The 55,837-nt window shown below is 63.6% G+C and carries 56 protein-coding genes and 3 pseudogenes (1 of these 59 cut by a window edge); 38 read left to right on the forward strand and 21 right to left on the reverse strand.

The genetic code is table 11. The annotated features are described in order from the left end of the window. A pseudogene (locus JNM03_RS10890) lies at positions 1-157 on the forward strand (integrase); the annotation flags it as partial. Between the two features lie 31 nt (positions 158-188). Here the strand turns inward: JNM03_RS10890 and JNM03_RS10895 are convergent. Then, a pseudogene (locus tag JNM03_RS10895) lies at positions 189-632 on the reverse strand (aquaporin family protein); the annotation flags it as partial. A gap of 666 nt (positions 633-1,298) precedes the next feature. On the opposite strand from JNM03_RS10895, the gene JNM03_RS10900 reads away from it, so the two are divergent. Then, a complete protein-coding gene (locus JNM03_RS10900) occupies positions 1,299-1,682 on the forward strand; it encodes a GreA/GreB family elongation factor (protein ID WP_294036546.1) in 384 nt (127 codons plus the stop codon). A gap of 179 nt (positions 1,683-1,861) precedes the next feature. Further along, the gene (locus tag JNM03_RS10905; RefSeq protein WP_294036547.1) at positions 1,862-2,098 is read left to right on the forward strand and encodes a hypothetical protein; all 237 of its coding nucleotides are present in this window, start codon (positions 1,862-1,864) and stop codon (positions 2,096-2,098) included. A 193-nt stretch (positions 2,099-2,291) separates the two neighbouring features. On the opposite strand, the gene JNM03_RS10910 is transcribed toward JNM03_RS10905, so the two are convergent. Next, entirely contained in the window at positions 2,292-3,017 is a 726-nt protein-coding gene (locus tag JNM03_RS10910) for an SDR family NAD(P)-dependent oxidoreductase (RefSeq protein WP_294036548.1), read from the reverse strand. A 99-nt stretch (positions 3,018-3,116) separates the two neighbouring features. Next, the gene (locus tag JNM03_RS10915; protein ID WP_067108114.1) at positions 3,117-3,704 is read right to left on the reverse strand and encodes a PAS domain-containing protein; all 588 of its coding nucleotides are present in this window, start codon (positions 3,702-3,704) and stop codon (positions 3,117-3,119) included. Positions 3,705-3,906: 202 nt separating this feature from the next. Between JNM03_RS10915 and JNM03_RS10920 the strand changes: the two genes are divergently transcribed. The 3 genes from JNM03_RS10920 to JNM03_RS10930 all read left to right on the forward strand — a co-directional run bounded on the left by JNM03_RS10920 (position 3,907) and on the right by JNM03_RS10930 (position 8,042). Then, positions 3,907-4,851: an NAD(P)/FAD-dependent oxidoreductase gene (locus JNM03_RS10920; RefSeq protein WP_294036549.1), complete on the forward strand. Its 945-nt coding sequence runs from the start codon at positions 3,907-3,909 to the stop codon at positions 4,849-4,851. Further along, entirely contained in the window at positions 4,848-6,410 is a 1,563-nt protein-coding gene (locus JNM03_RS10925; RefSeq protein WP_294036551.1) for a phytoene desaturase, read from the forward strand. The genes JNM03_RS10920 and JNM03_RS10925 overlap by 4 nt, the downstream gene beginning before the upstream one ends. Before the next feature lie 258 nt (positions 6,411-6,668). Beyond that, a complete protein-coding gene (locus tag JNM03_RS10930; protein ID WP_294036553.1) occupies positions 6,669-8,042 on the forward strand; it encodes a deoxyribodipyrimidine photo-lyase in 1,374 nt (457 codons plus the stop codon). A gap of 18 nt (positions 8,043-8,060) precedes the next feature. Here the strand turns inward: JNM03_RS10930 and JNM03_RS10935 are convergent, their stop codons facing one another. Then, positions 8,061-8,375: a putative quinol monooxygenase gene (locus tag JNM03_RS10935; RefSeq protein WP_367235797.1), complete on the reverse strand. Its 315-nt coding sequence runs from the start codon at positions 8,373-8,375 to the stop codon at positions 8,061-8,063. A 20-nt stretch (positions 8,376-8,395) separates the two neighbouring features. Next, the gene (locus tag JNM03_RS10940) at positions 8,396-8,818 is read right to left on the reverse strand and encodes a nuclear transport factor 2 family protein (RefSeq protein WP_294036555.1); all 423 of its coding nucleotides are present in this window, start codon (positions 8,816-8,818) and stop codon (positions 8,396-8,398) included. Between the two features lie 218 nt (positions 8,819-9,036). On the opposite strand from JNM03_RS10940, the gene JNM03_RS10945 reads away from it, so the two are divergent. Then, entirely contained in the window at positions 9,037-9,591 is a 555-nt protein-coding gene (locus tag JNM03_RS10945) for a fasciclin domain-containing protein (RefSeq protein ID WP_294036557.1), read from the forward strand. 60 nt (positions 9,592-9,651) lie between these two features. On the opposite strand, the gene hemH is transcribed toward JNM03_RS10945, so the two are convergent. Then, positions 9,652-10,710, reverse strand: coding sequence for a ferrochelatase (gene hemH, locus JNM03_RS10950; RefSeq protein ID WP_294036559.1), 1,059 nt, complete (start codon positions 10,708-10,710; stop codon positions 9,652-9,654). 334 nt (positions 10,711-11,044) lie between these two features. On the opposite strand from hemH, the gene JNM03_RS10955 reads away from it, so the two are divergent. After that, positions 11,045-11,524, forward strand: coding sequence for an Hsp20 family protein (locus JNM03_RS10955; RefSeq protein ID WP_294036560.1), 480 nt, complete (start codon positions 11,045-11,047; stop codon positions 11,522-11,524). 99 nt (positions 11,525-11,623) lie between these two features. On the opposite strand, the gene JNM03_RS10960 is transcribed toward JNM03_RS10955, so the two are convergent. Continuing rightward, positions 11,624-11,893, reverse strand: a complete 270-nt coding sequence (locus JNM03_RS10960; RefSeq protein WP_294036562.1) for an usg protein — start codon at positions 11,891-11,893, stop codon at positions 11,624-11,626. Next, entirely contained in the window at positions 11,890-12,117 is a 228-nt protein-coding gene (locus JNM03_RS10965) for a hypothetical protein (RefSeq protein ID WP_184101769.1), read from the reverse strand. Before JNM03_RS10965 ends, JNM03_RS10960 begins: the two co-directional genes overlap by 4 nt. Positions 12,118-12,378: 261 nt before the next feature. On the opposite strand from JNM03_RS10965, the gene groES reads away from it, so the two are divergent. The 5 genes from groES (at position 12,379) to JNM03_RS10990 (ending at position 17,019) form a co-directional block, all read left to right on the forward strand. Next, positions 12,379-12,693, forward strand: a complete 315-nt coding sequence (groES, locus tag JNM03_RS10970; RefSeq protein ID WP_056350212.1) for a co-chaperone GroES — start codon at positions 12,379-12,381, stop codon at positions 12,691-12,693. 45 nt (positions 12,694-12,738) lie between these two features. Then, positions 12,739-14,358, forward strand: a complete 1,620-nt coding sequence (gene groL, locus JNM03_RS10975; protein ID WP_294036566.1) for a chaperonin GroEL — start codon at positions 12,739-12,741, stop codon at positions 14,356-14,358. 279 nt (positions 14,359-14,637) lie between these two features. Next, positions 14,638-15,237, forward strand: a complete 600-nt coding sequence (gene folE, locus JNM03_RS10980; RefSeq protein WP_184101763.1) for a GTP cyclohydrolase I FolE — start codon at positions 14,638-14,640, stop codon at positions 15,235-15,237. Positions 15,238-15,352: 115 nt separating this feature from the next. Further along, positions 15,353-16,675 (forward strand): tryptophan synthase subunit beta, encoded by a 1,323-nt coding sequence (gene trpB / locus JNM03_RS10985; protein WP_294036568.1) that lies wholly within the window; start codon positions 15,353-15,355, stop codon positions 16,673-16,675. Between the two features lie 8 nt (positions 16,676-16,683). Next, positions 16,684-17,019, forward strand: coding sequence for a response regulator (locus JNM03_RS10990; protein ID WP_294036570.1), 336 nt, complete (start codon positions 16,684-16,686; stop codon positions 17,017-17,019). Between the two features lie 257 nt (positions 17,020-17,276). On the opposite strand, the pseudogene JNM03_RS10995 reads toward JNM03_RS10990, so the two are convergent. Beyond that, a pseudogene (locus JNM03_RS10995) lies at positions 17,277-17,594 on the reverse strand (ATP-binding protein); the annotation flags it as partial. A 174-nt stretch (positions 17,595-17,768) separates the two neighbouring features. On the opposite strand from JNM03_RS10995, the gene JNM03_RS11000 reads away from it, so the two are divergent. From JNM03_RS11000 to JNM03_RS11065, 14 genes are all read left to right on the forward strand, one after another. Beyond that, positions 17,769-19,796: a conjugal transfer protein TraG gene (locus tag JNM03_RS11000; protein WP_294036572.1), complete on the forward strand. Its 2,028-nt coding sequence runs from the start codon at positions 17,769-17,771 to the stop codon at positions 19,794-19,796. Positions 19,797-19,798: 2 nt separating this feature from the next. Next, positions 19,799-20,224 (forward strand): CopG family transcriptional regulator, encoded by a 426-nt coding sequence (locus JNM03_RS11005; RefSeq protein ID WP_294036574.1) that lies wholly within the window; start codon positions 19,799-19,801, stop codon positions 20,222-20,224. Next, on the forward strand, positions 20,221-21,222 hold the full coding sequence (gene trbB, locus JNM03_RS11010) for a P-type conjugative transfer ATPase TrbB (RefSeq protein ID WP_294036576.1): 1,002 nt from the start codon (positions 20,221-20,223) through the stop codon (positions 21,220-21,222). The genes JNM03_RS11005 and trbB overlap by 4 nt, the downstream gene beginning before the upstream one ends. 49 nt (positions 21,223-21,271) lie before the next feature. Beyond that, complete coding sequence (locus JNM03_RS11015; RefSeq protein ID WP_294036678.1) at positions 21,272-21,592, forward strand: TrbC/VirB2 family protein; 321 nt, start codon at positions 21,272-21,274, stop codon at positions 21,590-21,592. Beyond that, the gene (locus JNM03_RS11020; protein WP_294036578.1) at positions 21,589-21,873 is read left to right on the forward strand and encodes a VirB3 family type IV secretion system protein; all 285 of its coding nucleotides are present in this window, start codon (positions 21,589-21,591) and stop codon (positions 21,871-21,873) included. Before JNM03_RS11015 ends, JNM03_RS11020 begins: the two co-directional genes overlap by 4 nt. Next, the gene (gene trbE / locus JNM03_RS11025; RefSeq protein ID WP_294036579.1) at positions 21,867-24,347 is read left to right on the forward strand and encodes a conjugal transfer protein TrbE; all 2,481 of its coding nucleotides are present in this window, start codon (positions 21,867-21,869) and stop codon (positions 24,345-24,347) included. The genes JNM03_RS11020 and trbE overlap by 7 nt, the downstream gene beginning before the upstream one ends. Next, a complete protein-coding gene (gene trbJ, locus JNM03_RS11030; protein ID WP_294036581.1) occupies positions 24,344-25,063 on the forward strand; it encodes a P-type conjugative transfer protein TrbJ in 720 nt (239 codons plus the stop codon). Before trbE ends, trbJ begins: the two co-directional genes overlap by 4 nt. 130 nt (positions 25,064-25,193) lie before the next feature. Next, positions 25,194-26,498 carry a P-type conjugative transfer protein TrbL gene (gene trbL, locus JNM03_RS11035; protein ID WP_294036583.1) on the forward strand — a complete coding sequence of 435 codons (1,305 nt, stop codon included), beginning with the start codon at positions 25,194-25,196 and terminating at the stop codon, positions 26,496-26,498. A 3-nt stretch (positions 26,499-26,501) separates the two neighbouring features. Next, on the forward strand, positions 26,502-27,338 hold the full coding sequence (gene trbF / locus JNM03_RS11040; protein WP_294036585.1) for a conjugal transfer protein TrbF: 837 nt from the start codon (positions 26,502-26,504) through the stop codon (positions 27,336-27,338). Then, the gene (trbG, locus tag JNM03_RS11045; protein ID WP_294036586.1) at positions 27,335-28,141 is read left to right on the forward strand and encodes a P-type conjugative transfer protein TrbG; all 807 of its coding nucleotides are present in this window, start codon (positions 27,335-27,337) and stop codon (positions 28,139-28,141) included. Before trbF ends, trbG begins: the two co-directional genes overlap by 4 nt. Next, entirely contained in the window at positions 28,138-29,415 is a 1,278-nt protein-coding gene (locus JNM03_RS11050; protein WP_294036588.1) for a TrbI/VirB10 family protein, read from the forward strand. The genes trbG and JNM03_RS11050 overlap by 4 nt, the downstream gene beginning before the upstream one ends. Beyond that, positions 29,412-29,633: a DUF2274 domain-containing protein gene (locus tag JNM03_RS11055; RefSeq protein ID WP_294036590.1), complete on the forward strand. Its 222-nt coding sequence runs from the start codon at positions 29,412-29,414 to the stop codon at positions 29,631-29,633. Before JNM03_RS11050 ends, JNM03_RS11055 begins: the two co-directional genes overlap by 4 nt. Beyond that, positions 29,630-29,827 carry an AlpA family transcriptional regulator gene (locus JNM03_RS11060; protein WP_294036592.1) on the forward strand — a complete coding sequence of 66 codons (198 nt, stop codon included), beginning with the start codon at positions 29,630-29,632 and terminating at the stop codon, positions 29,825-29,827. Before JNM03_RS11055 ends, JNM03_RS11060 begins: the two co-directional genes overlap by 4 nt. Positions 29,828-29,884: 57 nt before the next feature. After that, a complete protein-coding gene (locus tag JNM03_RS11065; RefSeq protein WP_294036594.1) occupies positions 29,885-30,118 on the forward strand; it encodes a helix-turn-helix domain-containing protein in 234 nt (77 codons plus the stop codon). 472 nt (positions 30,119-30,590) lie between these two features. Here the strand turns inward: JNM03_RS11065 and JNM03_RS11070 are convergent, their stop codons facing one another. The 7 genes from JNM03_RS11070 to JNM03_RS11100 form a co-directional block, all read right to left on the reverse strand. After that, positions 30,591-30,986: a hypothetical protein gene (locus tag JNM03_RS11070; RefSeq protein WP_294036596.1), complete on the reverse strand. Its 396-nt coding sequence runs from the start codon at positions 30,984-30,986 to the stop codon at positions 30,591-30,593. Then, positions 30,983-31,687: a helix-turn-helix domain-containing protein gene (locus tag JNM03_RS11075; protein WP_294036598.1), complete on the reverse strand. Its 705-nt coding sequence runs from the start codon at positions 31,685-31,687 to the stop codon at positions 30,983-30,985. Before JNM03_RS11075 ends, JNM03_RS11070 begins: the two co-directional genes overlap by 4 nt. Before the next feature lie 228 nt (positions 31,688-31,915). Continuing rightward, positions 31,916-33,172, reverse strand: a complete 1,257-nt coding sequence (locus tag JNM03_RS11080) for a site-specific integrase (protein WP_294036600.1) — start codon at positions 33,170-33,172, stop codon at positions 31,916-31,918. 151 nt (positions 33,173-33,323) lie between these two features. Next, on the reverse strand, positions 33,324-34,967 hold the full coding sequence (locus JNM03_RS11085; protein ID WP_294036602.1) for a recombinase family protein: 1,644 nt from the start codon (positions 34,965-34,967) through the stop codon (positions 33,324-33,326). A 259-nt stretch (positions 34,968-35,226) separates the two neighbouring features. Continuing rightward, on the reverse strand, positions 35,227-36,960 hold the full coding sequence (locus JNM03_RS11090) for a hypothetical protein (RefSeq protein WP_294036604.1): 1,734 nt from the start codon (positions 36,958-36,960) through the stop codon (positions 35,227-35,229). Between the two features lie 46 nt (positions 36,961-37,006). After that, positions 37,007-37,291 (reverse strand): hypothetical protein, encoded by a 285-nt coding sequence (locus tag JNM03_RS11095; RefSeq protein WP_294036606.1) that lies wholly within the window; start codon positions 37,289-37,291, stop codon positions 37,007-37,009. Beyond that, a complete protein-coding gene (locus tag JNM03_RS11100) occupies positions 37,288-37,902 on the reverse strand; it encodes a hypothetical protein (protein ID WP_294036608.1) in 615 nt (204 codons plus the stop codon). Before JNM03_RS11100 ends, JNM03_RS11095 begins: the two co-directional genes overlap by 4 nt. 255 nt (positions 37,903-38,157) lie before the next feature. On the opposite strand from JNM03_RS11100, the gene JNM03_RS11105 reads away from it, so the two are divergent. Beyond that, positions 38,158-40,647 (forward strand): MobA/MobL family protein, encoded by a 2,490-nt coding sequence (locus JNM03_RS11105; RefSeq protein ID WP_294036680.1) that lies wholly within the window; start codon positions 38,158-38,160, stop codon positions 40,645-40,647. A 94-nt stretch (positions 40,648-40,741) separates the two neighbouring features. On the opposite strand, the gene JNM03_RS11110 is transcribed toward JNM03_RS11105, so the two are convergent. Further along, complete coding sequence (locus JNM03_RS11110; protein WP_294036610.1) at positions 40,742-41,026, reverse strand: hypothetical protein; 285 nt, start codon at positions 41,024-41,026, stop codon at positions 40,742-40,744. Positions 41,027-41,215: 189 nt separating this feature from the next. Between JNM03_RS11110 and JNM03_RS11115 the strand changes: the two genes are divergently transcribed. The 3 genes from JNM03_RS11115 (at position 41,216) to JNM03_RS11125 (ending at position 43,804) form a co-directional block, all read left to right on the forward strand. Continuing rightward, a complete protein-coding gene (locus tag JNM03_RS11115) occupies positions 41,216-42,097 on the forward strand; it encodes a 3'-5' exonuclease (protein ID WP_294036612.1) in 882 nt (293 codons plus the stop codon). Between the two features lie 272 nt (positions 42,098-42,369). Next, entirely contained in the window at positions 42,370-42,678 is a 309-nt protein-coding gene (locus tag JNM03_RS11120) for a hypothetical protein (protein WP_294036614.1), read from the forward strand. A 277-nt stretch (positions 42,679-42,955) separates the two neighbouring features. Beyond that, on the forward strand, positions 42,956-43,804 hold the full coding sequence (locus JNM03_RS11125) for a hypothetical protein (protein WP_062900804.1): 849 nt from the start codon (positions 42,956-42,958) through the stop codon (positions 43,802-43,804). 54 nt (positions 43,805-43,858) lie between these two features. Here the strand turns inward: JNM03_RS11125 and JNM03_RS11130 are convergent, their stop codons facing one another. The 4 genes from JNM03_RS11130 to JNM03_RS11145 are packed head-to-tail and all read right to left on the reverse strand — an operon-like array spanning position 43,859 to position 47,699. Then, positions 43,859-45,289 carry an aldehyde dehydrogenase family protein gene (locus tag JNM03_RS11130; RefSeq protein ID WP_062900803.1) on the reverse strand — a complete coding sequence of 477 codons (1,431 nt, stop codon included), beginning with the start codon at positions 45,287-45,289 and terminating at the stop codon, positions 43,859-43,861. A gap of 20 nt (positions 45,290-45,309) precedes the next feature. Continuing rightward, a complete protein-coding gene (locus JNM03_RS11135; protein ID WP_062900802.1) occupies positions 45,310-45,786 on the reverse strand; it encodes a hypothetical protein in 477 nt (158 codons plus the stop codon). Then, entirely contained in the window at positions 45,783-46,907 is a 1,125-nt protein-coding gene (locus tag JNM03_RS11140) for a phosphotransferase family protein (protein WP_294036619.1), read from the reverse strand. The genes JNM03_RS11135 and JNM03_RS11140 overlap by 4 nt, the downstream gene beginning before the upstream one ends. Before the next feature lie 21 nt (positions 46,908-46,928). Further along, positions 46,929-47,699 (reverse strand): SDR family NAD(P)-dependent oxidoreductase, encoded by a 771-nt coding sequence (locus tag JNM03_RS11145; protein WP_202988371.1) that lies wholly within the window; start codon positions 47,697-47,699, stop codon positions 46,929-46,931. A 151-nt stretch (positions 47,700-47,850) separates the two neighbouring features. Between JNM03_RS11145 and JNM03_RS11150 the strand changes: the two genes are divergently transcribed. The 7 genes from JNM03_RS11150 to JNM03_RS11180 form a co-directional block, all read left to right on the forward strand. Further along, positions 47,851-48,504 (forward strand): TetR/AcrR family transcriptional regulator, encoded by a 654-nt coding sequence (locus JNM03_RS11150; protein ID WP_294036624.1) that lies wholly within the window; start codon positions 47,851-47,853, stop codon positions 48,502-48,504. After that, positions 48,501-49,667 (forward strand): cytochrome P450, encoded by a 1,167-nt coding sequence (locus JNM03_RS11155; RefSeq protein ID WP_062900798.1) that lies wholly within the window; start codon positions 48,501-48,503, stop codon positions 49,665-49,667. Before JNM03_RS11150 ends, JNM03_RS11155 begins: the two co-directional genes overlap by 4 nt. After that, entirely contained in the window at positions 49,664-50,416 is a 753-nt protein-coding gene (locus tag JNM03_RS11160) for an SDR family oxidoreductase (RefSeq protein WP_062900797.1), read from the forward strand. Before JNM03_RS11155 ends, JNM03_RS11160 begins: the two co-directional genes overlap by 4 nt. Before the next feature lie 3 nt (positions 50,417-50,419). Beyond that, entirely contained in the window at positions 50,420-51,025 is a 606-nt protein-coding gene (locus JNM03_RS11165) for a histidine phosphatase family protein (RefSeq protein WP_294036628.1), read from the forward strand. After that, positions 51,022-52,578, forward strand: a complete 1,557-nt coding sequence (locus JNM03_RS11170; protein WP_082819806.1) for an AMP-binding protein — start codon at positions 51,022-51,024, stop codon at positions 52,576-52,578. Before JNM03_RS11165 ends, JNM03_RS11170 begins: the two co-directional genes overlap by 4 nt. Positions 52,579-52,613: 35 nt before the next feature. Further along, complete coding sequence (locus tag JNM03_RS11175) at positions 52,614-55,223, forward strand: TonB-dependent receptor (protein ID WP_294036630.1); 2,610 nt, start codon at positions 52,614-52,616, stop codon at positions 55,221-55,223. A 94-nt stretch (positions 55,224-55,317) separates the two neighbouring features. Then, positions 55,318-55,837 carry the 5' portion of a glucose 1-dehydrogenase gene (locus tag JNM03_RS11180; protein ID WP_294036631.1) on the forward strand. 242 nt of this gene lie beyond the right edge of the window, so 520 of the gene's 762 nt are visible here — the first part of the coding sequence; the start codon lies at positions 55,318-55,320; the stop codon falls past the right edge of the window.

Consider the following 55,837-nt stretch of genomic DNA (forward strand, 5'->3'; position numbering starts at 1 on the left):
GATCCGGGCAATGCTGGGTCATGCCTCGCAGAATGTAACCCAAGACTATGTCCACATCGACGAGGCGCTAAAGCTTGCCGTGCAGCGAACGTCCGACGAGATTGCGCGATTGCTTGCCCTCGGCACTGAAGCAAAAATGGAAATGGCGCGACAGTGAGTGCTCAAACGCGGCTGGCCGGCTGCGCCAGTCAGCTTTCGGGCGCGGATGGAGAAATAGCCGATGGCCCAAAAGGCTCGCCGAACAGGGTGCTTGCGATTGCGGTTGCCGCGATCGCCCCGGCGAATTGCGCAACAACAAACATTGGAACGTCATGCGGCGCGATACCCGCAAATGTGTTCGACAGGCCGCGCACCACGGTGATCGCCGGATTTGCAAAGCTCGTCAATGACGTGAACCAGTAAGCAGCGGTGATATAGAGCCCGACCGACGCCGCCACGGCCTGTGGCTTGTATCTCGCGGTACCGAGGATCGTCAGTACGAGGCCGAAGGTCGCAACGAACTCGGCGGTCCACTGCCCCAATCCGGTTCTCGCCTTTGTCGAAAACTGTAAGATCGGAAGGTCGAACATCAGATGCCCGGCCCACGCGCCGAAAATGCCGAAGGCAAGCTGAGCAACGACATATGCACCGGCGTCGAGCTAATGCGTGCAAGTCCTCACGGTCGGACGCAGCGACCTCATGAAGCTGTGGTGCGCCGGGGAGGAATGACGAGGACGCGAAATCCATATTGGATTCGATTGCTTGATTGAGCGTTTCCCGAAATGCGACACCGGTTGTGCGCTTCTGGAGCGAGATAAATGCGTTCACCTCGGCTTCGACTTTTTCAATCGACAGTTTCAGGCTTTGGAGATCGCGGAACAGGGTGGATGCAGGCGAAAGCGTGTCTGCACTCGGGGCGGGCGTTTCGGTTATTTTGGTCATGTCATCCAGTTGGCGGCGGGCCTGGACAATGACCAGAAGCTGAGATCGTCCGACATGGTCCGAGATTCTACTTTCTGTCGCGAAGCGTCTCAAAGGTGCTGGCCCGCGGTGCGCGCAGCTTCTCGCGCCGGAAGGGACGTATGCGGCCTATCTGTCTGTACGTGCGCACATCCGAGCGCATGCTGTGCGACTGCAGCGTGCAAGTCACAACAAATTGGCGCCCGCCCGGTCGATTCCGGACGGGCGCCAGTTTTTGAAGAATTCGCCCTCGGTCGAGGAGGAGCTCTTCTGGGTCGCACCGCGGAGATAGATGGTCGAAAGCGTCAGGGATTGTACAGAAACGCCAAAACATGTTCACGTCTCAGGTGCGTGCCAGCATGGCGCTGGTACCGATTTTCCAAAGACACGGAATTTTTCTCGGGACCCCGCTCGCATCGGGTTCGTCGAGGCCGCATTCATTCCCGGACAGCGCGACACGATCCCGCGCCGTTCTTCACAAGGCAGCGCGGAGGCCGCCGGGCACGGTAACGATGCATTCCCATGTCACCTTCACTGACGAGGCCAGCGACCGGGAGTATCGCTACCAGCTCGTGTTCCCGAAGGACGCGGATGTTGCAGAGAACAGGATTTCGGTCCTCACACTTGTCGGCGCCGGATTGATCGGGCTCAAGCCGGGCCAGACGATCCTGTGGCCAGACCGGGACGGGCGCGAGCGCCGGTTGAAGGTCATGTCGGTCGAGCGCGGAAGCCCGGTCACCTAGTCTGCGGGCCGGTACCGGCAAAGAGGGGTCACGCTCGCGTGTCCAGAAGTGGTCCGTCAGTTTCAGGGCAGAGGCGCCATCGGCGGACATTGGCTTTGGGCGCCTGCCTGCAGAATATTTCGGGAAGCGACCAGGTCTAAACCGGGAGTTTACGCCTCAAGGCCTATCGTCCGGGCACCATGATGCACGACCCATCGGATATGTGGAATAATGACAACGCCTTCTACGATGATGGCGAATGGATCACCTGGACCGAAATCAACTCGCACCTTGAGCGGCTCGATTTCGAAGCGCGCTTTCCGGACATCGAAGCCGACCTGGTCCCGATATTCCAGAACCTGCTTTCGACTGCCACGGAATATCACGGTCTGACCGGGCGTCACCTGCAGGTCTATGGCGACCTGGGCGAGCTATAAGGGCGCCAGTCGCATCTGCCGCACTTATTAGAAGACGCGCGGCAATAGCTATTGCTGCTCGGGGCTGGGAGCACGGCTTGGCGGCGCGCTCTGGCAGATTGATTGGCCGATTGCCGTCGGTCTGATTCTGGCACAGTGTTCGCTAAAACGGATAGGCAAAGAGGCGGAGACACTTGAAGCGGCTTCCTGCTCGTCAATACGGGATCGGCCTTCCATCCCAGCCGTAAAACCCGCCGCTATCCCTCGACGACAGCTGGTCAAATACGGCCATAATGTGCATCGCACTTTTGTCCGCACTAAAGAGCGATGATTCAGCTACTCGCGCCTGAAACGGCTCCGAAAGCGGCGTGTCGACTGTTCCGGGGTGCAGCGCCGCGACGATCGCTTCGGGATTGCTGCGGCCGAGCTCGATCGCGAAACAGCGCACCAAGGCATTGAGCGCCGCCTTGGAAGCGCGGTAGCTGTGCCATCCGCCAAGTCGGTTATCCGCGATCGAACCAACGCGAGCAGAAAGAAATATCGCGACCGCTCGTTGTCGCCGGGCAAGCAAGGGAAGAAAATGCTTTGCGACGAGCGCGGGCCCGACGCTGTTGATCGCGAACACCTCGGCCATAACTGAGGCGTCGAGCTGCCGAAGGCTCTTTTCGGGACGGATATCGGTCCCGCGATGCAGCAGCCCTGTCGCGACAATGAGCAGGTCGAGAGCACCCTCATTCGCGATTTGACGACCCGCTTCGGCCAGCGTGTTGTCATCCAGTATATCCGTCGTCAGCCGTTTCACACTGGGATCGTTCGACGCCTCGGGCCGCCTGCTTCCTGCATAGATGCGGTCAAATCGACCCGATACGACAAGTTGATCGACAAGCGCGGCGCCGATGCCGCCACCGCTTCCAATCACCAATGCGCGCTTACCGCTCAAATGCTGCCCTTCCCGGCTATGAAATTGCTTCGGCTATCGGATGCTTAATCGGCGGCGGCGCGATCTCCCATATGCCTCAAAGGGAAGGTAGATCGGTGCCTAGAAGCCGGCCTCGACCGCGAGCCGGATCGCATCGGCCGTCGTTTCGACGCCGAGCGCGCGCAGCAGCGCAGCGCGATGCATCTTGATCGTGCGCTCCGACAGCGACAGCGTGAACGCGATCTGCTTGTTGAGCTGGCCGCTCGCCATCAGCTTCAGCACCTCGCGCTGCCGCGGCGAGAGCGCCTCGATCTGCGCCCGCGCCCGCGCGCTCCGTCCTCCCACCGCCTCGCCCGCCTCGTCGATCTCGATTTGCGAGCCGAGAAAATACTCAAGAGTTCCGTCGGGGCCGAAAATCGGCGCTACCAGCACGGCATTGCGAAAGGGCGTTCCGTCTTTCCGGTAGTTGAGGATCTCCACGAGAGCCGGCCTCTGCTCCCGGATGGCGATCCTTAAAGTTTCGGTCAGTTCGGCTTCGGTAGCGGGGCCGGCGAGGAAGCGGCAATTGCGCCCGACGATTTCCTCCGGCCCATAGCCGGTGAGCGCCGAAAAAGCCGCATTGCACTCGACGATCGGGTTATCGGGCAGGCGCGGATCGCTGATCACCGCGGCGATCGGGCTAGCCGCGATCATTGTCTTCAATGACATAATATCCGCCCGCTCACCCCTGGATGCCCCAAGGGACATGTTGCGACACTTCCCCTGGCTCATGCAAGCCTGCGCCGATGACAAATGCGACGAACCGGAAAAAATTACGCATGACGCCCCGCATGTCGACGGCACGAACATGCTCACCGGCGGCGGCTGGCCATCGTGCGTGCCATCGCGGCGACCGCGAGGCCAAGGCCTGATGCGGGTCGCTATCATCGGAGCCGGTATTGCGGGGCTCGCCTGTGCGCGGCGGCTGCGCGATGCCGGGCTGGAGGCAACGCTTTTCGACAAATCCCGCGGCATCGGCGGCCGCCTCGCGACCCGCCGCGCGGAGCCGGGCGATCCCGGGGTCGCATTCGATCATGGCGCAACGCATTTCACGGCGCGCTCCGAAGGTTTTACGAGGCTGGTCGCCGCGTGGGAGAAAGCGGGTCTCGCGGCGCGCTGGCCGGTCGCGGGCGCGGACAGCTGGGTCGGCAGGCCGACCATGACCGCGCCGCTCAAAGCCCTCGCGGACGATCTCGATGTCCGCCTGTCACGACCGGTCACGGCCCTGACCAGATCCCGCGCCGGCTGGACGCTCCACAGCGAAGCCAGGCGGCTCGGCAAATTCGATACGGCGGTGATCGCCATTCCGGCCGAGCAGGCCGCCCCGCTTCTGTCGCTCCATGATTTCGAGATGGCGCGCGAGGCCATGGCGGTGCGCTATAATCCTTGCTGGACCGCGATGTTCGCCTTCGAGGAACGGATCGAGGAGCTCCCCGATTTCCTTCGCGGCGCGGGCTCACTCGTGACCGCGGCACGCGACAGCGCCAAGCCCGGACGCGCGCCGGGCGAACGGTGGGTGGTGCAAGCCGACTGGACCTGGTCGGAAGCGCACCTGACCAGCGAAAGCGCGAGCGTCGCACGTCTGCTGCTTGCCGAACTCGAAAAGGTCGCCGGCCGCAACTTGCCCGCCCCAAGCCATATCGCGGCCCATCGCTGGCTATTCTCTCAGCCATCGGGACAGGATCTGAAGCTGCTCTGGAACCCTGCCATCGGCCTCGGCGCCTGCGGCGACTGGCTCTACCATGGCTTTGCCGAATATGCCTGGCTGTCGGGCCATGTTCTCGGCGCCGCGATCGCAGCGGAGGCGCCGCGATGACGCGCGCAATCGTGATCGGAGCGGGCATCGGCGGCCTTGCGCTCGCCATCCGCCTCCAGTCGGCGGGCCTCGATACGCTGCTCGTCGAAGCGCGCGACCGACCGGGCGGCCGTGCCTATGTCTTCGAGAAGGATGGTTTCACCTTCGACGCCGGGCCGACGGTCATCACCGACCCGGCCTGTCTTGCCGAGCTCTGGGCGCTGAGCGGTCAGCGGCTCGAGCGCGATGTCGACCTCGTCCCGGTCTCGCCCTTTTACCGGCTGAGCTGGCCCGACGGATCGATCTTCGACTATGGCAATGACAAGGAGGCGCTCGCCCGCCAGATCGCCGCGCTCTATCCCGCCGATGTCGCGGGATATGAGCGGTTTCTCGGCTTTTCCGCGTCGGTTTACGAGGAAGGCTATGTGAAGCTCGGCGCGGTCCCCTTTCTCGACTTCCGCTCGATGCTGAAGGCGGCGCCGGCGCTTGTGCGGCACCGGGCCTGGCGCTCGGTCTATCAAACCGTCGCAGGCTATGTGCGGAGCGAAAAGCTGCGCGAGGCGCTGTCCTTTCACACCCTGCTCGTCGGCGGAAACCCGATGGCGACGAGCAGCATCTATGCGCTCATCCACAAGCTCGAGCAGGATGGCGGCGTCTGGTATGCGCGCGGCGGCACCAACCGGCTCGTCGCCGGCATGGCCACGCTGTTCGCGCGTCTCGGCGGTACGCTGAGGCTCGGCGATCCCGTTGCCCGCATCGAAACCGAAGGGGACCGGGTAACCGGCATCATGACGCGGAGCGGCTTCACAGCGCGCGCCGATCTCGTCGCCTCGAACGCCGACCTCATGCACAGCTACCGCGACCTGCTTGCGCATCCGCGAGGCAAGCGCGAGGCCGGACGCCTCGCGCGCAAGAACTGGTCGCCGAGCCTCTTCGTCCTCCATCTGGGTGTGCGCGGCACCTTCCCCGAGATCCCCCACCATATGATCCTCTTCGGTCCGCGCTATCGCGGGCTTCTCGACGATATCTACCGGAATGGCAGGCTCGCCGAAGATTTTTCGCTCTACCTTCATCATCCGAGCGCAAGCGATCCGGGCGTTGCGCCGGCGGGCCACAGCAGCTTCTATGCGCTTGCGCCGGTTCCCCATCGCGGCCACGCCCCGCTCGACTGGGAGGTCGAAGGGCCGAAATTGGCGAAGCGCATCATCGCCGAGATCGAACGGCGCTTGATTCCTGACCTTGGCGAGCGGATCGTCACGCAAATCCAATATGCGCCGCCGAACTTCGAGCGGGATCTCGCCGCGCATCTCGGGAGCGCCTTCAGCCTGACGCCAACACTGCTGCAGAGCGCCTATTTTCGTGGGCACAACCGCGACGCGCGCATCGAGAACCTCTATTTTACCGGCGCGGGCACGCATCCCGGCGCTGGTATTCCGGGGGTCGTCGCAAGCGCGAAGGCGACGACGAGCCTCATTCTCGGCGACTTCGGCATCAGAACTGCGGCAGCCCGCGATCCGTGCGCTCGCGACCGGATAGTCTCCGGGCCCAATGAAGCGGCAGGAGATGCCTCGTCCAGCTGATCGCACGGACGTTCCGATTCTGCCGGCGGCCAGCGCCTTGCGACCCACGCCTGGCCGCGGCGGGGGGCGGTGATTGCTCAACGCCGGGCGGTGCGACGCCACGTCGCACCGCCCAATCCCCGCATATACACGCCCGCCAATGCGGTTCTGCATGGCTTGAACTTCCCGAAAGGTCATCTTTTGCGGAGGTCGGAGCCTGCCAGATGAGGAACCCCGCGCTCGCCCGCACCATAGCCCACCAAAAAGGTAAACGCCGCCATGCCGCCCGCCATCTTGTGGCTCCGTCAGGACCTCCGCACCACCGACCATCCGGCGCTTCTCGCGGCGATCGCCGAAGGTCCGGTCATTCCGCTCTACATATTGGACGACGAGAGCCCCGAAACGCGCGCGATCGGCGGCGCGCAGCGCTGGTGGCTCCATCACAGCCTCGCCGCGCTCGATGCGAGCCTTCGCAAACGCGGCAGCCGGCTCGTCCTGCGCCGCGGCCCTGCCGCCGAAATAGTCGAACGCGTCGCGGCGGATGCCGGGAGCACAAGGGTTCACGCGACCCGGTGCTACGAGCCCTGGTGGCGGCGCTACGAAAACGCGCTGGACGCCAGGCTCGAACTGCGACTCCACGACGGCAATTATCTTGCGCCGCCCGAGAGCATCACCAATGCGCAAGGCGCGCGCTACCGCGTCTTCACGCCATGGTATCGCGCGCTGCTGGAGCGCATGCCGCCCGCCCTTCCCCATGCGGCGCCCGACCATATTCCGCCGCCTCGGGCCTGGCCGGCGTCGGACAATCTCGCCGATTGGGGCCTGACCCCGATAAGCCCCGACTGGGCCTCGGGATTTGGCGACTGGCGCCCGGGCGAGAAGGGCGCATGGCGGGCGCTGCGCGACTGGCTGCCGCTTGCCGGCGCCTATAAGGCCCGCCGCGACTATCCCTCGCTCCCCGCGACATCGCGGCTGTCGCCGCATCTTCATTTCGGCGAAATCAGCCCCCGGTCGATCTGGCATGCGCTCGGCGAGCGCGACGATGCTGGCGCCGAGACCTTTCGATCGGAGCTCGGCTGGCGCGAACATGGCATCAATCTCGTCGACCAGATGCCCGATTATGGCGATCGGAACGGGCGCCCCAGCTTCGATGATTTCGGCTGGCGGAGCGGCCCCGAAGCCGACCGGGACTTCACCGCCTGGACCCGGGGACGGACCGGCTACCCAATCGTCGACGCGGGTATGCGTCAGCTCTGGAATATGGGATGGATGCACAACCGGGTCCGGATGGTCACCGCCTCCTTCCTCGTCAAACATCTGCTGATCGACTGGCGCCGGGGAGAGCGCTGGTTCTGGGATACGCTGCTCGACGCCGATCTCGCCTCGAACGCGATGAACTGGCAATATGTCGCGGGCACCGGCGTCGACGCGCCAGTCTTCTCGCGCATCATGTCGCCGCTACTCCAGAGCGAACGGTTCGCGATGGGCGACTATGTCCGCGCTTATGTTCCCGAACTTGCGCATCTGTCGGACACCGAGATCGTCGCGGCCCATGGTCAGGATGCGCGGGTACCAAAGTATCCGCCACCGCTTGTCGGTCACGAGGCGGCGCGGGCGCGGGCGCTGGCTGCCTGGGAAGCACTGCGCGGCTAGCGAAGGAAGGTCATGCGGCTAGTCGAAGCCGGCGCTTGCCACGCCTTGGCTGTTGTAAACCGGGCCTTCGCACGACACCGCGAATTTGCGGCTCGACGACGCGCGCACGCCAAATGCGCCGATATGCCCCAGCATTCCCCTGTACTGCGGCCCGGCCAGATGCGCGGCGAGCGCAGCTTCGCCGTGCCATTCCTCGAACACGTGGATGCGCGTCGCCACATGCGGATCGGCGGTCCAGTCGTAAGCGAGACAGCCTGGCTGTACGAGCGCGCCTTCGATCCAGCCGCGTGCGCCCGCCAGCGCCTCTCCGCGCGCCTCGGGATCGATATCGATGACCGCCTAGATCAGGATCTTCATGCCTGCACCTCGCTTGCTGAAAGCTGCGGCAACGGCCGGAACCGCCGCTCTGCAAACAGCCACCTGCCATCGACCGGGCGGCAGACGTCGTCATAGATGCCGAGGGTCCGGTGAAGCGCGCCGTCTCGCAGGAAGATTTCCTCGGTGTAGGACCGCATGGCCGCCTTTTCTTCACGGACCTCGATCAAACCCGGCCAAGCGCGAAAGACGATGTCGGGAAAGGCGCGCATCGCCGCGCGCCAGGTGTCGACGATTGTCGCCTTGCCCTCGAAAATCCCGAAACCGGGAAGCGACCATAGGCTGCCTTCGTCCCAGGTCGCGGCCCAGGCTTCGCTGTCTGCCCGGTTGACCGCGTCGGCATAGGTGTCGAGCAGGTCGCGTAGCGCCAGCCGGTCTTCGAACGATCCCTCGAATGGCATGCAAGCCCCCTTCTCGCCCGGCTGCGTCGATGGTTCAGCCTGCCGCCGGTTTGCCTCCAGCGGTTCGGAAGGAAAACTGCCGATATCGCTAGCGGCGAAGGCCGCCTCTGCCGGACCGGAGAACCCGCCCCAAAGGACAGGTCGCCCCGGCAGGGCGGGGCGCCTAAATTCACGCCTGTCCTATCCCCCCGGGACGAACATTCGAAAAGGAATGACCAATGGCTATTTCCCGTATCTCGCTTTCGCTTGCTACAGCAGCGCTCGCGCTTGCCGGCGGCATCGCGGCCGCCAAGAACCCGATGGTCGGCGGCGCCGCGATGTATGAGACCAAGACCATCGTCGAAAATGCCGCCAATTCCAAAGATCACACGACACTGGTCGCGGCGGTCAAGGCCGCCGGCCTCGCCGAGACGCTCTCGGGCGCCGGCCCGTTCACGGTCTTTGCACCGACCAACGCCGCCTTCGCCAAGCTCCCCGCCGGCACCGTCGATACGCTGCTCAAGCCCGAGAACAAGGCGATGCTGACGGGCATATTGACCTACCATGTCGTGCCGGGCCGCCTGACCGCGACCGACATTGCGGCGCAGGCCAGGGCCAATGGCGGCAAGGCGTTGCTCACGACGGTGCAGGGCGCCAAGCTCACCGTCTGGGAGAAGGATGGCAGCTGGTATGTGAGCGACGCCAAGGGCGGCACGGCGAAGATTGGCCCCGCCGACGTTCTCCAGTCGAACGGCGTGATCCACGTCATCGACGGCGTGCTGCTTCCCGCCTGATACATCACCGGGGCCGCGCGACGTCTGTTGGCGCAGCGCGGCCCCGCTTATCGAAAGCCCTCAAAGCCAGCCCGAAAGCTCGCTCCTAACCAGGGCGGTGAGCATGTCCATCCCGACATCGCTGTCGTTGAGACAGGGTATATAAGCGAAGTGGCGGCCGCCGGCGGCAAGGAACTGCTCGCGGCCGCGGATAGCGATTTCCTCAAGGGTCTCGAGGCAATCGGCAGCGAACCCCGGCGCGATCACAGCCACCGACCGGCCTTCGCGGCCGAGCGCCTCGAGCATCATGTCGGTTGCCGGTGTCAGCCATTTGGCCTTGCCGAAGCGCGACTGAAAGCTCGGCACGACAGTCTTCCCCAGAACCTCGCCCAACCGGCGCGCGGTCTTGAGGCACATGCAATGATAGGGATCGCCGAGATGCAAGGTGCGCTCGGGCATGCCGTGGAAGCTTGCAACGATCGTGTCGGGCACGAAGTCGAGGCCACCGATCGCACGTCCGAGCGACGACGCCAGCGCCTCGAGATGGCGATCGTCATCATGATAGGGTGGAAGGATGCGCAGCGCCGGCTGCCAGCGCAGGCGCGCCATATGCGCCTGGACCGCATCGCTCACGCTCGCAGTCGTCGCGGCGCAATATTGCGGATATAAGGGTGCCACAAGAATGCGGCGGCATCCCGCCGCAAGAAGCGCGTCGATGCCGTCCGCGATCGGGCTGCTGCCATAGCGCATCGCATGCGCAACCACCGCATCACCTCCAAGCGATGCCTGAAGCGCTTTTGCCTGGCGGCGGGTGATCGCCGCGAGCGGCGAGCCCTCCGATGTCCAGATTTCGCGATAGGCCTTGGCGGACTTTCGCGGCCGAACCGCAAGAACGATCCCGCGCAGGATCGGCTGCCAGATCAGCGAGGGCAGTTCGACCACGCGCCGGTCGGAGAGAAATTCCGCGAGATAGCGCCGTACCGCGCGGCTCGTCGGCGCGTCGGGCGTACCAAGATTTACCAGAAGCACGCCGATCCGGTCGGCCGCAACGGCGGGGTGCGCCGCCGGAAGAGGGGCGAGCTCCGCCTCTCCGTAACGGTTCCCGATTTCAGGCGTTGCCAGAGGCCCTTCGACAGTCATTGCAATCTCCGCGGTCAGGATGCCTCGCGGCAACCATGCCGCGCGGCGTCGATCGCATGTCTTCGACTTGCCCTTCGCCGCCAAGCTGCACCAAGGGGCAGACTGGATACCGTTTCCCGCCTCCCGGCAGCCCCCCGGGGATGCGGAAACTTCGCTTGCTGCCGCGACCCATCGCCGACATTCCGAGCGGCGCCCACACTCTTGAAACGGTAAAACGGCTTTCCTAACTTTTCCCCGGACGCGGGATTTTCCGTGTCCTCAGGACATAGAGAGCGCCGGCTCTGAGTCCCGGCGCATCTCATGCCCGAATTGCTTCAATCAGGAGGATTTGGAAATGAGAACCGATTTTGACTTCACCCCCTACCGCCGCTCGACAGTGGGCTTCGATCATCTTTTCGACCTGCTCGAAAAAGGGCAGCGCGGCGATACGTCCGATGGCTTTCCCGCCTTCGACATCGTGCGCGACGCCGACGACCGCTTCCACGTTACCTTGGCCGTCCCCGGGTTCAAGGCCGACGAGATCGAGATCGTCGCGCAGCAGAACCAGCTTAGCGTCAGCGGCAAGCCCGCCGAGGAGGATGCGACACGCGCCTATCTCCACCGCGGCATTGCGCGCCGCGCGTTCGAGCGTCGCTTTCAGCTCGCCGACTATATCGAGGTCGGGCGCGCGAGCTTCGCCGACGGGCTGCTCACGATCGAACTGAGCCGCGTCGTGCCCGAGGCAATGAAGCCGCGCAAGATCGAGATCGGCAGCAGCGTCGGCAGGCCGCAGCGGATCGCAGCGCCGAAGGATAAGGCGCTCGAGAGCGCCTGAATGCGACAAGGGAGGCACGCCAACGGCGTGTCTCCCTCTTTTACCGAAGCGTGATCGCGGTAGACCTGCTCTGGCGCCCGAGCCCCCGGACCTGCTAGGCTAATCGAGCGAGCGAATGATATCCACCGCGCGCCACTCGGCGGGCCCGATCAGCTGATCATGCGCGATGCGCACCGAATGGAGCGCGGCTTCGATCTGGCGCCGCCACATGGCCAGAAAATCGAACAGCACCGGGAAGTCCGGCGGCAGATCATAGTCCTGCCAGACGTAGAGCTGGAGGAGCGAGGGATGATCGGGCCTGTAATAATGGATCTCGGCGGTTGTCAGCCCATAGCCGTCCAGCTGCGCGAGCAGCGCGCGATCGGTCATGGCGCGCGCGCCGCGCCGCCATCGAGCGAGCGGAGCGCGGCGAGCACATCGTCGACCGGCACGGCGCGCTTCGCCCCCGGGGGTTTGCGAAGCGCCGGCTTGTTGCGGACCGCCGAACGATCCGATGCCCAGGATGCGAGGAGGGCGCGCTTGACCTCGGGCTCGAGGCTCGGGTGGCGCGCCACGTCGAAGGGGTGAAGAAAACGGGAAAATGGCTCGGACATGATCGTGCCTCCTTCCTTGTCGCCAATCCTTTCTCGTCGTGCGGCAGGCTGCCGCAGCCACAGATTTTGGAAAGGAAGCGAGTCGAGTCAAGAGGTGTCAGGCCCTTGATAAGGGGCATTTGTTTCTCGGCCGATCAAGCGCCGAAAAAATTTTCGCCGGACCTCTTGAAGCGAAAAAAATCGCTTCCTAGCTCATCGGCGCCGCGCGTCCCGGACAGGCGCGCCGGCTTATCATATCGTTATGCAACATGGAGGTTATGCATGCATTTCCGTCCCTTGCACGACCGTGTGGTCGTCCGCCGCATCGAAGCCGAGGAGAAGACCTCGGGCGGCATCATCATCCCCGACACCGCCAAGGAAAAGCCGCAGGAAGGCGAAGTCGTCGCCGTCGGTCCGGGCGCCCGCGCCGAGGACGGCACGGTCACCGCGCTCGACGTCAAGGCCGGCGACCGGATCCTGTTCGGCAAATGGTCGGGCACCGAGGTGCGCATCGACGGCGAGGAACTGCTCATCATGAAGGAGAGCGACATCCTCGGCGTCATCGAGCAGGCCGAGGCGCTCAAGCAGGCGGCGTAACGCCCATTCATCACCCACTGAAAGGACAGCAAGAAGGAGGTAAAAATGGCTGCCAAGGAAGTGAAATTTGCGTCGGACGCGCGTGATCGCATGCTGCGCGGCGTGGATACGCTTGCGAATGCAGTGAAGGTCACGCTGGGCCCGAAGGGCCGCAACGTCGTGATCGACAAAAGCTTTGGCGCACCGCGCATCACCAAGGACGGCGTCACCGTCGCCAAGGAAATCGAGCTTGCCGACAAGTTCGAGAATATGGGCGCACAGATGTTGCGCGAGGTCGCCTCGAAGCAGAACGACAAGGCCGGCGACGGCACGACGACCGCGACCGTGCTCGCGCAGGCAATCGTCCGTGAGGGCTCGAAGGCGGTCGCCGCGGGCATGAACCCGATGGACGTGAAGCGCGGCATCGATCTCGCGGTCACCACCGTCGTCGAGGATCTCAAGGCGCACGCCAAGTCGGTCGAGGCGAACAGCGAGATCGCACAGGTCGCAACCATCTCGGCGAACGGCGACGAAGAGGTCGGCAAGATCCTTGCGGAAGCCATGGAGAAGGTCGGCAACGAGGGCGTTATCACCGTCGAGGAAGCCAAGAGCCTTGCGACCGAGCTCGAGACGGTCGAGGGCATGCAGTTCGACCGCGGCTATCTCAGCCCCTATTTCATCACCAACGCCGAGAAGCTGAAGGTCGAACTCGACGATCCCTATATCCTCATCCACGAGAAGAAGCTCTCGAACCTGCAGGCGATGCTGCCGCTGCTCGAAAGCGTCGTCCAGTCGGGCCGGCCGCTGCTCATCATTGCCGAGGATGTCGAGGGCGACGCGCTCGCGACGCTGGTCGTCAATCGCCTGCGCGGCGGGCTCAAGGTCGCGGCGGTCAAGGCACCGGGCTTCGGCGACCGCCGCAAGGCGATGCTCGAGGATATCGCGGTGCTCACCGGCGGCAATGTCGTCAGCGAGGAGCTTGGCATCAAGCTCGAGAGCGTCACGATCAACATGCTCGGGAGCGCGAAGAAGGTCGTCATCGACAAGGATAATACGACGATCGTCGACGGGGTCGGCTCGAAGTCTGATATCGATAGCCGGGTCGCGCAGATCCGCCAGCAGATCGAAACGACCACAAGCGATTACGACCGCGAGAAGCTGCAGGAGCGGCTTGCCAAGCTCGCGGGGGGCGTCGCGGTGATCCGCGTCGGCGGCGCGACCGAGGTCGAGGTCAAGGAGAAAAAGGACCGCGTCGACGACGCGCTGCACGCGACGCGCGCGGCCGTGGAAGAAGGTATCCTTCCCGGCGGCGGCATTGCGCTGCTCCGCTCGCTGAAGGCGCTCGAGGGCCTGAAGGCCGCGAACGACGACCAGCAGTCGGGCATCGACATCGTCCGCCGCGCGCTCCGCGCTCCGGCGCGCCAGATCGCCGACAATGCCGGCGAAGACGGCGCGTGGATCGTCGGCAAGCTGCTCGAGAGCGAGGAGTATAGCTGGGGCTTCAACGCAGCCACCGGCGAATATCAGGACCTCGTCAAGGCCGGCGTGATCGACCCCGCAAAGGTCGTGCGCACCGCGCTGCAGGACGCGGCCTCGGTCGCCTCGCTGCTGATCACCACCGAGGCGCTCGTCGCCGAGCTGCCAAAGGACGAGAAGGCCGCGCCGATACCGGCGATGGACTTCTGACAGGCCGGGGGCGGCGGGCAACCGCCGCCCCCGCATTTCGATACCCCTTTTCACCCAACCACCGCGCATTTCACCACGCCTCGTCAAGGGGACGAAGGGCATTTCCGCGTTCCGGGGCTCACCCCAGGTCCGTGCACGAAACGCGCTTCCAACCGCCGATCTGCCCCAAGGGACATGTTGCGACGCCATGCTGCGCTCGGGCATGCGCCGATCCGGCGGTCCACCTCCCTCTCCTCCCCTCCCGGACCGCCAACCCTTCGCCGTCAGGAGGCCAGGACCATGCTTCACGTGCCCCCTTCCAGTCCCACAGTTGACGGCGCGATACCCCCCGAGGTTCTCGCGTCGGTGGAGACGCTGCTGCGCTGGGTCGGCGAGGACCCTCGGCGCGAAGGCCTGCTCGACACACCGAAGCGCGTCGCGCGGGCCTGGAAGGATAATTGTCAGGGTTATTCTGAGGATCCGGCGGTGCATCTCTCGCGCACCTTCGAAGAGGTAGGCGGCTATGACGAGATCGTCTTGCTGCGCGACATCCCGTTCCAGTCGCATTGCGAGCATCATATGGCGCCGATCACCGGAATGGCGTCGATCGCCTACCTCCCCCGCGACCGCGTCGTCGGCATCTCCAAGCTCGCGCGCGTGCTGAGCGGCTATGCACGCCGGCTGCAGGTTCAGGAGCGCCTGACCGCCGAGGTCGCGCGCTGCATCTGGGACAATCTCCGCCCGCACGGCGTCGCCGTGGTGATCGACGCCCAGCATGGCTGCATGACCGGGCGCGGCGTGCGCACGCCCGGCGTCGGCATGGTTACGAGCCGGCTCCTCGGCTGCTTCCTCGAAGACCAGCGGAGCCGCAAGGAAGTGCTCGCACTGATGGGCTATTAATGGGCCGGTCGAGGATCCGGAACGGTCTTGCGGGCTTTACCTGCCCGTGTGAGGCGCGCGCCGGAATCCTGTGCGCCGCCGTGTTGCGCCGGACGCCTGTCGGGATTGCAGCGACATGACGCGGGCTCCGCAACCATTCGAAGATCCTGGTCATCTTCCGAACAGCTTGCGCAGGCAGCCGGACGACGGGGGCCATTTCGGGAAATTTGGTGGCCGGTTCGTCCCCGAAACGCTCATGCCGCTCATCCTGGATCTGGAGCGCGAATATCGAGCCGCAAAACGCGACCCAGCCTTTCAGGCCGAGTTCGACGACCTGCTTGAACATTATGTCGGCCGCCCCAGCCCGCTCTATTTCGCGCCGCGCCTGACGTCTGCGCTCGGCGGCGCGCAGATCTGGTTCAAGCGCGACGAACTCAATCACACCGGCGCCCACAAGATCAACAATTGCGTCGGCCAGATCCTGCTGGCGATCCGGATGGGCAAGACCCGCATTATCGCGGAAACGGGCGCCGGCCAGCACGGCGTGGCGACTGCAACCGTCTGCGCGCGCTTTGGCCTTACCTGCGTCGTCTATATGGGCGCCGCGGACATCGCGCGCCAGGCGCCCAATGTCTTCCGCATGAAGCTGCTGGGCGCGGAGGTCGTGCCCGTCACGGCCGGCGCCGCGACCCTCAAGGACGCGATGAACGAGGCGCTGCGCGACTGGGTAGCGCATGTCGAGGACACCTTCTACATCATCGGCACCGCGGCCGGCCCTCATCCCTACCCGGAACTTGTGCGTGATTTTCAGAGCGTAATCGGCAGGGAAGCGCGGGCGCAGATGCTGGCCCGTACCGGCCGCCTGCCCGATCTCCTGGTCGCCGCGATCGGCGGGGGATCGAACGCGATCGGTCTCTTCCACCCGTTCCTCGACGACCCGATGGTAAAGATGCTCGGCGTTGAGGCGGCCGGGCATGGCCTCGACGAGGCGCACGCCGCGTCACTGGCCGGCGGGCGTCCCGGCATTCTTCACGGCAACAAGACCTATCTGCTACAGGATGACGACGGGCAGATCGTCGAAGGCCATTCGATCAGCGCAGGTCTTGATTATCCCGGCATCGGCCCCGAGCACGCATGGCTCAAGGACATCGGGCGGGTTGACTATACCTCCGCGACCGACGCCGAAGCGCTCGAGGCATTTCAGCTTCTTTGCAGAACAGAGGGTATCATCCCGGCGCTTGAGCCCAGTCACGCTATCGCCGCCGTTGCCAGAATCGCGCCCACGATACCGAAAGACAGCATCATCATCGTCAATATGTGCGGACGCGGGGACAAGGACATATTCTCCGTGGCCGAACATCTCGGCGTGGAACTTTTGAGCGCTACGAAAGGTAGGGGCACGGGACGTGTGATCGAAGACACTGGCGCTGCAGATTTCGGATCTATGAGGGACGGATGACGGTAAGGGTGTTTCTTGTAGAAGACGATCCGCTGGTGGCGATGATGCTCGAGGGGTATCTCGACGTCCTTGGAAACGAGATCGTGGCAACCGCAGCGACCGTTGCGGAGGCGCTGGATCTCGTCGCAAAGCGAGATTTCGACCTCGCCATATTGGATGTTCACCTTGCCGATGGCAAAACGAGCGAGGCGGTCGCTGCCGCGTTGAGCGATGCCGGGAAGGCTTTCATAGCGACGAGCGGAGATGCGACGATCATGGCGGCCGAGTTTGATGGCCGGCCAGTTCTTCGCAAACCTTTCAGAATTGCCGAGCTCGAACGGGCAATCGACGCAATAATAGTATAACCCCCCGCGCGCCTTATTCGGCCGCAACCTTGTGCCGGGCCATGTGCGGCATGAAATCCATCTTGCCGATGGCGAGCCCAGCTGTCAAACGGCGTTCAAAAGGGACCCCCGATCGGCGTCGAAGATGGACCCCCTTTTTGGATATGATGTTGGTTTGTTGAAGATGGCCTTGCGCTGCGCGCGGCGGAGGGCGGGCGTAGCCCGCCCGGAGGCGCGCGCAGCGCAAGATAGATTTTTGAAGGCGCCGAAGGTGGCGGTCAGCTGCGGTTTTTGAAGCGCCAGCTGTCGTTGCCCGTCTCGATGATATCGCAGTGGTGGGTGACGCGGTCGAGCAGCGCCGTGGTCATCTTGGGATCACCGAAGACGGTAGGCCACTCGCCGAAGGCGAGGTTGGTGGTGATGATGACGCTGGTGCGCTCATAAAGCTTGCTGATGAGGTGGAACAGCAACTGCCCTCCGGAGCGGGCGAACGGCAGATAACCGAGCTCGTCGAGCACGATCAGGTCGAGCCGCGACAGCTGCGCCGCCAGGGTCCCGCCCTTGCCGATCCGGGTCTCCTCTTCGAGGCGTGTCACCACCGTCGGCCACGCTCGAGCATCGCTACATCGGCGCAGGGCGGCGACGGCACCTGACGAGGAGCGGCTGGTCACGAAGAGACAGTCGGGGAGCAGCTGCGCGACAATGTCGGGCTGGCATCTCGGCTGCCATCTTTCCGGATCTGGACATTCCCTGTCCACCGGAGCCTACTCATGTCGCCCACCCGCCTGTTGCTCGGCCAGATATTCATCGTCTTTGCGATCGTCATCCTGGGCGTCTGGCTGGCAACACAGTGGTGCGCGTCGGCGCTCGGATACCAGCCGCAGCTCGGGCCGGCGTGGCTCATTCTGTTCGATACACCGATCTATGAGCCGTGGGCACTGTTCGGCTGGTGGTATCATTTCGAAGCCTATGCGCCCGAAATTTTCGACACGGCGGGCACGATTGCGGCCGCAAGCGGTTTTCTCGGCTGCGCATCCGCGATCGCGGGTTCGCTGTGGCGAGCACGCCAGTCGAGCCAGGTCACAACCTACGGTTCGGCGCGTTGGGCTACGGCCAAGGAAATCTCGCGTGCGGGTCTGCGCCGTGACGCAGGTGTCTTTCTCGGTCGCTATGGCTGCAGATACCTCCGGCATGAAGGCCCGGAGCATATCATGGCGTTCGCGCCGACCCGTTCGGGGAAGGGCGTGGGGCTCGTCGTCCCGACCCTGCTGAGCTGGACCGGCAGCACCGTCGTACACGACATCAAGGGCGAAAACTGGCAGCTGACCGCCGGCTGGCGCGGACGGTTCAGCCATGCGCTTCTCTTCAATCCGACCGACGCTGGATCGGCCAAATACAACCCTCTCCTGGAAGTGCGGCGCGGCGAGCATGAAGTGCGCGATGCGCAAAATATCGCCGATATCCTGGTCGATCCAGAAGGGGCGCTCGAGCGGCGAAACCACTGGGAGAAAACCAGCCACAGCCTGCTCGTCGGTGCCATTCTTCACATTCTCTACGCGGAGGAAGAGAAGACGTTGGCGCGCGTCGCCAGCTTCCTTTCCGATCCGCAGCGGCCGTTCGCCGCCACGCTCCGGCGGATGATGGCAACAAATCATCTGGGGACCACGGACGAACCCAAAGTGCATCCCGTTGTCGCTTCGGCCGCGCGCGAGGTGCTCAACAAGAGCGAGAATGAACGCTCCGGCGTCCTCTCGACGGCGATGTCGTTCCTCGGCCTTTACCGCGATCCGACGGTCGCGGCGGTGACCTCGCGCTGCGACTGGCGCATCGCCGATCTCGTCGAGGCCGAGCACCCGATATCGCTCTATCTGGTTGTGCCGCCATCGGACATCAGCCGGACCAAACCGCTCATCCGGCTGATCCTCAACCAGATCGGGCGCAGGCTTACCGAGAAGCTCGACGATCATCGCTCGTCGGTTCGCCGCCATCAGCTCCTGATGATGCTCGACGAGTTTCCCGCGCTCGGCCGGCTCGACTTTTTCGAGACGAGTCTGGCTTTCATGGCGGGCTATGGCGTGCGCGCCTTCCTGATCGCGCAGAGCCTCAATCAGATCGAAAAAGCTTATGGCGAGCATAATTCGATCCTCGACAACTGCCATGTCCGTGTCGCATTCGCGACCAACGACGAGCGCACGGCGCGCCGTATCTCCGACGCGCTCGGTGTTGCGACCGAGCAGAGGGCGATGCGCAACTATGCCGGCCACCGGCTCGCACCCTGGCTCGCACATGTCATGGTCAGCCGCCAGGAGACCGCGCGCCCGCTGCTGACACAGGGCGAGGTCATGCAACTCGACCCGAAAGACGAGCTTGTCCTCATCTCGGGCATGGCGCCGATCCGCGCGCAGAAGCTGCGCCACTATGAAGATCCCGCGTTCAAGGGACGTGTGTTGCCGCCCCCGGCGACAGGCGGCGTATATCCCGACCGGCCGAAAGCTCGGCCCAATGACTGGGGAAGCTTGGCGCGCCGGCCCGATACGCGCCTTGAGGCGGAAGCGGAAACCCTGGTCGACGGAGACGAGGGTGGCCTCCAGCAACAACGCGCGCCCGATATAGCCGACGAGCCGCCCGCGCCCGTTCTGCCACCGAAGCAGCTCGACCTGCTCGGTCTCGAGCTCGATGACGCCGATCCGGCCTCCGACAAGCGCGCGCTCGACCAGTCACGCGGTTCGCAGGCGGCGCTGCAGCGCGCGCATGCGCTCAATCAGGGGCAGGGTGACGACACTCTGCCGAGCTTCTGACCATGAGCCGGCGCAAGGAAAACAAGGTGCGCTACCAGCTCTTCCTTCCCGAGGAGCTCAGTCGCCGCTTCGAGGCGCTCGCGGCCGAGCCGGGCGCCGCGAAATCGACGATTCTCGTCGATGCGCTCACCGCATGGCTGAACCGGCAGGCCGCCTCCGAGCTCGAGGCGAAGTTCAGCGCGCGGCTCGACCGCCTGTCGTTGGCGCTCGGGCGCGTGGAGCGCGATGGACATATCCAGCTCGAGAGCCTCGGCCTGTTCATCCGGTACCAGCTCACAGTGCAGGCGCCGCTCGCCGAGGGCGACGATGCGGCGCGCGCCATAGGGCGCGACCGGTTCAATGCCTTCGTGGCCCGCGTCGGCGAGGCGATGGCCAGCGGCAAGCGAAGCCTGGCCGCCCCGCCCCCGTCTGCGGGAGGCGATCGATGAGCGAGAGCATATCTGCTGCCCGCAGCCGCGCCATGCTTCGCACCGCTATGGGCCCGACGATCGCGGAGGCCTTGGCCGATCCCGAAGTCATAGAGATCATGGTCAATCCCGATGGCAGGCTGTGGCTCGACCGGCTGGGGCGCGGCCGCCTCGACAGCGGCATCTGCTTCGAGGCCGACAAGATCGAGCGCATCATCCGGCTTGTCGCGAGCCACGCCAGGACTGAGGCGCATGCCGCCGCGCCGATCGTATCGTCGGAACTGCCGCCGCACGGGCAAAGCGCAGGCGAGCGCTTCGAAGGCGTGCTGCCGCCCGTCTCGATGGGCCCGTGCTTCTCGATCCGCAAACCCGCTGCGAAAATCCACCATCTCCTCGATTATGTGCGGGACGGGATCATGACGGCCGAGATGGCGCGGCTGCTCGCGATGGCGGTCCACGACCGGCTCAACATCCTGGTTGTGGGCGGCACCTCATCGGGGAAAACCACGCTCGCCAACGCGCTTCTCGCCGAAATGGGCGGGCTCGATGAGCGGGTTATCCTGATCGAGGACACGCGCGAGCTGCAGTGCGCTGCGCGTGACACGGTGGCGCTACGCACGCGCATGGTCGGCGGCAGTGCGGTCGGCGCCGTCACCATGGCGGACCTCGTCCGCTCGACGCTGCGCCTTCGTCCCGACCGCATCATCGTCGGCGAAGTCCGCGGCCGCGAGGCGCTCGACATGCTGAAGGCATGGAACACCGGCCACCCGGGCGGCATCGCGACCATCCACGCGAACAGCGCGCTCGCGGCGCTCTACCGGGTCGAACAGCTCATCCAGGAGGCTGTCGTAACGGTCCCGCGGCGTCTGATCGCCGAGGCGATCGATCTCATCGTCTTCATCTCGGGCCGCGGGCTCGCGCGGCGGGTCGACACCGTCGCGCGCGTGGCCGGTCTCGATCCCGACGGCGGTTACGGCCTCATCGATCTCGCTCCCCCATTTCAAGCAGAAGGAGAATGACATGCGTGCACTGACTGTCGCAACGCCGATCGACCGCGCACGCGCGCGGATGCCGAAGCTGCTGAAGCTCGCCGCGATCGGGGCGGGGCTCGGACTGGTTCTCGGTATCAGCGCGGTCGCCCATGCGGCGGGGTCGGGCATGCCCTGGGAGGAGCCGCTCCAGCAGGTGCTGGAATCGGTGCAGGGACCCGTCGCCAAGATCATTGCCGTGATCATCATCATCACGACTGGGCTGACGCTTGCCTTCGGCGAGACCGCGGGCGGCTTTCGCCGGCTTATCCAGATCGTCTTCGGTCTGTCGATCGCCTTTGCGGCGTCGAGCTTCTTCCTTTCCTTCTTCAGCTTCGGCGGCGGAGCGCTGATCGCATGAACGGCGGACCTCGATATAGCGCGCCCGCGATCGAAGGGTTCGAGGCACCAGTGCATCGTTCGCTAGCTGAACCAATCCTGCTTGGGGGCGCGCCCCGCGCGATCGCAATCCTCAACGGCACGCTCGCCGCCGCGCTCGGTCTCGGTCTCCAACAATGGCTCGCGGGGCTGGCGATCTGGGCGATCGGCCACACCGCCGCCGTCATGGCGGCCAAGCGCGACCCCGATTTTGCGCCGGTGCTGATGCGGCACTTGCGCCAGCGTGGGCATCTATCATGCTGATGCTTCACGAATATCGCCGCCGTGCAGACCGGCTCGCGGACCATCTGCCCTGGGCTGCGCTTGTGGGTCCCGGCCTCGTGCTTAACAAGGATGGCAGTTTCAGCCGCGTGCTGGCCTTCCGCGGCCCCGATCTTGAGTCCGCCACCGAGGCTGAACTCCTGTCGGTCTGCGCGCGGGCGAATAATGTGCTGAAACGCCTGGGCTCGGGCTGGGCGCTCCACATCGAGGCCGAGCGGCGCGAAGCGCCCGGCTACCCTGCGAGCGCATTTCCGGATGCCGCCTCCTGGCTCGTCGATGCGGAGCGCCGCGCCGCATTCGAGCGCGCGGAAGCGCATTTCGAGAGCCGCTATTATCTGACGCTCACCTTTCTCGCCGAGGCCGACCAGACGGACAGGGCAGGACGCGCGCTCGTCGAGCGCGGCGAGCGCACCGAGGGACGCGACTGGCGTCAGGCGCTTGCCGCCTTCGCTGCAGAAACCGACCGGGTGCTCGACCTGTTCGCCGGCTTCATGCCCGAGGTGCGGGCGCTGGACGATGCCGCGACGCTCGCCTATCTCCACGGCACGATCTCGTCGCGCCTCCACCCCGTCGCCGTCCCCGAAACGCCAATGTATCTGGACGGCCTTCTCGCCGACACCCAGCTCGTCGGCGGGCTCGAGCCGATGCTCGGCGACCGGCATTTGCGCACGCTCACCATACTCGGATTTCCGAACCTCAGCCGGCCCGCCATTCTCGACGCGCTCAATCACGAGGGCTTTTCCTATCGCTGGGTTACAAGGTTCATCTCGCTCGACAAGACCGAGGCGACGAAAGCGCTGACGCGGCTGCGCCGCCAATGGTTCAACAAGCGCAAGTCGATCAGCGCGCTGCTGCGCGAGGTCATGTACAATCAGCCGGCGCAACTGCTCGACAGCGACGCCGACAACAAGATGCTCGACGCCGACCTCGCGCTTCAGGCGCTCGGCGGCGATCACGTCGCCTTCGGGCATTTGACAGCGACGATCACGGTCTGGGACGAGGATTACGCCCGCGTCGAGGAAAAGGTCCGTAGCGTCGAGCGGATCGTGAACGGTCTCGGCTTCACCGCGATCCGCGAAAGCGTGAATGCGGTGGAGGCCTGGCTCGGCTCGCTTCCGGCACATGTCTACGCCAATGTGCGCCAGCCGCTCGTTCACACTCTCAACCTCGCGCATCTCATGCCGCTTTCTTGCGTGTGGGCTGGTCCCGCCCGGAACGCGCATCTTGGCGGGCCGCCCTTGCTCTACGCAGAGACCAGCGGTGCGACGCCATTTCGGCTTTCGACGCACGTCGGGGACGTCGGTCACATGATGATTGTCGGACCAACCGGCGCGGGCAAGTCGGTGCTGCTCGGTCTCATTGCCATGCAGTTTCGTCGGTATCCGGAAGCGCAAATCTATATCTTCGACAAGGGCTTTTCGGCGCGGGCCGCGGTACTCGCCATGGGCGGCGCGCACCATTCGCTCGGACTGGGCGGAGCGGCGGATGCCGAAATCGACGGCGGCGAGGAGGGCAGGGCGATCGCGTTCCAGCCGCTGCGCGCGATCGACCGGGCCGACGAACGCGCATGGGCGAGCGAATGGGTCGCCTCGCTCCTCGCGCACGAGAAGGTTGCGATCACGCCCGAGGTCAAGGATTCCCTCTGGTCGGCGCTGACCAACCTCGCAACCGTGCCGGTCGAAGAGCGGACGCTCACCGGCCTCGCGCTGCTGCTCCAGTCCGCGCCGCTTCGTATGGCGCTCGCGCCCTATACGATCGAGGGACCGTTCGGGCGGCTGCTCGATGCCGCCGCCGACGATCTCGCCCTGGCCGATGTTCAATGCTTCGAGACGGAGGCGCTCATGGGGCAGGCCGGCGTTGTCGCTCCCGTGCTGAGCTATTTGTTTCACCGGCTCGAGGAACGGTTCACCGGCCGTCCGACGATCCTCGTCCTCGATGAGGCCTGGGTCTTTCTGGACAATGGGATGTTCGCGGCGCGGATCCGCGAATGGTTGAAAGTTCTGCGGAAGAAGAATGTCGCGGTTGTCTTCGCCACCCAGAGTCTCGAGGACATTGCCGGAAGCGCGATAGCGCCTGCGATCATCGAAAGCTGTCCGCAGCGCATATTGCTTCCGAACGATCGCGCCGCCGAGCCGCAGTCCGAGGCTGCCTATGCAAAGTTCGGGCTGAATGCCCGGCAGATCGAACTCATCGCGCGGGCAACCCCGAAGCGCCAATATTATCTGCAGTCGGCGCGCGGGAACCGGCTCTTCGAGCTCGGCCTCGGCCCGATCGCGCTCGCACTTGCCGGCTCTTCCGATCCCGCCACGCAGCAACGGATCGGCCGTATCCTCGCACAGCATGGCAGCGCCGATTTCGCCGCGCATTTCCTGCACGCGAAGGATCTCGGCTGGGGTGCCGACCTGCTCGCCAGCTTTCCCGGATTCCCGTTCCCCCCAGAAGGAGAAGTCGAATGAAGAAGCTTGCCCTTGCCCTGCTCGCCGCCGCGGCCCCGCCGGCGACGATGCTCGTCGCCCCCGCCGCGCTCGCCATCCCGGTCTTCGACAGCGCCAACTATTCGCAGAACCTGCTCACCGCCGCGCGGACACTTCAACAGATCAACCAGCAGATCCAGTCGCTCCAGAACGAAGCGCAGTCGCTTGCCAATCAGGACAGGCATCTCAAGAAAATCGACTTCCCGCAGATGTCGGCGATCGAGCGGCGCCTGCAGGAAATCGACAGGCTGATGGGGCAGGCGCAAGGCATCGACTTCCGTGTCGATCGTCTCGACGAACAGTTCCGCCAGGCCTTTCCAACCAGTTTCGAACATCTCGCCCGGCGGGACACACGGATCGCGGCGGCGAAACAGAAACTGGATAACGAGATGGCGGCCTTCCGGCAGGCGATGAGCGTCCAGAGCGGTATCGTCGAAAATGTGCGGGCAGACGCCGAAGCATTGAAGGCGATCGTGGATCGCAGCCAAGGCGCCGACGGCGGGCTTCAGGCCGCGCAGGCGACGAACCAGCTGCTCGCGCTCGCCGCAAAGCAGCAGTTCCAGATCCAGCAGCTAATGGCGGCCGAGTTCCGCAACGGCGCCTTGGAACGTGCACGCCGCGCCCAAAGCGAGCGCGACGCGCGCGAGTCTACGCGCCGCTTCCTTGGCGACGGCAAGGCCTGGACCCCGCCGCGATAAGCCGAACTCATCCGCTTGGGGCAGGATGGGCCGCACCGCTCCCCCGCCTGCACCTGCCCCGTCGCAGGGGCCGCCGCCGCCCCTCTCCTGGCCGCGGTCCCTGCGACAAAATTATGAAGGAAGCCAAGACGTGGACGATCTCAATGTCATCGACCAGTTCATGGCGACGTTCGTCGCCTATATCGATAGCGGGTTCGGGCTTCTCGGTCCCGATGTTGGCTTCCTCACCACCATTCTGATCGGCATCGATATCACGCTGGCGGGTCTCTTCTGGGCGCTTGGCGGCGAAGACGATGTGATCGCCAAATTCCTGAAGAAGATCCTCTACGTGGGCGTCTTCGCCCTCATCCTGAACAGCTTCCCGACGCTGTCCGAAATCATCTTCCGCTCGTTCGCCGGTCTCGGGCTGACCGCCGGCGGAAGCCGTATATCGGCGGACGAGCTTCTCATGCCGGGCCGCCTCGCCGGCACCGGCTTCGAGGCGGCCTGGCCGCTGCTCGAGCAGGCGAAGGAACTTGTCGGGCCGATCGGCTTCTTCGACAATTTCGTCGAGATCGTCGTGCTCGTCATCGCGTGGATCGTCGTGATCGCCGCGCTTTTCATTCTCGCCATCCAGGTCTTCGTGACCATCATCGAGTTCAAGCTGACCAGTCTCGCCGGTTTTGTCCTCGTGCCTTTCGCGCTCTGGAACCGAACGAGCTTTCTCGCCGAGCGGGTGCTCGGCAACGTGATCAGCTCAGGCATCAAAGTCATGGTGCTCGCCGTCATCGTCGGGATCGGTTCGAACTATTTCGCCGACTTTACCACTGCGCTTGGCGGCGAGGAAATCACCATCGAGCAGGCGGTCTCGCTGATGCTGGCCGCACTCGCGCTTTTCGGGCTTTCGATATTCGGGCCCGGGATCGCCGCCGGCCTCGTCTCCGGTGCGCCGCAGCTGGGCGCGGGCTCCGCCGTCGCGACGACCGCGTTGGCGGCGGGCGGGCTTGCGATGGGGAGCGCCGGCGCCGTCGCGGCAGCGCGGGGCGTCGGCAGCGCCGGTCTCGGCGCGATCAGGGCCGGCACGTCAATGGGCAGCGCCGGAGCCGCCGCCTATAAACTCGGTCAGGAAACGTCGGGCTCTGCGACCATCGGTGCCGGACTGGGGGGAATGGCCACCGCCGCGGGCGGTGCGCTTCGCAACCGGCTTCATGGATCGGTGGGAATTGGCGCGGCAGCGGAGCGCGGGCGAAAAGCCGCTTGGGATGCCGGAACGACTACATCCGCGGGCAGCGCCGCAGCCGCTCCTGCCCCAGCCGGCGGTACGGCGCCAGCGTGGGCCGACCGTCTTCAGAGCCAGCAAAATGCCCGGCACCGCCGCCAGATGGCTCTGCACACCATCAAGGAGGGTGATCGGGGCGGATCGGGCATCACCCCCGACATCAACGAAAGGGATTGAGACATGCGGTTCAAACGCGCGTTGCAGCGCTACGGATATACGCCGGAGCCGGATACCCCCTATTCCCGGGCCGGACAGCTTTGGGACGACCGGATTGGGGCAGCGCGTGTACAGGCGCGGAACTGGCGTCTCATGGCGCTGGGGGGACTGCTGCTGTCGAGCGGTTTGTCGGCCGCGCTCGTCTGGCAGTCGATGCAGAGCCGCGTCATTCCGTACGTCGTCGAGGTAGATACGCTCGGCCGCGCTCAAGCGGTTGCCCCGGCAAGCGACACCTACAAGCCGACCGATCCGCAGATTGCGTGGCACCTCGCCCGCTTTGTCGGCGCGATCCGATCGCGCTCGCTCGATCCGGTGCTGATGCGCGACAACTGGCTTTCGGCTTATGATTTCGCGAGCGCGCGGGGCGCGCTGTTCCTCGGCGAATATGCGCGGGCTTCGGATCCCTTTGCCGAGGTCGGGCAGCGGACCGTGTCGGTCCAGATTACCAGCGTGGTTCGTGCGTCCGACAACTCCTTCAGGGTGAACTGGACCGAGGAGGCTTTCGAGCGTGGAAGTCTCGAGGGAACCTCACGATGGACCGCGGTCTTGACGATCAAGGTCAAGCCGCCGCGTTCGGCCGACGTGCTCCGGAAGAACCCGCTCGGGCTGTACGTCGATGCAATCGACTGGAGCCGCGAGCTCGAAACGCTGGCCCCGCAGACCGGACCAACGCTGCCGTCCGAACCGGCTCCGAGTGCACCGGACGGTGAGAGCAAGGCGGAGGGCGTCCCGCTCGAATCGTCGCTCGCCCCTGGCTTCGCTCGTTCGGCGAGCGCCGACATTGAAGGACAAATCCAATGATCCGAACTCTGATCTTCAGCGCCAGCATGATTTTGATTTCGACATCCGCGTCGGCGCAGTCCGCAGCAAACGTTGCCGCCGCCAACAAGGCAGCGGTCCGCGAACCGGCGGCGAGCGGTTTTGTGCATGCGGTACAAGTATATCCATTCTCGGATGGCGTCCTCTACCGTCTCTACACGGCGCCGGGGCGGATTAGCGACATCGCACTGCAGCCCGGCGAGACGCTGACCTCGGTCGCCGCGGGCGACACAGTTCGCTGGACCGTCGGCGACACGACGAGTGGCAGCGGCGAGAACAAGCGCACGCATATACTGGTGAAGCCGTTCAGCGCCGGGCTGTCGACGAACCTGATCATCTCGACCGACAGGCGCGTCTACCGGATCCAGCTGACGAGCCGTGCTTCCTCGGCAATGCCGGCGATCAGCTGGACCTATCCAGCTGACGAATTGCTTGCCTGGCAGCGCCAACGCGACGCGGCGGAAGCAGCGAAGCCTTTCTCGTCTGGTATCGAGATCGAGAAGCTGAACTTCGGCTACCGGATCAGCGGAGACCGGCCGCCCTGGCTGCCAGTCCGGGCGTTCGATGACGGACGCCAGACCTGGATCGAGTTTCCTCCGTCGATCGCCGTCGGCGAAGCACCGCCGCTCTTCGTTCTGGGCGAGAAGGACGAGGCGCAGCTCGTGAACTATCGTGTGTCGGGGCGCTATTATATCGTCGACCGTCTGTTCGGTGCGGCCGAGCTGCGGCTGGGCGCCAAGAAGCAGAAGGTCGTCCTGATCACCCGGCAGGGGCAGGGCAAATGACCGAGGTCGCGGCCCCTCCCGAAGCTGCCGGGCAGGTTGCTCCCCTGCTGGCGAACTCCGCACCGGCACCGCAGCCGAAGATGGATCCCGAATCCCTCGTCCTCAGAGGGCGACCGGCGCGCGTGACGCGCTTCCGCAGGGGCGTGATCATATCGATCAGTGCGGCGGGCGCTGCGGTCATCGCCGGTGTGTCCTGGCTGGCGTTGGGCTCGTCCACCTCCAGGCCGGATGTCGACCGGGAAGATCGGACATCGGCGGGCGTGCCGATACTGCCTGAAGCCCTCGCCGGCGCGCCGACAGGCTATGGCGATGCTCCGAAGCTCGGGCCGAAATTGCCTGGTGACCTTGGCCGGCCGATCCTGCGGCATCAGCGCGAAACCGACATGGCTTTGTCGGCGGGAGCGGGTGATGATGCCGCGGCAAGCGCGGCGGCAGCGGCGGAGGCCGAACGGCAGCGACTCGCGGCGGAGGAGCGCGCGGCGCGCGAATCCGAAATCATGCTTCGAAGCGGGCGCTCCGCCGCGGCGCCGCCACCGGCTATGGAAGCGTCCTTGAGCGAACCGGCGAGGCAAGGCGCGCCGGAGGATGGCCGCGGAGCCGATCCGAACGGCCAGCTCCGGAAGAATCATCTCGTCGGGCGCCCGAACGAAGCCGACGATGCAAGCCCGCATCGCCTGCGGGACGCTGTTTCGCCTTACGCGCTTCAGGCGGGGAGCATCATTGCCGCGAGCCTGATCACGGGACTGAATTCGGACTTGCCCGGGCTCGTCACGGCGCAGGTAACCGAGAATGTTTACGACAGTGTATCCGGGCGCACGCTTTTGCTGCCGCAGGGCTCGCGTCTCGTGGGCAGCTACGACAGCGTCGTCGCCTATGGCCAGAACCGCGCGCTCGTCGTCTGGCAGCGCATCATCCTGCCCGACGGCTCCTCGATCCGGATCGACAATGTCCCCGCCAGCGATACCCAAGGCTATGCCGGACTTTCCGACCGCATCGACCGCCATACATGGCAGCTTCTGAAGGGTGTCGCGCTGTCAACGCTCCTTGGCGTCGGCACCGAGCTTGGCTCGGGCAGCAGCGAGAGCGATCTTGTCCGCGCCGTACGGGAGTCGGCGCAGCAGAGCGGCGCTCGCGCCGGGGACCAGCTCGTCTCGCGGAGTCTCGACATTCAGCCGACGCTCAAGGTCCGCCCCGGTTGGCCGCTGCGGATCGTCGTTCACAAGGATGTTATTCTCCGGCCTTGGACCGGCGGTTCTTTGGCGACAGCGAAATGACGCAGCTCAAGCTCGGCCCGATCGGGGATGACAAGCCGGTCAAGCTCACCCTCGAGCTGTCCCCCGCGCTCCTTGAGGAAATCGTTCGCTATTCCGAGGCGCACGCGCGCGCGACCGGACGATCGAAGTCGCTCTCGCCCGAGCGGCTGATACCGCCGATCGTCGAGCTATTCATCGCGGGCGACCGGGAATTCATTCGACAGAGGAGAAACTCATGAAGAGCATTTCGATCGGCTCGATCCTGAACCTGCACGACGTCGTGTACCTCAGCAGCCTCTCACGCTCGACGATTTACCGGCAAATAGCTTTGGGAAAATTTCCGAAGCCGGTTCGTTTCGGTCAACGCCGCAAAGGGTGGCGCCGCTTGGAGGTCGAAAAATGGCTCCGTGATCCTGAGCAATTTCAAGCCTGAACCGCGCGGGGCATTGGCTGGCTCCGATTTTGAAGTTGCTCAATCCGGGAGGCGCACATGTCCGGCAACGATCCAATCGTCCAATATTTCGACACTGACGAGGCGGCTCGATATCTGTCGCTCGGAAAAAGCACCCTGGCGAAGCACCGCTGTTACGGCACCGGCCCAACTTATCAGAAAATCGGCAGGCGTGTGCTTTATCGAGCCGCCGATCTCGATGCCTGGGCAGCGACCAAGCGGCGAACGTCGACGTCGCAGATTACCGGACGCGCAGATGCGGCGGTCCTATGAAAGCTCGATGCCTCAGCTACAGTTGCCGCGGATTGCTGATTTCTGGAAAGAGGCCCGCCCGGTATCGAGGGGGGATGATGTTCCGGGCGAGCCTACAGTCAGTCAGCGCGCGGGCACGGCAAAAGATCCCCTCGTTCCGAAATTTTTTCGATCATGCTGATTTCAGCTGCGCCGGGCGAACAGCGGCCAGCGAAAGGAACTGCGTGAACGCCAATGCGTTTCTGAGACGCACGGGATCCGTGGAGGTCGAACCGGTTTGCCGCGTCCATGTGCCACGAAAGGGGAGCCTCGCTGCTCCCCTTTTTCGTACCGCTGCCCCACACGCGGGTAATGGCCTAACCGTGATGAACCAAGCTACTTGATAGAGAGATGCCGCAACCCGGTCAGTCGCCGGTCCTACGATGTTGCGTCGTCAACGGCGACAGCGAGCTTCGCGTCCGCGCGCGTGCTACTGTTGAAAACCTACCTGGATTCAGCTCATTTGCCGAAGTTTGCTTCCAGAGATGCCCAACTCGAAGCAGCCACGTTCGATGACTAATGCGGTGGCCTCGATCGTCGGCCAAAGAGTAAGGATACGCGCGGCCTGTCGGTGAAGGGGGAGCGACATAACGGCGGGTAGGGGAAAGAAACCAATAAGCCCTGCTCCGAGAAATGCCTCACGGGACGGTCGTTTCTTTGCAATGTTGCGATCTCCGGAAAGTACGCACCATCCGCCCTCTGCGCCAAGTGCTTCAATCCAATCGACATCGGGCAGATTGCCGCGGCCGAACTTGTCCTTGATATGCGCGACTTCGTGTCGTCCCGCGAACAATGCGCCAAGACCTCGTCCAAGGACGGGTGGCAGGTTGTTGTCTACGAGGAGCTTCACGCGGCCTTGGGTAGAGCGAGCTGGCTTTCATACGCCAGAGCGTCCCGGACGAGGCGCGGGTTGATCTCGAATATCTCCGCTACCGTGTCGATCGAACCCTCGGCCACGACGGCCTGGGCAAGCCGTGCTGTCGTGATCCCATGCTCGGCGACTATCGGTTGACCGAACGACCGGTCGGGGTCCGCCACAATTGTTTTCTTCCCAGGAAGAAGCCACCAGCGCTCCGCGCCCTCGGGACCGAAATCCAAGTCGGCGAGACTTGGCGCCACGACGCGGCGGAAGACACCTTGCTGATGCTTGAGGTCAATCAGTTCTGGTTCATCAAGATCGCGGGTGATCTCCAAAAAGATCGATTTTCCGTCGGTCTTGAACTGCGAGGTCGAAAACGGATGATCCTGCCCGATGATCCGGCGTGCACGATCAATACAAATGCGAATCGTGGGCAAGCCGATCCGTTTGCCTCGCAACGCATGAACTATCCGAGCTTCAATCAGGTCTCGAAAGCCGAGCAACACGGCTTCATTGACGTGAGGATCATACTGCGGCGTCCACAGGGGCGGCTCATGCTTTGACGCGCCCTCGGCGCCGCCGTGTTCATATCCCAAGAGCCATCGGCGCAGCGTTTTCGGTCCCATGCCGACCATTCTGGCCGCCTCGGGCGCAGTATAGACGCCGATGCCATATGCTGATCGATCCATCATTGCTCTATATGCTTAGGAATTGTGATGCCGCTACGAAAATCGTAAACCCCTGAGATCGCGAGCGGCCACATAGCCTTAACGGCTACCGCGCAATCCTCTTAGACGCCGAGCGCTTGCCCATATCCTCTTCAGCACAAGCGTCGCCCACACACGACCAAACTCGTTTCCGGGCGTCGGGGCGGGCGGATCTGACGAACGCATCGATTCAAGCCGGGGCTTCGGAAGACCCTACTGGCCTGAAGGCGCTGCCTTGCCGGCCGTAGCTCTCTTTGCAGGCTTGAGAACAGAAGATACGTGCGCTCCCCAAGCTGTGAGCGCCTCACGCTTTTCGTCCAGATATGTGTAGCGCTGGTAGGTGCCGGCAACGCCCGGCTTGCGTCGGTTTTGTACAGCCTCGATCCATTCGCCCGGTATCCGCAATTTCTGCATCCCCGTCGCGGCAGACCTGCGCAGGTCGTGAAATCGCCACGGGATGAATGGAGGCGCCTCCTCCTGCGTGACGAGGTTCGCAATCTGCATGTCTAGTTTGCCCTTCCGCCCCGAGAAGCCTTTGACGCGGGTCTTTCCGCCGTCGGTCGTCAGCACAAATCCGGAGCGAGGCCATTTCTTGCCACCCGCGAGTGCGTCGAGCAGTGCGACTGCTTCTTTTGATAGCGGGACGAGATGTTCTCGAGCGTTTTTCGCGCGTGCTGCTGGCAAGATCCATTCTGCCCGCGCCCGGTCCAGCTCCTGCCACTCGAGCGCGCCGACCTCGTCGCGACGCTGGCCTGTCAAAAGAAGCAGGCGCACGAACGCCGAAAAAATCGGCCCGAGATCACCGCTGGCGACCCACACGATCCGAAGCTCGTCATCGCTCAGCACCCGATCCCGACTCGCGGCCGCCGGCGGGGGCTCGAATCCATCTAGTGGGTTGCGATCAATAATACCCCGGCCTTTGGCCCAAGTGATCAAGCGCCTGACGACAGCATAGACATTTCGGCGCAAAGCTGCGCTTTCGCCCGGGAGATCATCGAGAAGGGCGATAATGTCGCTCCCGGTGATCGAGGGGAGGGAGCGCTTTCCAAGCTTCGGCCGAAGATGCACGCGTAAAATTGTTTTGACGAAGCCTTTGGACCTGTCGCGCAAGCCGAGAAGGCCTTTCAACTCGTAGCGATCGGCGATCGCGTCGAAGGTAAGTCCGGACGAAGCGTACTGCTTGCGGCGCTTCTCTTCGGCGGGGTCGGTCCCGAGGCCTATCAGGTGCAGCAGTCGATCCGCTTCCCGACCCGCAAGTTCCGGCGTCCAGCCGGCGCCGTGGACGCCGATCTTATATCGCTTGGTCGGGGATAAGCGGCCTCCCATCCTGTACTGCAGGATATAGATGCGCCGACCAGCCGGTGTAATCTTCACGCCGAAGCCCTTGCGCGCGACGTCCCAGAGGAACGCGTCACGTGGCCCCGGTGCGAGACCCTCTACAGATTTAATCGTGATCTTCCCCGTGGCCATCGACAGTGCATAGCAATCACATAGCAATCACGCGAATGGAAAATCTGGAAACGCCCAGAAATCGTTGGCAAAATTAAATCTAAACTTTACAGTGCTATAGGAACAAAGCGAGCTCTCCGGAAATCACAGGAAATCGCCGTTTGGCAAATTCCTAATCTGGGGGCCACAGGTTCGAATCCTGTCGGGTGCACCATTTCCGTTCAGCTTTGGGCACCAAGTGCGGCGGAGTGCCGATTGCAGCTCGCGACAGAGCGGCTTTCGATCCGGAGATACGGATTTCCCCATGTCCGACTTCGACACGATCAACGAGCAGACGGATATAATCCCTTCGCACTGCCGAGGCCTGGCCGCGCAGCTTATTCCGCATCAATGAGCCGAATTTCACCACAATCTCGGGCGTGATGCGACGCTCGCCATCATCAATCTGCCGTTCCAGAGCATTAATATCGACTGCAATCGCGCGCTTCTGTGCCGCGATGTTGGCAATTTCAGCAGCAACCTGTGGATCGTCAGGGGCGTAAAGGCCGGAGCGAACCAGCTTGATCACGTTGGCGCTTTCGCCATCGAGCAGTGTCAGGCGAGCACGAAGCTGCTTCAGGCCTTCGCGGCGACCGACCTGAACTTCTTCGCTGCGATCGATCCAAGCGGATAACAGCGCTTTGAGCCGGTCGGGGCCGAGAACATGTTCAGCAACAGCGTCCACGACCAGATCGTCGAGCGTATCCATTCGAATGCGCCGACCGGGACATTGAGATACACCGCTCGCGGCGCGTCGATGACAAGCATAGTAGCGGTATCGTCCACCCTTGCCAGTCGACGTCGTCATGCCGCCCCCGCAGCCGTCGCCCCCGCAGCCGCAGATGACGGAGCCTGTCAGAAGATTGCCGTTGGTCTTAACCGCAGCAACTCCCATCTTTGGATCGCGCGCAGTCATCTGCGCCTTGGCGGCATAGAACAGCTCTTCGCTGATCAGCGGAGGAACGGGGATTGGCACCCATTCGTTCTCGGGGCGCGCTTCTCCCGTGCGGGAGTCGCGCTGATTATAGAATGCGACGCCGATGTAAGCGGTGTTGGTCAGAATGGCGTGGACGTTGGACACGCTAAACGGCTTGCCCCGCAGACGTTCACCCCGTTCATTCAAGAGCCGGGCGAGATTCGTGATACCAATTGGTCGGCCCCTGTATCCATGCACGTAGGTTTCAAAGGCAAGGGGAGGGATATGTTGGGTCTCGGGATCAATCACAAGCTTTCTACGGTCTTTGCCCTTGGCTTGAGGGACAGCGACAGTTTTGTAGCCGATTGGCGGTGTCTGACCGTTCCAAAAGCCGTTCGTGGCATTAGCCATCATCGTGCGCTTCACGTGCTTAGAATTTTCTGCGCTATGATATTCATCGAACAGCGCCAGCATGCCGACGGACAAATCCGCAGCGGGGTCATCGCCGAAGGCCTGGGTGATGGAAATGATCCGCACTTTGTGTCGCCGAAGCTTCTCTTTGTATTGCATGAAGTGAAGCGCGTTACGGAACAGCCGCGATAAGGAATGAACGAGGATGATATCGACGGGTCTGTCGTCGCCCATCGCGAGGGCTATCATCGCCTGAAACTCGGTTCGCCCATCCTTGGTGGCGCTTGCGCCCGCGTCGATGAAGGTTGCGGCTTTGCAGGCATCATGTTCGGCGATCCAGCGTTCGGCCCAATCGATCTGATCTGAGATCGACAGCTCATTGTCCGCCTGCTTGCGCGTGGAAACACGGGCATAGATGGCCACCCGCTTTCCTTGATGATCTTTACTCATGCGGGCTTACTCCAAACAGCTCTGCGATCGCGATGCCGAACCATCGATCAATGAGTTCGGCCTCGGCCGGAATCGACGACCATGAATCATCGAAGTGGTAACTGACAAGAGGAATGACCGCGTCGTTCGTCTTGATGTGCTGTCGCGTTCTGGGACGCGCTCGGGATGGCTTTGTCTGCATCCCCAGTTTTTGGCCCGGCCCGAAATGAGGACGGCGGAGGGTCACTCGCGCAAGCTGCGCGGCATTAATTGTGTGGGATCAGCGACGCATTTCGTGGTCGATGAAAGACAGGGGCCGTGCCAGGAATTCATGCATGGGATCGGTAGGATGAGCCGTGACCATCATGGCGTGATCGCGGCTGCAATAGGCAGCCTCAACGTCCAGTGTCATCGAACAGCTTTTTTGCTTACTGCCGGGGCTGCGATTCGGGTGCCGCGAGAAATGCGACGGCCATGCACTGCGCTCGCTTCCGAGCCCCAGATGCTCCACAACCGCCTGCAACTGAAGTTGCCGGTATTCACCGACGTCATCACCGTCGTCGCCATACCAAAGATGCGGATTCCCTTGGGCCGAGAACCCGCGCTGTCCGGGGTTTCGGCGCTTGTCGGCCTTTTCCTGTCCAGTTTTGCAAGCGCGCCGCCCGAAGTCCTTGCGCCTCCAAATATCGTCCAACATGTCGTCGTCGAAGACCGTCTTGAGGCCATTTCGATCCTTAAGCCCCGTCAGAAGTTCCTCGGTGATCGGGACCGCTGCTGCAGGTCTGGCGTCAATCAGCCACACCAGGGCCAAAGCTTTGATAAGGTTTGCGAGATCTTTTTTCGACGTTCTGTAGCTAAAGGACGTATTTCGTGCGCCGGAGAGCGGAAGCGACGCAGCTTCGCAGAAGCGGCTTATTTCGATGAGACTGACGGCGACATTCTGTTGCCGGTCGAGCGACCAGAGCGTCACGGCAGGTCGTTTTTGGGCCCATGCCGCCTCGCTACCATGCTTCTCGATCCATGCCGCTGGATGGGCTCGCAGATTATCTTGTGTCAGTCGGGTCTCGAATTCACTCGTCCCCCGAAATATATCTGGCAGCTCATTTCCACATTCGAGGAGGATTTGAGGCAGGTGCGACGCCGCGGCGAGCGACCAGGCCCCGCCCATGAGGGAATCTCGCTCTGCGAAGACGCAAGTCGGCGGAAGCAGGACCGTTGTCTGTAGAGGCATCATTTCGAGCAAACGGTCGGTCTGAACCTGGTTTGCCGTGAAAGCCTCGGAATTTGGTCCAACCGTGATGCTGTCGATGCCCTGATGCATGGTCATAAAAGTGCCGTCGTCGCGATAGGACATCGCACACATCGCTCTGTCGTTCATCGACAGTCGGGCGAGTTCGGCATGAGCCGAGAGTGCGTTGGCTGGCGCCAGAACACGACGCATGTCGCGCTTCCGCCAGAAGCGGGTGACTTCGTCGGGCCACCCTGCTCGGGTGCGCAATTCTGGCGCTAATGCGAGGGCGGCGCGGAAATCCTTGGCGAGCAGAAGTTTGCCGACAAGTGGCTGCTCGCCATTATAAAAGTGGAGGAGCCTCGCCAGATCTCGCGGCGTGTGACCGATGAGAACCTCAAAGATCCATTCCCTGTCAGGCTCATTATCAGGATCGTCCTTGATGGCATAGTCAGCCGATGACGGAATTGATTCCGCCTCAGGCTCGTCCGGCATGATCCTGCATTGGCGATAAAGACCGGACTCGATTTCCGAAATGCTCATGTCCGGGTGGAGCAGCGGCGATCCGGGATACGCTTCGCGAGACAGTCCGGCGAGGATGCCGAGATGCGGGGCGCGAAACATCCCCCACTCGTCGCCCAGTGAGCCGCCTGCTTCGGACAAATAATCCCATCCCTCGCGAAGCAGAGCAACTATGCGTCGCTCGCTCACGGACTCACCGGCACAGATAGTCTTGTAAATTTTGCGGTGGCGGGCTACCCAATCAATAGACGATAACATTGGCATTCTAAAAGACTCCTTTGACAAAAGTCTCCTATTCTAGGATTTGCACCTATAGGTCGGCAAGCAATCGGGATATTTTTTCGAAATCTTCCGTTAGTCTGTGATCGTCGGCATCGAGCCATAACTGCATTCCCTCAATGACGCGGCCGAGATATTCGGCCGCCTCTTCGAGTTGGTGCCATAAAGTTACGTTGCGTGGATCGTGCTTTAACTGGTCCTCGCACGTCCGCATTTCGCCAGTCAGCTGCGCCGCATAATCCTCAAGTTCGCGATAAGAGCCAAACACGCGCTCGTCCGAGCCGAGCGTCAGCTTGACACTGCGTTGACCGCTCATGATCCTTCGAGCCCGTCCGGCCGAAGCCGAAGATTGGCATCGTGCGTCTTCAGCCAATCATGCGCTGCGCCGCGCGTAATCTTTCCGGTCGGTTCCGCGACATTGAGAAATTCGGCAGTGCGCGCAATCAGGAAATACTGTCCGCGGGTCATCGGTTTGGCGCGCCAGCTTTGCGTCGGTTGTGACGCCTCGCGATCGGCCCATCGTGCACATTCCTCGGCATAGGCACGGCGTTCGCGATCAAGAATGATCGCTTCGCCTTTGCGGTGCCATTGATCGAAGTTCGCGCGAACCGCGGCGACCTCTACAGAGAGATTGTCGGCGTCACTTGATCCCATCGCATATTGCGCGAGAATTGCGGAGTATTTGTCCACGGGAAGACTGCGAAGATATAGGCGCGCCGACGCCATCTCGCCTGTATAACCAGCGCGGCGGTCAGCCGCGGCGAGCGTTCTGGCGTGCCAGTTTTCGTGGCGCGTTATTTGGTCAATGCCGCTTCGGGCGGAACGCTTGGCTTTTTGAATGGCCGCGAGTTCCTCGCGGAGTTTCGCTTCCCTGGCTTTGGCGTCCGCGAGTTTGCGGCGCCGGCTCACTTCGTCTTTGTCGAACATTGTCTGCCTCCTTCAGCGGAGCAGCCCAATTAGCGTGGCAGCGCGCGTACCGTGCGGAGGGTCACTTCGACAGGCGAGTGGCAGATCGGTGACCCTCCGCATTTGAGGGTGAGCGAAGTTGTAAGCTTCGATCCAAAGCAAAATTCCAAACTGATAGGCAGAAGGGGAAGAGGGGGGTGGGAGTGCGAAAGAAACGTTGACCGGGGTCAACAGGCCCATGGCTTTCGTCCCACCCCCTTCTTTCAAGTGAGCAAAATGGCGCAAAGCATGCAGTTGATCGGCGAAGATGGCGTAATGGCCCAAGCCGATGCGCGGGCCTTCGCCATGCTCATGGCGCCGAACCGCACCGCGCGCCGATTGATGGCAGCGGACCGCACGATCGCAGGCGCGATCAATCGCGTTGCCACGATGCGGCGCAGGCGCGAGGCCGGGGCCGAAAGAGCTTACGCCATCGCTGACCGAGCGTTGCAGCGCGAGCTTGCCGAAAGCATTGCACCGGGTTGGGGGCGCACGTTTCGGGTAAAGATGCAAAGCCCGCCATTCAGATCGGCATCCGACCGTAAAATCAGCAGATCGAAAATGGCGCCTTCCGCTGCTCGCCCGCTACGTCGATATCAAACCCCGCTGATCGATGCTCGCGGCCGTGTCGCGCTTTATATGAACGTCACCTACAAGGGCTTCAACTCGAAGGGTTGGCGTTCCGGCCTTGCCGCAGCCCACGTTGAGTATATTTTTCGCGATGGGTCGCTCGAAGAGGGCGATGTTCAGTTGGCCCATCCGATCAGCAACATGGGTGAGAGCGTCGAAGAAATCGAAGCGGCCTGGCGCATGCTGGAGGCCGTCGAGGAAGGCTATCGGGCCAACGCCAAGGTCCAGTATCGTGTGGTGCTGAACTTGCCGCATGAACTGAGTGCCGGGCAGCGCCGTTCGTTCGTATACGAGTTCTGCGAACGAACTTTTGGTCGGCTCGGTTTGGCCTACGCTGCCGCTCTCCATGTGCCGGACGAATTGAGCGATCAGCGCAATGTTCACGCCCATATCGTGTTTTCGACCCGGCCCTGCGAACGCACCGAATCCTATCAGTGGGACGTCGCGGAGGAGAAGGTCAACGGTCTTACCGACAAGGCGGGCCTGTTCCGGCTGCGCGCACTCTGCGCGGCGCATATGAATCAAGCCTGTCGCCACGCGGGCCTAGCAACACGCTTCACGCATCTCAGCTATCAGGCGCGCGGTTTGAATGCCCAGCGCCAGGAGCGGGTGGGGCCGCAACGCATGGCGGCATTTGACCGCGGCGAAACAGTCGCGGTGATCGAAAGCAACGCTCGCATTGTGACGCTCAATGAGTTGGGCGTCGCGACCGACAGCACCGCCAAAAAACTTGTCCTAGCCGAGCGTGAAACCGCGCTGCTGGCGCGTAGCGTCGAGATCGCGGCGAGACGGCGCAATCTTGCCGCGCAGCGCGATACGCTCGCCGAACTTACGAGACGTATTCGCGCCGTCACTATTCCCTCGCGTCGCCGCCCCTTACCGGACGTCGCAATCGTCCGCGACATTGCGTCGGGCGCTGCCAGTGTCCGAACGGTGATCGAGGCAAGGGCCGCTCATAACGTGCCAATGAGCCGTAGCGCCAACGTGCGGAGCATCGCGGCCACCGTCCGACGGATGATAGCGCAGCGGATTTTATTGGAAGCGCGCCGCACAGGTGTCGATCAGGCGGTGACCCAGCTCGGGGCTATACGCCAGCGGCTGGATCAGAATCGGCTGGTCACTGCGGCTGCCACCGCAACTGCCGCCAATGAAGCGGGTCGCTCGGTTTTGCTCGGGGCGAAAGTCGCGCCATACCAGACTGGCAAGCTCGGACTACAGCTGGATACATCGCGGCTCGATGCATCCGAGGTCGCGCGTGTGCAGGCTATGGACGAAAATGCGCGCCGCGCCGCTCTCTCCGAGCGCCATCGTAATGATCGTCGACGTGCTGCAGATATTGCAGCGGCAGCGGCGGCGGAGACCTACCAGGCGCAGCACCAGCGCGCATGGAATGATTTGCTGCAGGAGCTTCGCATTAAGCGGCGCTACATCGCGATCAACAACGGAAAGCCAGTGTGGAATCCGCTGATGCTTAATCGCCATGGGCTCGAGCCCTCCGCAATCCCGCCGACAGAACTCGAGCGCGCTGTTCAGGAAATTCTGCAGCGGCAGAGGAGTGAAATGTCCCAAATTTCGCAATACTGCAGGTCGTCGCCGGACAGCATCCGCAAGGTCGACGACAAGTGGTCGGTGACTGAAAGCGCACCGCTTCAAATTCGCAATCTTTTGCGAGCATGGGAAGAAGAACCAATGGTGCAGGCGGCATTGGAACGTCTGGCGGACGCGCCGCCCCAGCCCCAAAATAGGCCGGTCGCCGCGACTCTTCCGTCTCCTGCACAATCTAATGGAATATCTGCCGTCACGCCTTATCGATCAGCGACGGTCGGCGTGGGTATTCCCGGAGACGGTCGTTCTCCTGCAGCCGAACGGTCCAGCAGCGCTGCGTCGCCTCGGCGAAGGCTGTCGTCCTACGAACAGATACTGGTTGCAGCAGCCGATGCGCGCAAAAAGCATGATGCTCGATGGCGCCGCTCACGGCGACTTGATATGCCGGATGCATCCAGCGCATTGGGTTCGCCAAGTGAACGAAAGCCTGACCAAAAACAGCCAAGGGAGGGCGGCCGCCCGTTCCCGCCGGACAAAGATTTTGGACGGTAGGCAAGATCTGGATCTGATCGACCGGCTCGCGTCACTGTGGTCTTTGCCATGTCGGCATGATGCTTAGGCGAGCCCATTCAGGCTCTGTCGCCGCTCACCCTAGGGATTGGCGCTGTACGATTTCCTGCTCGCGGGCGTCGCAAAGCTTGATCGCTGCCCTTTTGCCGCCCCATACGACTTGATGAAGGGCAGGGCAGAAGCACTCCAGATCTTCGCCCGCCAAATACCACACAGCGATCGGACAACCGGTGCAGGCGGCTTCCGGCTCGTGGATCGCATAGCGAGGATTGTCACTCTCTCGGTCCGCCTCCAGCATCTTGAGGGTGGGGCTGACGTGATCGCTCGAAAGCGGTGCGAATGATCGGTGGTCCATAGCCATTGCTTGTCGTCCAACTCCTCGGTGTCCGCGCGCTTATCGGCATTCGAACTTAAAAGTCCGTTTCCCGTCTGACGGCATACGCATGTGACCGGGATGGAAAAGCTGCTGCGACTGCGTCTCCTGCAGCCGGGTGAAGAGGGGAGGAAAAGCCTCGCCTCCGCTCGGCGGTAAGCAAGCAGGAGCAAATCCATGACCACCCATAACGCCGCCGCCTCGTTCGAGGCGGCGCTACGTCTCTGCGCGTCACGCGAGGATGTCCGCATCCTCCGCCGCATGCGACCGATTTCCGAACTTGTGAATAGCGGACCCCCAATCGGGTCCACACGGCGCATCGCGATCGTCGATACGGAAGCAACCTCGGTCGATGTCCAGACCGCCGAGGTCATCGAAATCGCCGCCGCGGTCGTGCTGGTCGACGACGCTGGAGAAATGCGTGCTGTCGAAGAAACCCGGCGCGGCTTGCGCGATCCCGGCATTCCGATCCCGGCCGAGGTGCAGCGGCTGACCGGAATATCGGACGACGACGTGGCGGGGAGGGGCCTGAACGTGCCGCGCTGGGAAGCGCTGCTCGGCGGCTCTGACCTGATTGTCGCGCACAATTCTGCCTACGACGCTCCAATCGTTGAACGCTTGTTGCCCGGGATCAAGGGGCATGCCTGGGCCTGTTCGATGCGCGAGATTGATTGGGCGGCGCATGGATTCGATGGCGCCAAACTCGGTCACCTCCTGATGCAGATTGGCTACTTCACCACCGGGCATCGGGCGGACGCCGATGTGATCAGTCTCGCACATCTGCTGACACATCGTCCGGACGGCGTGCGGCCGCTCATGGCAGAGCTGATCGCTCGGGCAGCGCAGCCGTCGCTGCGGTTCGAAGCGACGGGCGCGCCGTTCGACAAACGCCATCTCCTCAAGGCGCGCGGCTATCGCTGGGATGCGCGCGAGAAGGTCTGGTGGCGCGAGATCGCCGAAGCGGCGCACGAGGCGGAAGCCCTGTGGCTCGCGCGCGATGCCGAGCTCCGCGCAACACCGCGCGTGACCCAGCTCAGCTGGCACACCCGTTATCGATAAAGGGGGAGGGCCTCGCTGCTCTGGTCGCGCGAGCAGCGAGGCCAGCGAGCGTCGTTATGCCGCGACGCTTCGCATGAAGGTGAGGTCGCAATCTCTTCCTTCAGAGAGCGGCTTAGCCGCAAATTTTGAACATCCAGTAAATCGACGGCCTGCGGCCATCGAATGGCGCCGACAGGCGCAAGCCACCGCCGATGCGGCGGAATTGAGCACCGTGAGAGAGCGGAAAAAGGCTCCGGCCAAAGCGGCCGTCACCCAAGAGTAAGGAAGATAGCATGAACGACACCACGATAAAGGCGCTGCGGCAACAGAAACACGCCTGGGCTCTGCGCCACGAAATGGGCTTTCCGGCAGACCACAAGCTTACCCCGTCAATTGAATTCGGCACCGGTGGCGCGATCGACGGCGGCATCGTGTGCGAACTGGTTCTCCGCGCGATGGATCGGGACCAGGACATCATTTATGCAGGTCAGTCCCACACCGGCAAGTCCGGGCCGCGTGAGTATCTGGCAGTTATGCGCAACCAGCATTTGATCCACACTTTTGATGCCGACCCTGGTCGGGCGACAGCAATGCGCCGGTGATATTGGTGTCGGAATGCGGGAAAGTTACGATCCGGCTGGGCAGCGATGGCGCGTTCGAATGTCTGGCGGGAGCGCCCTCCGACATCGCGGGCGGACATTGTCGAGCCTTGGCCCGCATAGCACGCGTCGCCGCCGCGACGCGCACGCGTATCAAGACGCACACGTCCCAGCCGCGCTCCAGCGACAAATAATCGGGGCCGGTGCCGGCACCCATCATTCTCAAAACCACTGAGCACCGCGGCAGGCCGAGCCTGCCGCGCATTCCAAGGAAATATCTGTGAAATACGAACCCCGTATCGGCGTTGAACGCCGACCGCGCTCCTATATTGTGCTCGACGTCGAGTCCGCCGTCATCGATGAAAGCGGCCACCGCCGTTACCAGGCCACGGAACGGTATAGCCCCGGTAACGACAACAGTCAGCCTGCGCGCCGCGGTTATACGCGCAGCGAAGATCCGTTGACCTGTCCGCGCTGGGTGTTCCAGACCATCGTCACCGCCTCTGTCATGGTGCTGACAGAGCATGCCGACGGTAATCTGGATATCGCGCAGTTCGTGACCTTGAGCCAGCCGGACCATGACGAGCGTGCGATCGTGGCCGGGCTGTTCCAGCTGCTGCAGACCTGGCCAGACGCCGAGCTCGTGACGTGGGCGGGGATGGTGCACGACATTCCGTTGATCATGATGGCGGCCTACAAGCATGGCCTGACTCTTCCCCGTGGCTGGCGCTGGCTGTCTTTCGGCGGCAACGATCCGGCTCGCCACCTCGACTTCGCTCGCATCGTGACCGGTGGGTTCAAAATGAAGCCGATCCATCTCGCCGAGGTCTTGGCTGTGCTCGATATCCCGGCGAAGATGACCGCGCCGGCGTTCGCGGTCACGGGGTTCATCTACGCGGGCGCGTGGGATGCCGTTCAGGAAGCCTGCGAAAGCGATACGATTGGCGTCGCATGGCTGCTTGCACGCTGGCGGCGGTGCCATGACGGGCGCGCCGATATCGACGTCGCGACGGATCGCCTCCTTCGGCGGATAATCGAGCTACGCGAGGGGCGTGGCTACGTCGCCGAACTGCAAGCGCGGCGACGACGATTTCTTGTCGAGGCAGGTCGTCGGGCGATGGCGGCCTGATATCGTCCTGCGTTGCTGGCGCGTAGCGGACCGAATGCTGGTCCGCTACGCGGCTCATTGACTACCCGGCGCGCGCTTGCGGGTGATCGTCTTAGGCAGAAGGTACTCGAGAAGCCCCTCTTGGCCATTCTCGACCCCAAACCCCGATTGCTTGTGTCCGGCAAAAGCTACGAAGGGCGAGAGGTGGCGAGTTTCGTTGACCCATACATTGCCGCTCTCGATCCGTTCGGCCAGCGCCCAGGCGGAGTCTTCGTCCGCCCCCCAGACAGTTGCGCCAAGGCCGTATTCGCATGCGTTGGCGCGCGCAATTGCCTCGTCATAATCACCGAATTTGAGGAGCGGCAGTACCGGGCCGAACTGCTCTTCCTGAACGATACGGCTATCTTCGGGGGGATTGTCGATGATTGTGACCGGGATGAAATGACCGGTCCCCGGCGCTTCCTCGCCGCCGGTCAGGAACTCATAGCCTTGCGCGCGCGCGTCGCGGATTAGTTCTAGCACGCGCTTATATTGCAGACTGTTATTGACCGGTCCGATCTGCGTGCCCAGCTCGGCCCCGTCGCCGACCTTTACCGTGCGGGCATAGGCGACGAGAGCGTCGCGCAGCGCATCATAGACCTGTTCGTGGACATAGATGCGCTTCGAGGCGATGCAGATCTGCCCGCCATTGCCGAACGCAGCCCAGAAAATCTGCTCGGCGATCGCCTCGGCATCGACATCGTGCATGACGATCGCGGGGTCGTTACCGCCAAGCTCGAGGGTCACGCGCTTCAGCGTGTCCGACGCTGCGGCCATCACCTTCTTGCCCGTCGCCGTCGAGCCGGTGAAGCTGACCTTGTCGATCCCGGCATGGCTGGTGAGCCAGGGGCCGAGCGCATCGCCGCCGCTGATCACATTGAGCACGCCCGCCGGGAAAATGTCGGCGGCTAGTTCGCCGAGCTTCAGCGCGGTGAGCGGAGTGAAAGGCGAGGGCTTCAATATAACGCAATTGCCCGCGAGCAGCGCCGGTCCGAGCTTGAACGAGGCGAGGATCAGCGGATAGTTCCACGGCGCGATCGCCGCCACCACGCCGATCGGGACGTGCCGGGTTTCGCTGTAGCGCTCGGCGCTGTCCTCGTTGACCGTGACGGGAATGTCGAGGCTCGCTGCCGCCTTGAGCCAGCTTGCCGCGCCCAGCAATTCCTCGGCGGCATCCTTGTGCGGTTTGCCCTGCTCGCGGGTAAGCAGCCGCTTCATCGGCTCGACTTCGGCGATCAGCCGGTCGGCGAGCGCGATGATCGCCTCGCGGCGCGCCTCGACCGGTGTATCGCGCCAGCCCGGAAAGGCGGCACGCGCCGCGGCGACCGCGGCGTCGAGATCGGTCGGCGACGCGTCGGGGGCTGCGGCGAAAATGTCGCCGGTCGCGGGATTTTCCACCGCCAGCTGTGCCGCGCCCGGCACCAGCTGTCCGCCTATCAGCATTCGGAAATCGCGATCGATCGTCATGCCCATTTCTCCATTTGCGCTCACGCGCTCATCTCGCTGTCGAAGCCCATCGGGGCGAACCAGGCGCGGTCTTTGGCCGCGCGTGCGCGGCCAAGCGGCAGGATCGCTGCGGCAAGGCGGCGGTGATAATCGCGTTCACCGCCTGCGTGCGCAGTGCGCAGCAGCGCGTCGATCGCCTCGCGGATCGCCTCGGCGCGATCGCGCGACAGGCCATCCTCGTCGGCGAGCCGGGCGGCGAGGGCGGCGCGGGCGGCGGCGATGGGTTCGCCTCCCCCTGCGATCGCCAGCATCTCGCGGGCCATATCGGACATGTCGGCGAGTTCCCCGGCCTCATGGGCGGGGGTCGCGTCGCGCTGCGCCTGGATGATCTGGATATGCCCCATGGCGAGCATGATCTGCTCGCGCGCGAGATTGGCGCTTTCGGGAAGCGCGGGCAACACCACGGACTGCAGCGCGCGCAGCACGCTGTTGAGGCGATCGTCGACCGAGGGGTTCACTGGCTTTCCTCCATCATGAGGAGCCGCGCCAGCTCGTCGACGAACAACGGCCCGGTCGCGGCAAGGAAGGTGAGCAGCACATCCTGGTGGTTATGCGCTTGGCGCGCGGCGCGCACGCCGAGCGCGGCGACGAGGATGTAGCTCTTCCACGCGTTGAACATGGTGAAATAATGCAGCTTTGCTGGATCGACTCGATTGCCGCTCGCGGCCTCATATTCGGCGAGGAATTGTGCGGGCGGGGCGAGATCGCTGCCGCGAAAGACGCCGTCGATATGGCTGCCGAACACCGGCTGGATCGCCCAGGCGAGATCGGCGTGGAGATCGCCGAGGTAGCACATCTCCCAGTCGAGGATCGCGGTGATCCGGCCGTCAGCTTCTTCGAAGAGATAATTGCCGGTGCGATAGTCGCCGTGGACGACCGAGATTTTCTCGCAGTCGGGCACATTATCCTCGAGCCACTGCGTCGCGAGGCGAAGCACGGGCTCCTTGGTCACCGCATCCTGCTCGAGCAATTCCTTCCAGAACTGGATCAGCCAGCGCGTCGGCTGCTTGGGATCGTCCGTCGGCGCGGTAAAGGAGGGCAGATCGGCCGTGCTCCAGTCGAAATTGTGGATGGTCGCCAGATGCCCCAGGAATTGCGGGCGGATGATGTCGCGAAGTGGATCGCCCAATATGGTGCCGAGACCCGTCACCGAAAGCTGGTCCGAGGTTGGCTTGGTCACACCCGCAACGACCTCGACGATCATTGCGGGGCAGGGGAAATGGTCGGCGTCGATGTCGAGCCACACTGCGGCGGGAACCGGAAGCGTGCCTTCGAACGCGCGCAATATCTCATATTCGCGCGCACGGCTCGTCTCGGTGATGCCCTCGGTCGGGTCCATGCGCAGAATATAGCGGCGTTCGGTGCCGTCGCGCTCGAGCGTGAAGATGAACTGCTCGCGCGATGCGCCGCCGCCCATGCGCGCGACGTCGCGGACATTCGCGCCCGGCTCCCGCTCATCGTACCAGCTTTGCAGCAGCGCCGCGACCGCGCGATCCTCCTGCGGAAGATAGGGCGGCAGACCGCGCCGCGCCTTGCGTTCTTCGAGCAGCGTGGCGAGCAGGGGTTCGGTGTCGTTCATTGTCTCTTCCCTCGCTTTTTGTCAGGCCGCCAGGAAGCCGCCGTCGACGGCATAGGTCGCACCCGTGACATAGCTGGCTTCGGGGCTGGCGAGAAAGGCGATGACATTCGCAACCTCTTCGTTGCGGCCGTAGCGGCGCATCGCGATCAGCCCAGAAAAGCCCGCGCGCGCGGCAGCGGGATCGCCGGGCGCCGCCTGCTCCTCGATCGACTGCATCATCGCATTGTCGATCGGGGCGGGAGCGACGCTGTTCACCCGGATGTTGCTCGCGGCAAGCTCAAGCGCGGCGACCTTGGTGAGACCGAGGATCGCATGTTTGGTGGCGGCATAGGGGCCGATGCCCGGAACCCCGACCTCGCCGGTCACCGACGACATGGTGACGATCGCGCCGCCCGTTTCGGCCATCGCGATCCCGCCATGCTTGATCGCGAGGAAGGTGCTGCGGATGTTGGCGCGCATCACCTCGTCGAGACTCTCGACGTCGGCCATCACCAGCGGGATGACGCTGCCTTCCGATCCCGCGTTGGCGACGAGGATGTCGAGCCGCCCGAAGCGCGCGAGGGTTGCCGCAACGAGCGCCGCCACATCGGCCTCTTCGGCGGGATGCCCGGCACAGGTCGCGACGCGGTCGCTTTCGCCCAGTGCTGCGGCCGCCTCGGCGAGTCGTCCTGCATCACGGCCGGCGATCATGACGCTTGCGCCTTCGCCGAGAAATTTGCGCGCGGTCGCCGATCCGATCCCGCCCGTCGCGCCGGTGATAATGGCAATCTTGCCGTCTAGTCGGCCCATCATGCTCTCCTCTTCCCTATATGTTTTTGCCATCTTTCCGAGCCGGGAGCGCGCTTGGCTCGGCAATGTAAAAGTGACATTGACATCACTTTTACATTCTTGCACTATGAGTGCAAGTCGAAAAGACAATGGATGAATGGAATCGAGGGTGCCGATGGAGCAAGATCCAAACAGCAAGGCTGAGCAGGCGCTGCCGCCCACCCCCAAGGGGCAAGCGACTCGTGAGCGCATGCTCGATGCGGCGACCGAGGTCTTCGGGCAGCGTGGTTACGAAGCGACCCGCGTCGTCGACATCAACACCAAGGCCGGGGTGAGCCACGGCCTCTTCTATCGACACTTCAAGGACAAGGCCGAGATCCTCGTCGCGGTCCTCGACCGGATGAATGCGCAGCTCCGTCACACCTCGGGGCGCGAAGTGGGCGAGGATGGCGCGGTCACCCTTGCGCAGCTCGAGCGGCGCAATATCCAGTTCTTCCGCGAATATTCGCAGAACCGGAAACTGCTTCGCGTGGCGCGCGAAGTCGCGGCGCGGAACGACGAGATCGAGTTTCGCGAAATGTGGCTCAAGATTCGCAACCGCTATGTCGGGCGAACGCATCGCTGGTTCGATCAGCTCGTCGCGAGCGGCGAGATTCCTCCACTCGACGACGCCGCGATGGTCGCGGCGGGGCTGAGTGCGCTTACCGAACAGCTTGCCTATGTCGAGATCGGGCTTGCGGTCGATGATCCCGATGCGGCAACCATCGAGCGGCTCGGTCGCAGCTGCGCCCTGATCTGGTATCGGACGATCCGCGGAGCGACGGCATGAGCCCGGTCGATCTCCTCGATATCGCGCCCTTCCAGAGTTCGCGCGAGCATGAGCTGTTTCGCGGCCTGCGTGGCAGGGAGGGCCTGGCTTTCAACCAGGAGCCCGACGGACCGGGCTTCTGGTCGCTCGTCCGTTACGCGGACATCTCGGCGGCGGCGCGCGAGGGTCAGCTCTTCATCTCGGGGCAGGGAACCCAGATCAAGGATCGCCGCGCCGAAGGCCATGGGGCGCCCAGCGTCCACAACAGCGACGGCACGCTCCATTCGCGGCTGCGCTCGATCGTCATGCCCGGCCTGTCGCGCTCGGTGGTCGAGCGGCGAACCGAGGCATTCGCGCGCATCGCTGAGGAACTGGTGCTCGCGGCGCCGCACGGTGAGGCCTTCGATTTTGTCGATCGCATCGCGGTCCGGCTGCCGATGCTCGTCATCGCCGACATGCTCGGCGTGCCCCCCGAGGAAGCGCCGGCGCTCGTCGACTCGGCCAATCTGATGTCCGACGTCAATGCGAGCGACGCGGAGCAGGCGGGTGCACGCCAGCATCTCTTCGACTATTTCCGTGACCTTGGCGCATTGAAGCGCCGGCAGCCCGCCGACGATCTTGCGACCCTGCTTGTCGAGGCCGATTTTCCGGAGGGCGAAGAGCCGCAGCAACTGCTCGACGCCTATTTCATGCTGCTGACCATCGCCGGCAACGAGACGACGCGCTTTCTCGTTACCGGCGGTCTCGCACAATTGGTGCGGCAAGGCGATTATCCGCTCCTGCGCGATCATGGCGAACTGCTGCCGACCGCGACCGAGGAAATGTGCCGCTTCGTCTCGCCGGTCACGCACATGCGCCGCACGGCCTCGGCCGACACGGTGATCGCCGGGCAGGCGATCGCGAAAGGCGACAAGGTCGTCCTGTGGTTCGCGAGCGGCAATCACGACGAGAAAATGTTCCGCGAAGCGGGCAGACTGGTTCTCGACCGCAAGCCTAACCCGCATATGGGCTTCGGGATCGGACCGCATTTCTGTCTCGGCGCGCATCTCGCGCGGCTCGAGACACGGCTGCTGTTCGAAGCGCTCGGACGCCATATTGAGACGATCGAGCTCGTCGGCGATCCCGAGCGGCTGCCGTCCAACTGGTTTACCGGCTGGTCGGCGATGAAGGTGCGCTGGCAATGAGCGGCACGATCCTTGTCACGGGTTCGGCGAGCGGCATCGGCCGCGCGCTCTACCGCGACCTCGTCGACGCGGGGTATCGGCCGATCGGTCTCGACCGCGCCGCGGGGCCCGGTTGTGACATCGTCTGCGACCTTGCCTCGTCCGAAGCGATCGCCCGCGCGGCGGAGCAGATCGATGGGCCGCTTGCCGCTATCGCGCATGTCGCCGGCTTGCCCGGGACGGCGCCGACGGCGGCGGTGCTCGCGGTGAACCTGCTCGCGCCGCGGCAACTGACCGACGCGCTGGCGGGGCGGCTGGCCGAGGGCGCGAGCATCGTCGCCGTGTCGAGCATCACGGCTGCGCGCTGTTCGCTCGACGATGCCGCGAAAGACTGGCTTCTGGGCCTCGGGCCCCGCGAATTGCAGGCCGAGCTTTCGACCCTCGACGGGACATTGGCCTACGAACATTCAAAGGCGCTGCTCAACCGCTGGATGCTCCATGAGGCGGCCGCTTTCAGCTCGCGCCGGATTCGCGTCAATTGCGTCAGTCCGGGCCCGGTCGAGACGCCGATCCTCGCCGATTTCCGCAGCTCGATGGGCGCGGACCGGATCGCCGCGGCCGAAGCCCTCACGGGCCGTCACGGCCGGCCTGAGGAAATCGCCCAGGCCATCTTCTTCCTGCTGTCGTCGCGCGCGAGCTGGGTCAATGGCGTCGATCTCAAGGTCGATGGCGGCTTTCATGCGCTGCGCACGCTGGCGGGGCGGGGCTGAACGATGAAGCTGATCCTCGTCCGCCACGGCAAGCCCGAAACCCAGGCCGGTGCTACCCCCGCCAATCCGCCGCTGTCGGCGCTCGGCCGCGAGCAGGCCGGGCATGTCGGCCAATATCTTGCCGAAACCGCGGTCGATGCCATCTTTCATAGCGGCATGGCGCGCGCCGCGGGGACCGCGCAGCCGCTCGCCGACCGGCTCGCTATTGTTCCCGAGGCGATCGCCAATCTCGGCGAAGTCGATCGTTACGGGGTCGATTATGCCAATGCCGAGATCATCCGGGCACGCGGCGAGGCGGAATGGCGCCGCTTCCTTGGCGATCCGATCGGCTATTTCGGGATCGACCCGAAGCGCTTCCGTTCGGAGACGCTCGACGCCTACGCCGATCTCCTCGCGCGGCGCCACCTCGAGACCGTCGCGATCTTCACCCACGGTTTTCCGATCAATATCCTGCTCGGGCAGGCGCTCGGCCTCGACGGCATGGGCCATTTCCTGCCCGATTATGGATCGATCACGCGGCTTGCCGGCTCATCGCTCGATCGCCTCGCGGTCGTTAGCGTCAACGAGACCGCGCATTTGTCGGGCCGGTTCTCGGGCGCGTCGGCATGAACTGGTCGCCCGCCGCGATCGCCGCGCGCGACCCGGACCGCGAAGCGCTCGTCTTCGGCGCGCGGCGCTGGACCTACGGCGATCTCGACCGGTTCAGCGCGCGCGTCGCCGCGCTGCTTTGGCACGAAGGACTATCGCAGGGCGATGTCGTCGCGCTGCTCGTCTCGAACCGGCCCGAATTTCTCGGACTTGCCTGGGCGGCGCAGCGTTCGGGTCTCTATTTTCTGCCGATCCCGACCAGGCTGACCCCCGGAGAGGTGCGCTACATCCTCGAGGACAGCGGGGCCCGCGTTCTGATCGCTTCGCCCGACCTCGCCGCGCTTGGCGCGGCGGCCTCGGAGGGCCTCGACCTCAGACGCTACGGCCTCGACGATGGCGGCGGCTTACCGCCTCTCGCCGCGGCGCCTGGCGACCATTCGCCGCCGCCCGCGATCGAGGGCGGCGACATGCTCTACACCTCGGGAACGACGGGCCGGCCCAAGGGCGTGCGCCGTCCGCTGGCCGGCGAAGAATTGGGCAGCGACGGCCGCCGCGTCGAGCGCGGCGCGGCCCTGTTCGGCTTCGATGCCGACACCATTTTTCTGTCGCCCGCGCCACTCTACCACGCGGCCCCGCTGCGCTTCGCGATGAACCTGCTGCGCGCCGGCGCCAAACTTGTCGGCATGGAGAAATTCGATGCCGCCGCAGCGCTCGGTCTGATCGAGCGCGAGCGGGTGACGCACAGCCAGTGGGTGCCAACGATGTTCTCGCGTCTGCTCGCGTTGCCCGGGGATGCGCGGGCGGCGCAGGATCTGTCGTCGCACCGCTGCGCGATCCATGCCGGCGCGCCATGCCCGCCTTCGGTGAAGCGCGCGATGATCGACTGGTGGGGGCCGATCCTCCACGAATATTATTCGGGCACCGAAAGCGTTGGCTTTACGCACATAAGCTCGCCCGAATGGCTCGCCCGGCCGGGCAGCGTCGGACGGGCCTTCGGCTGCACGATTCATATTCTCGATGACGATGGTCGCGAAGTGCCGCCCGGAACGACGGGCACCGTCTATTTCGAGGGCAAGGCCGGGCTCGAATATCACAATGATCCCGAGAAGACGCGCGGCGCGCTCGACGCGCACGGCTGGGCCACGATGGGCGACATCGGCCATGTCGACGACGACGGCTTTCTGTTCCTCACCGACCGGCGGAATTTCACCATCATCTCGGGCGGTGTGAATGTCTATCCGAGCGAAGTCGAAGCGGCGCTGATCGAGCATCCCGCGGTGCGCGACTGCGCGGTCTTCGGGCTTCCCTACTCCGATCTCGGCGAAGTCGTCGCGGTTCTCGTCGAGAGCGACGCCGCGACGGGGCCGCACGACATCGAACTCGCGCGGCGGATCGCCGCCGACATCGCAGCGACCCTCGCCGGGCCGAAGCGCCCGCGCCTCTGGCGCTTCGAAAGCGTCGGCCGGACCGAAACCGGCAAGATCCACAAGCAGAAGCTGCGCGACGCGAGCCGGGAAGCCGGACGCATGATCGACCTTCGAATGTCGGCGCCCGCACGAGACGGGGGCAGCTGACGAGATTTCGACGAACATTTTCAGGGAGAGCGAAAATGACTTATAATAATACCAGAAAAACCGCCCTTTTCATCGCCGGGAGCATGATTGCGCTCGCGGCCGTCCCGGCGGGGGCGCAGGACGCACCGGCGACGCAGGATGCCGCTACGACCGACGAAACGACGAGCGCGGGCGGGCTCAGCGACATCGTCGTGACCGCCCAGAAGAGGTCGCAGAATCTTCAGGATGTTCCCGCCGCCATCTCTGCCTTCTCGTCCGAAGATCTCGCGGCGCGCGGGGTCAGCGAGACGAGTGACCTCATGGGCAGCCTGCCCAATATCCAGGTGACCTCGGCCTATTCGGATACGCAGCCCAATTTCTCGCTCCGCGGCATCTCGGTCGCCAACGAGTTTTCGGCTTCGACGGCATCTCCGGTCGGGGTCTATGTCGACGAAGTCTATCAGAGCTTCCGCGCGAGCCACGGCCAGCAGCTTTATGATCTCGAGCGCGTCGAAGTCCTGCGCGGGCCGCAGGGCACGCTTTACGGCCGCAATACGACGGGCGGCGCGATCAACTTCATCACCCGCAAGCCCGATCTCTCGGGCAACAACGGTTATCTGACGCTCGGCTACGGCAATTATGACACGATCAAGGCCGAGGGCGCGGTCGAGCTGACCCTCGCTGAGGACAAGGCGGGCATTCGCGCCGCCTTCACGCGAAGCAAGGGCGATGGCTATACGTTCAATCCGACACAGAACGTGGACTTCGGCACCACCGATTCGATCGCGGGCCGCATCTCGCTTCGCTTCAAGCCGGTCGATACGATCGATATCAACCTCAAGGCCTATTATGCCAAAAATGACCCGCGGCAGGATCTGCCCTATGGTATCGGCTATCTTCAGGGCCGCACCGACGCCGGGGGCTATTCGCGCTTCGATCCCAGGCCCGAACTCGGGGGTCGGCTGCTGAAGCGAAACGAGGTCCAGTCGGATACCGGCGGCGAATATTTTACCCGGTCGAAAGGGCTGTCGCTCAATATCGAGGCCGAACTCGGGAACGACCTCACCCTGACCTCGATCACCGGCTATGATGTCGGCCGCTATCGCCTCGCTCCGTTTGATTGCGACGGCTCGCCGAACAATATCTGCGCGATCCGCTACGACAGCGCGAGCAAGAGTTTCAACCAGGACCTGCGCCTGACCTATGACGGCGACCGGCTGAAACTGATCGGTGGTCTCTATTATGGCCAGGACAAGATCGACACGCACAATGAGCCCGATTTCTTCGGCTTTCTGCGCCCGATCCTTTCGGGGCTCGGCCTGCCCGGAAACTATGGCAATATCCCGATCGCGGTCGGCAATTCGCTGCGGACGCTACCGGCCTTTGCGCTCGACCCGTCGTTGACCCCGACCGACCCGGGCTTCTGCGCTCCCGTCGTGATCAACCCCGCAGGCTATTTCGACGCGCGCACGCTGATCGCGTTCAACGCCGACGTGGCCGCGACGAATACGGCTGGCGGGACTGCGGCGCAGAACGCCTGCTTCGCGGCGGGCGCCCCACCGTTCGGACCGATCGCCGGAGACCAGCGCTTCACGCTCAAGCGGCCCTCAACCGCCATTTATGGAGAGGCGGTCTGGGATGTCACGGATCAGCTCAGCATCACGCTTGGCCTGCGCTACACATGGGACAAGGTGAAATATCAGAATGCGCGGACGGTCCTCTTCGGGCTGGACGGGGTGACCCCGATCGCTAACCTTGTCCCTTACAGTTCGCCCGATGATCCAAACCTTCCGGCGTTGAACCAGAAGGAATCCTCGGGCGAACTCACCGGGCGCCTCGTCGTCGACTATAAGTTCAGCGACGATGTGATGGGCTATGCAAGCTACAGCCGCGGTTATCGTTCGGGCACCTATAACGGACTCGCTTATCAGGATGTGAGCCAGGTCTATTTCCTCGATCCCGAGAAGGTGAATGCCTATGAGGTCGGGTTGAAGACGCGACTGCTCGACAACAAGCTCCAGCTCAATCTCGCCGGCTTCTATTATGATTATTCGAACCAGCAGATCGCCCAGATCATCGGCGCGACATCCTTCCTGCGTGCCGCAAACGGCCGCGTTTTTGGCGGCGAGGCCGAGCTCGCCCTGCAGGCTACCGACGCGATCCGCTTCGACGCCTCGGTGGGCTATCTCAACAGCAAATATAAAGGCAACAAGATCGACCCGACCGATCCGGCCAGCCTGACACGCAACATCAACGGCAACCAGTTCCCCAACGCACCCAAATGGACTGCGTCGGCGGGGGTCGACGTGACGCTGGTCGACAGCGGTCCGCACAAGTTCCAGGTTCGCGGCGACGTCCAATATATGGGTAAATATTTCTTCGACCCGTTCGGTTCCTACGGCCAGAATCCCTGCGACAAGCCCGCCGCAGGTTCGCTGGTGCTTGCGGCGACGCCCGAGATCGCTTGCGGCAATCCCGACTATGTCCTCTTCAATGCCAGAGCGACTTATACGTTCGACGAGCGCTTCTCGGTCGCGCTGTGGGGCAAGAATCTGACCAACAAATTCTATTATACATATGGTCTGAACCTCAACGCCTTCTACCTCGACTATCTCGCTCGCGGTGCCCCGCGCACCTACGGCGTCGAAGCAACGATGCGCTTCTGACGATCCGGAGCAACCGAAAGTCCGCTTTTCCGCCGCATAATGGCAACGGGAGGGCGGGCCAGACGGCCCCGCGCCACCATCAGGGAATGAGAGTATGACAGGCAGGCTGGAAGGCAAGGTGGCGCTGGTCACCGGCGCGGGATCGGGGCTCGGCGCGGCGATAGCGCGGCGCTTCGCGGACGAAGGCGCACGCGTGATCGTCTCCGATGTCAATCTCGCGGCAGCGAGCGAGGTTGCTCGCCATTTCGGCGGCGGAGCGGTGGCGTTGAGGATCGACGTTGCCGATCCGGCCGATTGGGCAGCCGCCTTGCCGGTTATAGAGGACGCCTTCGGAGCACTTCACATCCTCGTGAACAACGCCGGAATCTGCTTGACGGGTTCGGTCGAAGAAATCTCGATCGAGGACTGGAAGCGGACGCACGCCATCGATCTCGATGGGGTCTTCTATGGCATGCGCAGCTGCCTGCCGCTGATGCGACAGAGCGGCGGCGGCGCGATCCTGAATATCTCGTCGATTTCGGGGATTGTCGCGGCGGGCAACCTCGCCGCCTACAATTCGGCTAAGGCGGCGGTGCGTCACCTGACCAAGTCGGTCGCGCTACACTGCGCCAAAA

The sequence above is a fragment of the Sphingopyxis sp. genome (assembly GCF_016793825.1).
GTDB lineage: Bacteria > Pseudomonadota > Alphaproteobacteria > Sphingomonadales > Sphingomonadaceae > Sphingopyxis.

Coding starts and splice junctions, on each gene's coding strand:
- JNM03_RS10900 (WP_294036546.1), top strand. CDS start 1,299: ATGGCGCTGGTACCGATTTTCCAAAGACACGGAATTTTTCTCGGGACC.
- JNM03_RS10905 (WP_294036547.1), top strand. CDS start 1,862: ATGATGCACGACCCATCGGATATGTGGAATAATGACAACGCCTTCTAC.
- JNM03_RS10915 (WP_067108114.1), bottom strand. CDS start 3,704: ATGTCATTGAAGACAATGATCGCGGCTAGCCCGATCGCCGCGGTGATC.
- JNM03_RS10920 (WP_294036549.1), top strand. CDS start 3,907: ATGCGGGTCGCTATCATCGGAGCCGGTATTGCGGGGCTCGCCTGTGCG.
- JNM03_RS10925 (WP_294036551.1), top strand. CDS start 4,848: ATGACGCGCGCAATCGTGATCGGAGCGGGCATCGGCGGCCTTGCGCTC.
- JNM03_RS10930 (WP_294036553.1), top strand. CDS start 6,669: ATGCCGCCCGCCATCTTGTGGCTCCGTCAGGACCTCCGCACCACCGAC.
- JNM03_RS10940 (WP_294036555.1), bottom strand. CDS start 8,818: ATGCCATTCGAGGGATCGTTCGAAGACCGGCTGGCGCTACGCGACCTG.
- JNM03_RS10945 (WP_294036557.1), top strand. CDS start 9,037: ATGGCTATTTCCCGTATCTCGCTTTCGCTTGCTACAGCAGCGCTCGCG.
- hemH (WP_294036559.1), bottom strand. CDS start 10,710: ATGACTGTCGAAGGGCCTCTGGCAACGCCTGAAATCGGGAACCGTTAC.
- JNM03_RS10955 (WP_294036560.1), top strand. CDS start 11,045: ATGAGAACCGATTTTGACTTCACCCCCTACCGCCGCTCGACAGTGGGC.
- JNM03_RS10960 (WP_294036562.1), bottom strand. CDS start 11,893: ATGACCGATCGCGCGCTGCTCGCGCAGCTGGACGGCTATGGGCTGACA.
- JNM03_RS10965 (WP_184101769.1), bottom strand. CDS start 12,117: ATGTCCGAGCCATTTTCCCGTTTTCTTCACCCCTTCGACGTGGCGCGC.
- groES (WP_056350212.1), top strand. CDS start 12,379: ATGCATTTCCGTCCCTTGCACGACCGTGTGGTCGTCCGCCGCATCGAA.
- groL (WP_294036566.1), top strand. CDS start 12,739: ATGGCTGCCAAGGAAGTGAAATTTGCGTCGGACGCGCGTGATCGCATG.
- folE (WP_184101763.1), top strand. CDS start 14,638: ATGCTTCACGTGCCCCCTTCCAGTCCCACAGTTGACGGCGCGATACCC.
- trpB (WP_294036568.1), top strand. CDS start 15,353: ATGACGCGGGCTCCGCAACCATTCGAAGATCCTGGTCATCTTCCGAAC.
- JNM03_RS11000 (WP_294036572.1), top strand. CDS start 17,769: ATGTCGCCCACCCGCCTGTTGCTCGGCCAGATATTCATCGTCTTTGCG.
- JNM03_RS11005 (WP_294036574.1), top strand. CDS start 19,799: ATGAGCCGGCGCAAGGAAAACAAGGTGCGCTACCAGCTCTTCCTTCCC.
- trbB (WP_294036576.1), top strand. CDS start 20,221: ATGAGCGAGAGCATATCTGCTGCCCGCAGCCGCGCCATGCTTCGCACC.
- JNM03_RS11015 (WP_294036678.1), top strand. CDS start 21,272: ATGCCGAAGCTGCTGAAGCTCGCCGCGATCGGGGCGGGGCTCGGACTG.
- JNM03_RS11020 (WP_294036578.1), top strand. CDS start 21,589: ATGAACGGCGGACCTCGATATAGCGCGCCCGCGATCGAAGGGTTCGAG.
- trbE (WP_294036579.1), top strand. CDS start 21,867: ATGCTGATGCTTCACGAATATCGCCGCCGTGCAGACCGGCTCGCGGAC.
- trbJ (WP_294036581.1), top strand. CDS start 24,344: ATGAAGAAGCTTGCCCTTGCCCTGCTCGCCGCCGCGGCCCCGCCGGCG.
- trbF (WP_294036585.1), top strand. CDS start 26,502: ATGCGGTTCAAACGCGCGTTGCAGCGCTACGGATATACGCCGGAGCCG.
- trbG (WP_294036586.1), top strand. CDS start 27,335: ATGATCCGAACTCTGATCTTCAGCGCCAGCATGATTTTGATTTCGACA.
- JNM03_RS11050 (WP_294036588.1), top strand. CDS start 28,138: ATGACCGAGGTCGCGGCCCCTCCCGAAGCTGCCGGGCAGGTTGCTCCC.
- JNM03_RS11055 (WP_294036590.1), top strand. CDS start 29,412: ATGACGCAGCTCAAGCTCGGCCCGATCGGGGATGACAAGCCGGTCAAG.
- JNM03_RS11060 (WP_294036592.1), top strand. CDS start 29,630: ATGAAGAGCATTTCGATCGGCTCGATCCTGAACCTGCACGACGTCGTG.
- JNM03_RS11065 (WP_294036594.1), top strand. CDS start 29,885: ATGTCCGGCAACGATCCAATCGTCCAATATTTCGACACTGACGAGGCG.
- JNM03_RS11075 (WP_294036598.1), bottom strand. CDS start 31,687: ATGATGGATCGATCAGCATATGGCATCGGCGTCTATACTGCGCCCGAG.
- JNM03_RS11080 (WP_294036600.1), bottom strand. CDS start 33,172: ATGGCCACGGGGAAGATCACGATTAAATCTGTAGAGGGTCTCGCACCG.
- JNM03_RS11085 (WP_294036602.1), bottom strand. CDS start 34,967: ATGAGTAAAGATCATCAAGGAAAGCGGGTGGCCATCTATGCCCGTGTT.
- JNM03_RS11090 (WP_294036604.1), bottom strand. CDS start 36,960: ATGCCAATGTTATCGTCTATTGATTGGGTAGCCCGCCACCGCAAAATT.
- JNM03_RS11095 (WP_294036606.1), bottom strand. CDS start 37,291: ATGAGCGGTCAACGCAGTGTCAAGCTGACGCTCGGCTCGGACGAGCGC.
- JNM03_RS11100 (WP_294036608.1), bottom strand. CDS start 37,902: ATGTTCGACAAAGACGAAGTGAGCCGGCGCCGCAAACTCGCGGACGCC.
- JNM03_RS11105 (WP_294036680.1), top strand. CDS start 38,158: ATGGCGCAAAGCATGCAGTTGATCGGCGAAGATGGCGTAATGGCCCAA.
- JNM03_RS11110 (WP_294036610.1), bottom strand. CDS start 41,026: ATGGCTATGGACCACCGATCATTCGCACCGCTTTCGAGCGATCACGTC.
- JNM03_RS11115 (WP_294036612.1), top strand. CDS start 41,216: ATGACCACCCATAACGCCGCCGCCTCGTTCGAGGCGGCGCTACGTCTC.
- JNM03_RS11120 (WP_294036614.1), top strand. CDS start 42,370: ATGAACGACACCACGATAAAGGCGCTGCGGCAACAGAAACACGCCTGG.
- JNM03_RS11130 (WP_062900803.1), bottom strand. CDS start 45,289: ATGACGATCGATCGCGATTTCCGAATGCTGATAGGCGGACAGCTGGTG.
- JNM03_RS11140 (WP_294036619.1), bottom strand. CDS start 46,907: ATGAACGACACCGAACCCCTGCTCGCCACGCTGCTCGAAGAACGCAAG.
- JNM03_RS11145 (WP_202988371.1), bottom strand. CDS start 47,699: ATGATGGGCCGACTAGACGGCAAGATTGCCATTATCACCGGCGCGACG.
- JNM03_RS11150 (WP_294036624.1), top strand. CDS start 47,851: ATGGAGCAAGATCCAAACAGCAAGGCTGAGCAGGCGCTGCCGCCCACC.
- JNM03_RS11155 (WP_062900798.1), top strand. CDS start 48,501: ATGAGCCCGGTCGATCTCCTCGATATCGCGCCCTTCCAGAGTTCGCGC.
- JNM03_RS11160 (WP_062900797.1), top strand. CDS start 49,664: ATGAGCGGCACGATCCTTGTCACGGGTTCGGCGAGCGGCATCGGCCGC.
- JNM03_RS11165 (WP_294036628.1), top strand. CDS start 50,420: ATGAAGCTGATCCTCGTCCGCCACGGCAAGCCCGAAACCCAGGCCGGT.
- JNM03_RS11170 (WP_082819806.1), top strand. CDS start 51,022: ATGAACTGGTCGCCCGCCGCGATCGCCGCGCGCGACCCGGACCGCGAA.
- JNM03_RS11175 (WP_294036630.1), top strand. CDS start 52,614: ATGACTTATAATAATACCAGAAAAACCGCCCTTTTCATCGCCGGGAGC.